Source organism: Paenarthrobacter sp. TA1.8, from assembly GCF_048595705.1.
GTDB classification, from domain to species: domain Bacteria; phylum Actinomycetota; class Actinomycetes; order Actinomycetales; family Micrococcaceae; genus Arthrobacter; species Arthrobacter nitroguajacolicus.
This window is the reverse complement of the sequence record NZ_CP184287.1, coordinates 4619451-4674575: the sequence shown is the minus strand read 5'-3', so window position 1 is coordinate 4674575 and position 55125 is coordinate 4619451. Positions and strand designations below refer to the sequence as shown.

The 55125-nt window shown below is 62.2% G+C and carries 59 protein-coding genes (2 of these 59 running past the window's edge); 31 read left to right on the top strand and 28 right to left on the bottom strand.

Annotated features, from left to right (window positions below; translation table 11 throughout):
• Positions 1-1330 carry the 5' portion of a glutamate decarboxylase gene (locus ACNAOT_RS21790; RefSeq protein WP_420179376.1) on the bottom strand. Its footprint begins 71 nt before the window's first position, so 1330 of the gene's 1401 nt are visible here — the first part of the coding sequence; its start codon is at positions 1328-1330; its stop codon lies beyond the left edge, outside the window.
• Between the two features lie 444 nt (positions 1331-1774).
• Between ACNAOT_RS21790 and ACNAOT_RS21785 the strand changes: the two genes are divergently transcribed.
• Together ACNAOT_RS21785 and ACNAOT_RS21780 are read left to right on the top strand one after the other, a co-directional pair.
• Entirely contained in the window at positions 1775-2608 is an 834-nt protein-coding gene (locus ACNAOT_RS21785; protein WP_420179375.1) for a PRC and DUF2382 domain-containing protein, read from the top strand.
• Positions 2609-2721: 113 nt separating this feature from the next.
• Complete coding sequence (locus tag ACNAOT_RS21780; protein ID WP_420179374.1) at positions 2722-2922, top strand: hypothetical protein; 201 nt, start codon at positions 2722-2724, stop codon at positions 2920-2922.
• Here ACNAOT_RS21780 and ACNAOT_RS21775 read toward each other — a convergent pair.
• Positions 2891-4750, bottom strand: coding sequence for a glycoside hydrolase family 15 protein (locus ACNAOT_RS21775; protein WP_420179373.1), 1860 nt, complete (start codon positions 4748-4750; stop codon positions 2891-2893). The two genes, ACNAOT_RS21780 and ACNAOT_RS21775, sit on opposite strands and share 32 nt — an antisense overlap.
• 98 nt (positions 4751-4848) lie before the next feature.
• Entirely contained in the window at positions 4849-5514 is a 666-nt protein-coding gene (locus ACNAOT_RS21770) for a TetR/AcrR family transcriptional regulator (protein ID WP_420179372.1), read from the bottom strand.
• 93 nt (positions 5515-5607) lie between these two features.
• Between ACNAOT_RS21770 and ACNAOT_RS21765 the strand changes: the two genes are divergently transcribed.
• The 3 genes from ACNAOT_RS21765 (at position 5608) to ACNAOT_RS21755 (ending at position 8005) form a co-directional block, all read left to right on the top strand.
• Positions 5608-6651: an NAD(P)-dependent alcohol dehydrogenase gene (locus tag ACNAOT_RS21765; protein ID WP_420179371.1), complete on the top strand. Its 1044-nt coding sequence runs from the start codon at positions 5608-5610 to the stop codon at positions 6649-6651.
• Between the two features lie 89 nt (positions 6652-6740).
• Positions 6741-7637 (top strand): SDR family oxidoreductase, encoded by an 897-nt coding sequence (locus ACNAOT_RS21760; protein ID WP_420179370.1) that lies wholly within the window; start codon positions 6741-6743, stop codon positions 7635-7637.
• Positions 7638-7744: 107 nt separating this feature from the next.
• A complete protein-coding gene (locus ACNAOT_RS21755; RefSeq protein ID WP_091463835.1) occupies positions 7745-8005 on the top strand; it encodes a DUF6458 family protein in 261 nt (86 codons plus the stop codon).
• Between the two features lie 91 nt (positions 8006-8096).
• On the opposite strand, the gene ACNAOT_RS21750 is transcribed toward ACNAOT_RS21755, so the two are convergent.
• From ACNAOT_RS21750 to ACNAOT_RS21740, 3 genes are all read right to left on the bottom strand, one after another.
• Positions 8097-8894 (bottom strand): ZIP family metal transporter, encoded by a 798-nt coding sequence (locus ACNAOT_RS21750; RefSeq protein WP_178993767.1) that lies wholly within the window; start codon positions 8892-8894, stop codon positions 8097-8099.
• A 102-nt stretch (positions 8895-8996) separates the two neighbouring features.
• Positions 8997-9908 (bottom strand): carbon-nitrogen hydrolase family protein, encoded by a 912-nt coding sequence (locus tag ACNAOT_RS21745; protein ID WP_420179369.1) that lies wholly within the window; start codon positions 9906-9908, stop codon positions 8997-8999.
• Entirely contained in the window at positions 9909-11504 is a 1596-nt protein-coding gene (locus tag ACNAOT_RS21740) for an APC family permease (protein WP_420179368.1), read from the bottom strand.
• A gap of 134 nt (positions 11505-11638) precedes the next feature.
• Between ACNAOT_RS21740 and ACNAOT_RS21735 the strand changes: the two genes are divergently transcribed.
• A complete protein-coding gene (locus tag ACNAOT_RS21735) occupies positions 11639-12283 on the top strand; it encodes a TetR family transcriptional regulator (RefSeq protein WP_420179367.1) in 645 nt (214 codons plus the stop codon).
• On the opposite strand, the gene ACNAOT_RS21730 is transcribed toward ACNAOT_RS21735, so the two are convergent.
• The 4 genes from ACNAOT_RS21730 to ACNAOT_RS21715 form a co-directional block, all read right to left on the bottom strand.
• A complete protein-coding gene (locus ACNAOT_RS21730) occupies positions 12276-12869 on the bottom strand; it encodes a histidine phosphatase family protein (protein ID WP_420179366.1) in 594 nt (197 codons plus the stop codon). The two genes, ACNAOT_RS21735 and ACNAOT_RS21730, sit on opposite strands and share 8 nt — an antisense overlap.
• 110 nt (positions 12870-12979) lie before the next feature.
• Complete coding sequence (locus ACNAOT_RS21725; protein ID WP_420179365.1) at positions 12980-14608, bottom strand: amidohydrolase; 1629 nt, start codon at positions 14606-14608, stop codon at positions 12980-12982.
• Entirely contained in the window at positions 14605-15828 is a 1224-nt protein-coding gene (locus ACNAOT_RS21720) for a serine hydrolase domain-containing protein (protein ID WP_420179364.1), read from the bottom strand. Before ACNAOT_RS21720 ends, ACNAOT_RS21725 begins: the two co-directional genes overlap by 4 nt.
• A complete protein-coding gene (locus ACNAOT_RS21715) occupies positions 15825-17285 on the bottom strand; it encodes a purine-cytosine permease family protein (protein ID WP_420179363.1) in 1461 nt (486 codons plus the stop codon). The genes ACNAOT_RS21720 and ACNAOT_RS21715 overlap by 4 nt, the downstream gene beginning before the upstream one ends.
• 111 nt (positions 17286-17396) lie before the next feature.
• On the opposite strand from ACNAOT_RS21715, the gene ACNAOT_RS21710 reads away from it, so the two are divergent.
• Together ACNAOT_RS21710 and ACNAOT_RS21705 are read left to right on the top strand one after the other, a co-directional pair.
• Positions 17397-18038: a TetR/AcrR family transcriptional regulator gene (locus tag ACNAOT_RS21710; protein ID WP_420179362.1), complete on the top strand. Its 642-nt coding sequence runs from the start codon at positions 17397-17399 to the stop codon at positions 18036-18038.
• A gap of 226 nt (positions 18039-18264) precedes the next feature.
• The gene (locus ACNAOT_RS21705) at positions 18265-19680 is read left to right on the top strand and encodes a serine/threonine-protein kinase (RefSeq protein ID WP_420179361.1); all 1416 of its coding nucleotides are present in this window, start codon (positions 18265-18267) and stop codon (positions 19678-19680) included.
• 61 nt (positions 19681-19741) lie between these two features.
• Here ACNAOT_RS21705 and ACNAOT_RS21700 read toward each other — a convergent pair whose 3' ends face one another.
• Both ACNAOT_RS21700 and ACNAOT_RS21695 read right to left on the bottom strand, forming a co-directional pair.
• Positions 19742-21220 (bottom strand): polysaccharide deacetylase family protein, encoded by a 1479-nt coding sequence (locus ACNAOT_RS21700; protein WP_420179360.1) that lies wholly within the window; start codon positions 21218-21220, stop codon positions 19742-19744.
• A 109-nt stretch (positions 21221-21329) separates the two neighbouring features.
• The gene (locus ACNAOT_RS21695; protein WP_420179359.1) at positions 21330-22559 is read right to left on the bottom strand and encodes an ATP-binding protein; all 1230 of its coding nucleotides are present in this window, start codon (positions 22557-22559) and stop codon (positions 21330-21332) included.
• 78 nt (positions 22560-22637) lie between these two features.
• On the opposite strand from ACNAOT_RS21695, the gene ACNAOT_RS21690 reads away from it, so the two are divergent.
• Positions 22638-24053: an MFS transporter gene (locus ACNAOT_RS21690; RefSeq protein ID WP_420179358.1), complete on the top strand. Its 1416-nt coding sequence runs from the start codon at positions 22638-22640 to the stop codon at positions 24051-24053.
• 22 nt (positions 24054-24075) lie between these two features.
• Here the strand turns inward: ACNAOT_RS21690 and ACNAOT_RS21685 are convergent, their stop codons facing one another.
• On the bottom strand, positions 24076-24714 hold the full coding sequence (locus ACNAOT_RS21685) for an isochorismatase family protein (protein ID WP_420179357.1): 639 nt from the start codon (positions 24712-24714) through the stop codon (positions 24076-24078).
• 133 nt (positions 24715-24847) lie between these two features.
• Between ACNAOT_RS21685 and ACNAOT_RS21680 the strand changes: the two genes are divergently transcribed.
• The 7 genes from ACNAOT_RS21680 (at position 24848) to ACNAOT_RS21650 (ending at position 29858) form a co-directional block, all read left to right on the top strand.
• The gene (locus ACNAOT_RS21680) at positions 24848-25789 is read left to right on the top strand and encodes a GlxA family transcriptional regulator (RefSeq protein ID WP_420179356.1); all 942 of its coding nucleotides are present in this window, start codon (positions 24848-24850) and stop codon (positions 25787-25789) included.
• Between the two features lie 136 nt (positions 25790-25925).
• A complete protein-coding gene (locus tag ACNAOT_RS21675) occupies positions 25926-26333 on the top strand; it encodes an STAS/SEC14 domain-containing protein (RefSeq protein WP_420179355.1) in 408 nt (135 codons plus the stop codon).
• 69 nt (positions 26334-26402) lie between these two features.
• Complete coding sequence (locus ACNAOT_RS21670) at positions 26403-26882, top strand: hypothetical protein (protein WP_420179354.1); 480 nt, start codon at positions 26403-26405, stop codon at positions 26880-26882.
• Between the two features lie 205 nt (positions 26883-27087).
• Positions 27088-27291: a hypothetical protein gene (locus tag ACNAOT_RS21665; protein ID WP_420179353.1), complete on the top strand. Its 204-nt coding sequence runs from the start codon at positions 27088-27090 to the stop codon at positions 27289-27291.
• Positions 27292-27408: 117 nt separating this feature from the next.
• The gene (locus ACNAOT_RS21660; protein ID WP_420179352.1) at positions 27409-28212 is read left to right on the top strand and encodes a DUF1206 domain-containing protein; all 804 of its coding nucleotides are present in this window, start codon (positions 27409-27411) and stop codon (positions 28210-28212) included.
• Positions 28213-28311: 99 nt separating this feature from the next.
• Positions 28312-29247 (top strand): SDR family oxidoreductase, encoded by a 936-nt coding sequence (locus tag ACNAOT_RS21655; protein WP_420179351.1) that lies wholly within the window; start codon positions 28312-28314, stop codon positions 29245-29247.
• Between the two features lie 47 nt (positions 29248-29294).
• Positions 29295-29858, top strand: coding sequence for a cysteine hydrolase family protein (locus ACNAOT_RS21650; RefSeq protein ID WP_420179350.1), 564 nt, complete (start codon positions 29295-29297; stop codon positions 29856-29858).
• Here the strand turns inward: ACNAOT_RS21650 and ACNAOT_RS21645 are convergent.
• The 4 genes from ACNAOT_RS21645 to ACNAOT_RS21630 form a co-directional block, all read right to left on the bottom strand.
• Positions 29850-30716: an AraC family transcriptional regulator gene (locus ACNAOT_RS21645; RefSeq protein ID WP_420179349.1), complete on the bottom strand. Its 867-nt coding sequence runs from the start codon at positions 30714-30716 to the stop codon at positions 29850-29852. The two genes, ACNAOT_RS21650 and ACNAOT_RS21645, sit on opposite strands and share 9 nt — an antisense overlap.
• Positions 30717-30892: 176 nt before the next feature.
• The gene (locus tag ACNAOT_RS21640) at positions 30893-31153 is read right to left on the bottom strand and encodes a hypothetical protein (RefSeq protein ID WP_420179348.1); all 261 of its coding nucleotides are present in this window, start codon (positions 31151-31153) and stop codon (positions 30893-30895) included.
• Positions 31146-31415, bottom strand: coding sequence for a GlsB/YeaQ/YmgE family stress response membrane protein (locus ACNAOT_RS21635; protein WP_178993727.1), 270 nt, complete (start codon positions 31413-31415; stop codon positions 31146-31148). Before ACNAOT_RS21635 ends, ACNAOT_RS21640 begins: the two co-directional genes overlap by 8 nt.
• A 304-nt stretch (positions 31416-31719) precedes the next feature.
• Positions 31720-31917: a CsbD family protein gene (locus ACNAOT_RS21630; RefSeq protein ID WP_420179347.1), complete on the bottom strand. Its 198-nt coding sequence runs from the start codon at positions 31915-31917 to the stop codon at positions 31720-31722.
• Positions 31918-32100: 183 nt separating this feature from the next.
• Here ACNAOT_RS21630 and ACNAOT_RS21625 point away from each other — a divergent pair, with 183 nt between their 5' ends.
• Positions 32101-32535 (top strand): hypothetical protein, encoded by a 435-nt coding sequence (locus ACNAOT_RS21625; RefSeq protein WP_420179346.1) that lies wholly within the window; start codon positions 32101-32103, stop codon positions 32533-32535.
• A 50-nt stretch (positions 32536-32585) separates the two neighbouring features.
• Here the strand turns inward: ACNAOT_RS21625 and ACNAOT_RS21620 are convergent, their stop codons facing one another.
• Positions 32586-33290: an alpha/beta fold hydrolase gene (locus ACNAOT_RS21620; RefSeq protein ID WP_420179345.1), complete on the bottom strand. Its 705-nt coding sequence runs from the start codon at positions 33288-33290 to the stop codon at positions 32586-32588.
• 42 nt (positions 33291-33332) lie between these two features.
• On the bottom strand, positions 33333-33902 hold the full coding sequence (locus ACNAOT_RS21615; protein WP_420179344.1) for a YdeI/OmpD-associated family protein: 570 nt from the start codon (positions 33900-33902) through the stop codon (positions 33333-33335).
• A gap of 239 nt (positions 33903-34141) precedes the next feature.
• On the opposite strand from ACNAOT_RS21615, the gene ACNAOT_RS21610 reads away from it, so the two are divergent.
• The 6 genes from ACNAOT_RS21610 to ACNAOT_RS21585 all read left to right on the top strand — a co-directional run bounded on the left by ACNAOT_RS21610 (position 34142) and on the right by ACNAOT_RS21585 (position 40618).
• Entirely contained in the window at positions 34142-35620 is a 1479-nt protein-coding gene (locus ACNAOT_RS21610) for a fumarylacetoacetate hydrolase family protein (RefSeq protein ID WP_420181210.1), read from the top strand.
• Positions 35613-36296: a GntR family transcriptional regulator gene (locus ACNAOT_RS21605; protein ID WP_420179343.1), complete on the top strand. Its 684-nt coding sequence runs from the start codon at positions 35613-35615 to the stop codon at positions 36294-36296. The genes ACNAOT_RS21610 and ACNAOT_RS21605 overlap by 8 nt, the downstream gene beginning before the upstream one ends.
• A 34-nt stretch (positions 36297-36330) precedes the next feature.
• Positions 36331-37842 (top strand): 5-carboxymethyl-2-hydroxymuconate semialdehyde dehydrogenase, encoded by a 1512-nt coding sequence (gene hpaE, locus ACNAOT_RS21600; protein WP_310207516.1) that lies wholly within the window; start codon positions 36331-36333, stop codon positions 37840-37842.
• Positions 37843-37945: 103 nt separating this feature from the next.
• Positions 37946-39040, top strand: a complete 1095-nt coding sequence (gene hpaD, locus ACNAOT_RS21595) for a 3,4-dihydroxyphenylacetate 2,3-dioxygenase (RefSeq protein ID WP_420179342.1) — start codon at positions 37946-37948, stop codon at positions 39038-39040.
• A gap of 4 nt (positions 39041-39044) precedes the next feature.
• A complete protein-coding gene (gene hpaH / locus ACNAOT_RS21590; RefSeq protein WP_420179341.1) occupies positions 39045-39830 on the top strand; it encodes a 2-oxo-hept-4-ene-1,7-dioate hydratase in 786 nt (261 codons plus the stop codon).
• Positions 39815-40618 carry an HpcH/HpaI aldolase family protein gene (locus ACNAOT_RS21585; RefSeq protein WP_420179340.1) on the top strand — a complete coding sequence of 268 codons (804 nt, stop codon included), beginning with the start codon at positions 39815-39817 and terminating at the stop codon, positions 40616-40618. Before hpaH ends, ACNAOT_RS21585 begins: the two co-directional genes overlap by 16 nt.
• A gap of 14 nt (positions 40619-40632) precedes the next feature.
• On the opposite strand, the gene ACNAOT_RS21580 is transcribed toward ACNAOT_RS21585, so the two are convergent.
• The 5 genes from ACNAOT_RS21580 to purB form a co-directional block, all read right to left on the bottom strand.
• Positions 40633-41004 carry a nuclear transport factor 2 family protein gene (locus ACNAOT_RS21580; RefSeq protein ID WP_179016806.1) on the bottom strand — a complete coding sequence of 124 codons (372 nt, stop codon included), beginning with the start codon at positions 41002-41004 and terminating at the stop codon, positions 40633-40635.
• A gap of 126 nt (positions 41005-41130) precedes the next feature.
• Positions 41131-41565 carry an acyl-CoA thioesterase gene (locus tag ACNAOT_RS21575; RefSeq protein ID WP_017198826.1) on the bottom strand — a complete coding sequence of 145 codons (435 nt, stop codon included), beginning with the start codon at positions 41563-41565 and terminating at the stop codon, positions 41131-41133.
• Between the two features lie 52 nt (positions 41566-41617).
• Positions 41618-42121 (bottom strand): GNAT family N-acetyltransferase, encoded by a 504-nt coding sequence (locus ACNAOT_RS21570; RefSeq protein WP_420179338.1) that lies wholly within the window; start codon positions 42119-42121, stop codon positions 41618-41620.
• Positions 42122-42357: 236 nt separating this feature from the next.
• A complete protein-coding gene (locus ACNAOT_RS21565; RefSeq protein WP_420179336.1) occupies positions 42358-43020 on the bottom strand; it encodes a histidine phosphatase family protein in 663 nt (220 codons plus the stop codon).
• 149 nt (positions 43021-43169) lie between these two features.
• On the bottom strand, positions 43170-44576 hold the full coding sequence (gene purB / locus ACNAOT_RS21560; RefSeq protein ID WP_178993709.1) for an adenylosuccinate lyase: 1407 nt from the start codon (positions 44574-44576) through the stop codon (positions 43170-43172).
• Between the two features lie 183 nt (positions 44577-44759).
• Here purB and ACNAOT_RS21555 point away from each other — a divergent pair, with 183 nt between their 5' ends.
• Together ACNAOT_RS21555 and ACNAOT_RS21550 are read left to right on the top strand one after the other, a co-directional pair.
• Positions 44760-45056, top strand: coding sequence for a hypothetical protein (locus tag ACNAOT_RS21555; RefSeq protein WP_256870589.1), 297 nt, complete (start codon positions 44760-44762; stop codon positions 45054-45056).
• A 95-nt stretch (positions 45057-45151) separates the two neighbouring features.
• On the top strand, positions 45152-46408 hold the full coding sequence (locus tag ACNAOT_RS21550) for a hypothetical protein (protein ID WP_420179333.1): 1257 nt from the start codon (positions 45152-45154) through the stop codon (positions 46406-46408).
• Between the two features lie 27 nt (positions 46409-46435).
• Here the strand turns inward: ACNAOT_RS21550 and ACNAOT_RS21545 are convergent, their stop codons facing one another.
• Positions 46436-46864: a phage holin family protein gene (locus ACNAOT_RS21545; RefSeq protein WP_017198820.1), complete on the bottom strand. Its 429-nt coding sequence runs from the start codon at positions 46862-46864 to the stop codon at positions 46436-46438.
• 72 nt (positions 46865-46936) lie between these two features.
• Here ACNAOT_RS21545 and ACNAOT_RS21540 point away from each other — a divergent pair, with 72 nt between their 5' ends.
• The 5 genes from ACNAOT_RS21540 to ACNAOT_RS21520 all read left to right on the top strand — a co-directional run bounded on the left by ACNAOT_RS21540 (position 46937) and on the right by ACNAOT_RS21520 (position 52695).
• On the top strand, positions 46937-48055 hold the full coding sequence (locus ACNAOT_RS21540) for a histidinol-phosphate transaminase (protein ID WP_420179332.1): 1119 nt from the start codon (positions 46937-46939) through the stop codon (positions 48053-48055).
• A 151-nt stretch (positions 48056-48206) separates the two neighbouring features.
• Complete coding sequence (gene pdhA / locus ACNAOT_RS21535) at positions 48207-49400, top strand: pyruvate dehydrogenase (acetyl-transferring) E1 component subunit alpha (RefSeq protein ID WP_178993703.1); 1194 nt, start codon at positions 48207-48209, stop codon at positions 49398-49400.
• Positions 49400-50380, top strand: coding sequence for an alpha-ketoacid dehydrogenase subunit beta (locus ACNAOT_RS21530; RefSeq protein WP_091463755.1), 981 nt, complete (start codon positions 49400-49402; stop codon positions 50378-50380). Before pdhA ends, ACNAOT_RS21530 begins: the two co-directional genes overlap by 1 nt.
• 67 nt (positions 50381-50447) lie before the next feature.
• A complete protein-coding gene (locus ACNAOT_RS21525; RefSeq protein WP_420179331.1) occupies positions 50448-52019 on the top strand; it encodes a dihydrolipoamide acetyltransferase family protein in 1572 nt (523 codons plus the stop codon).
• Between the two features lie 79 nt (positions 52020-52098).
• A complete protein-coding gene (locus ACNAOT_RS21520; RefSeq protein WP_420181209.1) occupies positions 52099-52695 on the top strand; it encodes a phosphatase PAP2 family protein in 597 nt (198 codons plus the stop codon).
• Positions 52696-52698: 3 nt separating this feature from the next.
• Here ACNAOT_RS21520 and ACNAOT_RS21515 read toward each other — a convergent pair whose 3' ends face one another.
• From ACNAOT_RS21515 to ACNAOT_RS21505, 3 genes are all read right to left on the bottom strand, one after another.
• The gene (locus ACNAOT_RS21515; RefSeq protein WP_420181208.1) at positions 52699-53010 is read right to left on the bottom strand and encodes a hypothetical protein; all 312 of its coding nucleotides are present in this window, start codon (positions 53008-53010) and stop codon (positions 52699-52701) included.
• Positions 53011-53183: 173 nt separating this feature from the next.
• Positions 53184-53612 carry a universal stress protein gene (locus tag ACNAOT_RS21510; RefSeq protein WP_178993701.1) on the bottom strand — a complete coding sequence of 143 codons (429 nt, stop codon included), beginning with the start codon at positions 53610-53612 and terminating at the stop codon, positions 53184-53186.
• The gene (locus ACNAOT_RS21505) at positions 53609-54916 is read right to left on the bottom strand and encodes a PLP-dependent aminotransferase family protein (protein WP_420179330.1); all 1308 of its coding nucleotides are present in this window, start codon (positions 54914-54916) and stop codon (positions 53609-53611) included. The genes ACNAOT_RS21510 and ACNAOT_RS21505 overlap by 4 nt, the downstream gene beginning before the upstream one ends.
• 131 nt (positions 54917-55047) lie before the next feature.
• Here ACNAOT_RS21505 and ACNAOT_RS21500 point away from each other — a divergent pair, with 131 nt between their 5' ends.
• Positions 55048-55125, top strand: the 5' portion of a protein-coding gene (locus tag ACNAOT_RS21500) for an isocitrate lyase/PEP mutase family protein (protein ID WP_420179329.1). Its footprint extends 750 nt past the window's final position; the window shows 78 of its 828 coding nt (coding positions 1-78); it begins with the start codon at positions 55048-55050; the stop codon falls past the right edge of the window.

Here is a 55125-nt window from a genome sequence, read left to right as displayed (position 1 = left end):
CCTTCTTGAGGTCAGCCAGGAAGCTGGAGGCGAGGTCCCGGGTGAAACCGTTGCGGACTACGATCCTTTGGACTGTGACCTCACTCAAACCATCGGGCAACGGGTAGGCCGGAACCAGCCAGCCGTTCATTCTGAGCCGTTCCGAGAGGTGGTGAAGGTCCCAATGCTCCGTGTGGCCATCGCTGAGCTGCCATGCGAATACCGGGATATCCGACCCGTCGCTCCAGAGGGTGAACGCGTCCATCGCCCCGATCTCGCTGGAGAGGTAAAGTGCCACATCCCTGGACGTCGCTTGGACAGACCTGTATCCGGCAAAGCCGAGCCGGAGAAACAGGTAATACTGCAGCAACACCTGGGCGCCGGGCCGGGAGAAGTTCAGCGCAAACGTTGGCATGTCCCCGCCGAGGTAGCTGACGTGGAAGATCAAGTCCTCGGGGAGTGCCGCCGCGTCCCGCCACACCACCCAGCCCAAGCCCGGGTACACCAGTCCGTACTTGTGGCCGGAGGTGTTGATGGAAGCGACGCGGGGGAGCCGGAAATCCCACACGGTTCCGGGTTGCAGGAACGGTGCCACCATGGCTCCGGAAGCACCGTCCACGTGGATGGGGATGTCCAGTCCGCGACGTGCCTGAATCTCGTCCAAGGCCTCGGAGATGAGCTCCACCGGCTCGTACTTGCCGGTGTAGGTGACGCCCAGGATGGCGACGACGCCGATGGTGTTCTCGTCCACATACTTGTCCAGGTCATGGCCGTCCAATGTGGGATGCTCGGCCGAGACCGGGACGAACCGGGGCTCCACGTCCCAGTAATTGCAGAACTTCTCCCAGCACACCTGGACGGCGGAGCTGAGGATGAGGTTGGGCTTCTCCGTGGACTTGCCGGCAGCGCGCCGGTCATGTTGCCAGCGTCGCTTCAAGGCCAAGCCGCCAAGCATGCAGGCCTCGGAGGACCCGATGGTGGAGGTGCCGATGCTCTTCTCGGGATCCGGCGCATTCCACAGGTCCGCGAGCATCCGCCAGCAGCGCGTCTCGATCAGTGCTGTCTGCGGGTATTCGTCCTTGTCGATCATGTTCTTGTCGAACGTCTCGGCATAAAGCCTGGATGCTTCCGTCTCCATCCATGTCCCGACGAATGTGGCCAGGTTCAGCCGCGAATTGCCGTCCAACATCGCTTCGTCGTGGACAACCTGGTAAGCCGTGGCCGGCAACGATTCGCCGTCCGGCAGGGTGAAGCGGGGGAAAATGTTGGATTCTCCGGGCCTGCTGAACAAGGGATTGAGTTCGACGGCGGTGTCCGGTTCATGCTGTGACGCTCGGTGGGATCTGCTCATGGGGCAACTCCTTGGGATCGTCCGCTCGCGGCGGGGCGCAACCTGTCCTCGGCTCACGCTACCCGGGACGGGCCGCCCACCCAAGCTTCTGAAGCGCTGCAAAGAGCGTACGACGGCGGTAGCTCGCCGTCGTACGCTCTTTTCGCCCTGGTGGCGGTCAAGTTAGCGCTTGTGAAGTTAGAGCCAGTGAAGTCCAGCGCAAGCTGAGGCTAGTCCGGAATCTCCCTCCGGAACCCGTACTCATCACAGTGAAATCCTGGGCGTGGCAAGCGCCATTGATTCTTCAATTGGGGCTTGCCAAGCAAACACTAAGCATGCTTATTATTTGGTGTTCCTTAAAGCCGACGGGTTGATTCGAGTCCCTGTCGGCGTCCGGAAACCATGCCTGGTGATGCAGCCCGCTTGGCAATCCACAGTAAGAGAACCGCATTCCAAGGAGACATCATGCTCGCGAGGGAAAACATTGACCGTTTGATGGGCCTCAACGGAAACGTCCGCACCACCGAAGGTGACAAGGTCGGCTCCATTGGCACGTTCTACACCGACGACGACACGGGTGAGCCCACCTGGGTGACCGTCAAAACCGGCCTTTTTGGCAGTTCGGAATCGTTCATTCCCCTGCAGGACGCCACGGTGGAAGGTGACGACGTGGTGGTTCCCTTCAGCAAGGACCACATCAAGGATGCCCCGCGTGTGGCCGAAGACGGGCACCTGGATCCGGGCGAGGAGAGCCGCCTGTACAACCACTATGGACTTGAGGGCGGGGACAGCTTCAGTGGCCATGGGGACTATGCCGGCACCACTACCGGCACGGTCGGGACGGCGGGCACTACCGGCACCAGGGATGCAGTGGACACTGATGCCAACTACACCCGCGATACTGACACCAACCGCGACGACGACGCCATGACCAGGTCGGAAGAACAGTTGAACGTGGGTACCGAACGGCAAGCCACCGGTAGGGCGCGGCTGCGCAAGTACATCACCACGGAAAACGTCACCACCACGGTGCCGGTAGAGCGCGAAGAAGTCCGTTTGGAGCGCGAGCCCATCACTGACGCCAACGCCGGCGACGCCATGTCCGGTCCGGATCTGACCGAGAGCGAACACGAGGTCACCCTGCACGAGGAACGGCCCGTGGTGGAGAAAGAAACCGTTCCTGTTGAGCGCGTTCGCCTCGAAAAGGACACTGTGAGGGACGACGTCAAGGTTGACGAGGAAGTCCGCAAGGAGCGGATCGAAACAGAAGGAACCGGCACGGGCGAGACCCGCCGCTAAACATACGTTGTGAGGCCCGCTCTGCGCCCCAAAGAGCCGGGAGAGCGTGCAGAGCGGGCCTCGCAACGGCAGTTTTAGCTATCGCTGACGAACTGGTGATGGGACCATGGGGTATGGGCGAACAAGAGCAGGTGCAGCCCGCCGCGCCAATCGGCGCAGCGTGGGAAGATCGGGGCGACCCCACCACGCAGCAGATGCGGACCGTAGGTCAGCGTCGGCGCGAAGCCGAACGTAAGCTGGACCTCCACTTGGAGGAAGCGAGCCACAAGGGCGAACCATCAGCTACCGAAGGCGAGGATCATTCCGAAGGGTAGAGCCACTGGCGCTGTCCGGATGCTTGGGCTTGTGAAGCGGGGTGTCGCTGCTGTGGGCCTCGCCCTGATGAAGTTGCAGGGCGCTGTGAATCAACGGGAAATGGCTGAAGGCCTGCGGGGTGTTGCCGAGGTGCCGCTGCGTGCGCGGATCCCATTCCTCACTGAGCAGGCCCACATCGTTACGCAAGCTAAGAAGTCGCTCAAATAGCTCGGTAGCCTCGCCGGAACGGCCGATTCCCAGCAGCGCATCCACCAGCCAAAACGAACATGCCAGGAAAACACCTTCATCACCCGGGAGTCCGTCGTGTCCGGACTGGGTGCGATACCGAAGGACCAGCCCGTCGTCGGTGAGTCGCTTCTGGATGGCGTCCACAGTTCCAATAACCCGCGGATGCCGGTGGGGCAGGAAGCCTACACGTGGAATCAGGAGCAGGCTCGCATCCAGTTCCTTGCTGCCGTAGGACTGGACGAAGCTGTTGAGTTCATCGTCGAAGCCCTTGGCCATGACATCTGCATGGATTTCGCTGCGGAGCGCAGCCCACCTGTCGGCAGGACCTGGGAAGCCCGATGTTCGGACGGCTTTGACCATTCGGTCAGCAGCCACCCACGCCATCACCTTGGAATGGGTGAAGTGCTGCCGTGGTCCGCGCATTTCCCACAGCCCGTTGTCCGGCTGGTCCCATGCCCCTTCGAGGAACTCCATCAGAGCGACTTGAATGTCCCAGGAGCTATCCACACTGCCATCCGGGGATGCCGCCCGGGTCAGCGAAAGCCCGTCCAGGACTTCGCCCCACACATCCAATTGAAGCTGCGGGGCGGCCGCGTTTCCGGTACGGACGGGCAGCGAACCTTCGTAACCCGACAACCAGGGAATGTCCGCCTCCGGAAGTCTCCGGGCGCCGTCGAGCCCGTACACAATCTGAAGTTCCGACGGGTCGCCGGCTATCGCCCGCAGCAGCCAGTCGCGCCAGGCGGCGGCCTCCTCCGTGTAGCCGGCGGCGAGCAGCGATTGCAGGGTCAAGGTGGCGTCGCGCAACCAGCAATACCGATAATCCCAGTTGCGGGGCCCGCCGATTTGCTCGGGCAGGGAGGTTGTTGCGGCGGCCACAATGCCGCCTGTGGGCGCATAGGTGAGTGCCTTGAGGGTGATGAGGGACCGCTCCACCGGTTCTTTGTATTTGCCCGTCATCTCGCTGCGGCCGATCCATTCCAGCCAGAACGACTCCGTCGCCTCCAGTGCATGCATCGGATTGATTCGACGTGGCTCGCGTTCGTGGCTTGGAGCCCAGCGCAGCACGAAGGGAACGCGTTCGCCCGCGCGGACGGTGAATTCGCTGAAGGTGCGCTTGTCCCGGCCCTCCAGGGGAGCGGGGGTGGTGAGGTAGGCGCTGTCGGGGCCGGCCACCGCGCTGATGCCGTGCTCGCCATGACGGACCCACGGCACCACCCGGCCGTAATCAAAGCGCAGGACCAGTTCCATCTGCATGGTGACCTCGCCCGACACTCCTTCGACGATCCGCACCAGATCCACGGCGTCGTCGCGGACGGGCATGAAATCGAGGACCCGCACGGATCCGCCGTCAACTTCCCATTCCGTTTCCAGGATGAGAGTGTCCTCACGGTATCGGCGTCGCGTGCAGTCGCCGCCGTCCGCTGTCCCGGCGGGCGCCAGCAGCCAGCGGCCGGCGTCGGGGGTGTGCAGCAGTGCGGCGAAGCAGGCGGGGGAGTCGAAGCGCGGCAGGCACATCCAGTCGATGGAACCGCTGCGACCCACCAAGGCGGCAGTGTTCAGGTCTCCGATGATCGCATAGTCCTCGATCCTGGCCATGAACTCAGCTCCCTCATTCGGCGTCGTCAGCTATGCCTGACCGTACCCCGTTGGCCTGAGCGCCTTCAATGAGACTCGCGTCTCCAGCCAAAAGGCACTTATTCCCCGCCGGATTTCAGCCGGTTGAGACCTTCAAGGATCAGGTCCAGGCCGAACCCAAACTCGTCGCCAAAGTCGTAGCCGGGTTTGAGGACGTGCTCGACGGCGATCTCCACCATGCGCGGATACTCACCTGTGGCGAAGCGCTCCATGATGGGGTTGGTGATCTCGGCCGCGGTGTCCCTGCCCTCGAACGGGAGTGCTGCTTCCTGAAGGGCGAAGCCGTAGATGTAGCTGTCCATCAGGGCGTAGGCGTGGGCCGTCAGCTGGACGGAGAAGCCTGCCTCCCTCAGTGTTGCCAGCGTTGCTTCATGGTGCCGGAGTGTGGCCGGTCCCGGTGCGGACCGGCTTTCCAGCAGCCCGACTGCCCACGGGTGGCGCCTGAGCGCTGATCGCACTCCGTGAGCCCTCTGCTGCATTTCTGCGCGCCAATCTCCCCCCGGTACCGGCGGTTCGATTTCGCTGAAGACCATATCCACGATCCCATCAAGGATCTCTTCCTTGTTGGCTACGTAGTAGTAGAGCGACATGGGCTTGGTTCCCATGCTCTGGGCAAGCGTGCGGATGGTCAGCGCGGCCAGTCCGGATTCGTCAGCGAGCGCAACTGCGCACTCCAGTACTCGTTCCCTGCTGAGGGGCAGGCGCTGGGATGCTGCGGTGGACACGTGGACTCCTTGCGTTGAGGGTAAGGCTCTAGCGGTTTAGTACAGTGTACGGTAGCGTGTTTGGTACAGCGTACGAAAAGAAAGGTCCGACCCATGACCACTGGTCAGCCGTCCAAGGAAGCGCGCAAGGAAGAGGCGTCGCCCGGAAACCTGAGGGCCATCGTGCAGGAAGCGTATGGCTCCGCGGATGTGCTTCACGAGGCGCAGGTTCCTCGCCCGGCCATCAAGGAAAACGAGGTTCTGGTGAAGGTCCGGGCAGCCGGGCTCGATCGCGGTACGTGGCACGTCACCACAGGTTTGCCGTTTGCGTTGCGCCTGGCTTACGGCTTCCGCGCGCCAAGGAACCCCGTGCCCGGGCTCGACCTCGCGGGAACTGTGGAGGCTGTCGGGGCTAAAGTCACGCGGTTTGCCGTGGGCGACCAGGTTTTCGGGTCAGGGAAGGGATCGTTCGCGGAATACGCCGCTGCCCGCGAGAACCAGCTTGCCCACAAACCGGCGGGCATCAGCTTCGAGCAAGCAGCCGCGGTTCCCGTGTCCGCGTGCACGGCTTTGATCGCGTTGCGTGCGGGAGGTATCGATCCGGGCATAGGCCCCGTAGCGAAGGAACTCAAGGTCCTGATTACTGGCGCCTCGGGCGGTGTGGGCAGTTACGCGGTGCAGATCGCCAAGGCGGCCGGTGCCGAGGTAACCGGGGTGGCGAGTGCCGCCAAGGCGGACTTGGTTCGGGAACTCGGCGCTGACCATGTCATCGACTACGCCTCACGGGACTTCGCTGATGGCAGCGAGCGCTACGACGTCATTATCGATATAGCCGGCAACCCTTCGGTTTCCCGTCTTCGCAGGGCGCTTACTTCTTCGGGAACAGCAGTGATCACCGGTGGGGAGGAAGGCGGGTCCTGGACGGGCAGCTTGGATCGCCAGTTCCGGGCCGTGGCGCTCTCTCCCTTCATCCGCCAGCGGCTCACCATGATTGTGGGCACCCAAACCGCAGCGGATCTGGAATACCTTGCAGGCATCCTCGAAGCGGGAACCATTACCCCTGAAATAGACCGAAGTTATCCGCTGGCCCAGGTCCCTGATGCCATGCGGTATTTGGACGCCGGTAAAGCCCGCGGGAAGGTTGTCATCACCATTTGAGTTTTAGTGTGTAGCTGAAACGCCCCCTAGCCCCAAGCTCCGGCCTCGTGCTACCACTGACCCTAGGAACAAACCCCTGAGGAGAAACAGTGGCCGAAGACCTGCCTGTCCTTGTTGTTGGCGCCACTGGCTTCTTGGGTGCACAAGTGGTGGACGAATTGCTCAAGCGCGGAAAGAAAGTCCGGGCCCTGGTCCGGCCCAAGTCCAATGCCGCCAAGCTTGAGGCCAAGGGTGTTGAGATCGCCCGCGGAGACATGTTGGACGCCGCCTCTTTGATCACCGCAATGACCGGCGTTTCCGCGGCAATATCGACGGCGGCTGGATATACGCGGAATGACAAGAACGCCAAGGCCATCGACACCTTCGGCAACAGCAATCTGGCCGTCGCGGCCAAACACGCCGGAGTGCCGCGTTTTGTGCTGATCAGTATCGTCACCAGCGATCAAACTCCCCAAATTCCCCACTTCTGGAACAAGAAGCTGGCCGAGGACAAATTCGAGGAGCTCGGCGTTCCCTTTGTGGCCCTCCGGCCAGGCGCCTTCTTTGACCAGGCGGTAGGCATGGGTGGTGATCCCTTCGCTAAGGGCCGCTTCGTCTGGCTCGGTTCCAAAGACGCCAGGCTCACGTTCGTCCTGGCCAGCGATGTTGCCGCCTACCTTGCAGAGGCAGTTGACGCGGACATTGTTGAGGGAGAGCGCATTGATATCGGCTGGAGTCGGCCCTTGAGTATCCACGAAGCCGCGGAAATTGCCGGACGCCGGGCCGGCAAGCAGATCAAGGTGATGTCCATACCCGCCGGCGCCATTGCTGGACTCGGCAAGGTGACTGCGAAAATCCTTCCGTTGGTGGGCGATATGGCAAGCATGGTGGCGTGGTTCGAGACCGGAAAGTACGTTGCGGACGTCACCCGCCAGGAGCAGGTCTTCGGCCCCGCGCCGACCCCAGAGGACGCCATTGTCAGGGTGGCGGCACGGTACGGCCACTGACAATGGCGCCGGGTTGATGCTGGTCGGCGAGGTGGAACGTAAGTATCCTGATGATACGGATTCGGCTGCAGGCCCTGACTGCGTCGAAAAAACATGAGGAGCACGTTATGAGAATTGGTTCTTCCATCGCCCTGATTGCCATCGGAGCTATTCTGGCTTTCGCGCTCGCCCCCGGAATCATCCCCTTCCTTGACCAGGTCCTGGTCGGCTACATTCTGATCGGGGTCGGCATCGTCGGTCTCATCATTTCCATCGCCATGTCCAACCGGACCCGTCGCACAGTTGTTGAGCGCCGCGGCGATCCCCACACCGTTGTTGAGCGCCGCGATGAACCGCACACGATTGTCGAGCGGCGCCCCGAGGTCTAGCAACTCAAGCTACGGAAGAAGCGCACGACGGCGGATACTCGCCGTCGTGCGCTTTCTTTCGTCAGTGCCTCTGAGGTTAAAGCCCAGCGGCTCAGGCGAGCGAGAGGGTGAACGACAAAACAAATCCTGCTGCCGTGCTCAGCGCAACGGCCGGGCCACCGTGTTCGTAGGCCTCTGGCATAAGAGTGTCCGCTAGCGATGCGATCACGGCGCCCGCTGCAAATGCCAAGGGCAGGGAGATCGTCTCGGGCTGGGCTGAGGAGAGCGGCCCCGCTCCGAGGACGACGGCGGCAACCAGCAACACAGCGCATACGCTCCAGAGCAGCATGATCCGCCCAGCCTTGCGACCCTGGCTGCGCATGGACGAAGCTCCCACCAAAGCCTCGGGCAGGTTGGAAACGAAGATGGCCGCAAGCAGTGCCAGGCCGCCGGATCCCTCTCCCAGGGAGATGCCCAAGGCGACGTTTTCGGGCACGCCGTCCAAGGTGACCGCAGCCAAGAGGGCCATGCCGGCGGCGCCTCGTGTTGAGGCGGAGGTGGCGGCTTTATCGGACGCGGCGGCGTCGGTGTCCAGCTTGGGGCTGCCCTGTATTTCGTCCGCGGGTTTGGATTTCGAGGTTCTCCCGGGTTGGGCCCAGCGGTCCAGCAGGGCGCTCAACGCCGTAAACACGATGGCCCCGGCAAGGAGCCCCACCGCTGCGCGCACGATTCCGCCTTGTTCGTACGCGTCCTCGAACAGTTCGAAGGCCAAAGCCGTGATGAGTGAGCCGGCCGCGAAGGACAGCAGGATGGCCAGGAGCCGTTTTGGCAGTTCGAAACGCACGCCGATGATTGCGCCTATGACCAGGGCGCTGGAGGCAATCAATCCGAACCATAGTGATGCCATCACAACGCCAGTATAGAAGTAAGCAATCTGATCTTCTCTAGGGTGAGGTGAAAACGTTCGACGGCGGCAGCCCGCCGTCGAACGCTCCTCAGGTTGGGCGTGTGGTCAGGCCTGTCCGCTGCCGCTGCCGCTGCCCTGCCGTGCTGAAGTGGAATCGCCACTCCACTCCGGCGATTGGAAGTGAGCTCCGCCGAACATCGGGAAGCGCAGCAGGCCTTCCTGGTCCCGGAGCTGGGCCCAAGGGCGGTTGATGCCGTGAGTGCCATAGCGGCGGAGCTGGGTGACGCGGTCCAAGTCCAGGACGGCGAACAGGATCTCCTCACCGCCCCGGGCGTGCTGCATGATGGTGCCCTCGGGGTCGACGATGACGCTCTCTCCCACGCCGGAGGGGGATGCTCCGTTGACGTTCACCACGTACACCTGGTTGGCGAAGGCGTTGGCCTGGGACATGACGATTTCCATTGCCCGGTCCCGCGTGGTGGTGAGTGTGGGCTGGATGATGACCTCTGCGCCGAGCCATGCCAATTGGCGGGCGACTTCGGGGAAGCTGCCGTCGAAGCAGATGGCCAGGCCGATGCGTCCACAGCCGGGGATGTCGAAAGTGACGAAGGAATCGCCGGGAGTGGTGGTTTCGAACGGTCGCCACGGGAAGAGCTTCCTGTAGCGCGCCACAATTTCTCCTTGCGGGGAGACAGCAATGGCGGTGTTGTACGTGTTCCCATTGTCCGTTTCCAGCAGTGAGCCGGGCGCAAGCCACACGTTCAGCCTGCGGGCCAGCGCGGAGATGCGGTGGGTGAGTGGGCTCGGGATGGGCGCGGCGGAACGGGTTTCGCCGTCGGGGTCCGGGAGCAGGAACTCGCCCGGCGCGGAAAGCAGCAGTTCCGGAACCACGATGACGTCCACATCCGGGCCCAGCTTCTTGGCTGATTCGGCTTGGGCCTCGAACCGGGCCCACGTGGCCTCGAGATCATTGGGGACGGGGTTGGTCTGAATGGCTGCGATGGACAGGATGCGCATTTATGCCTCGGTTTCGTTGTGATGAGTGTCGTTGCTGAGGATGGACGGAAGTTGGTGGCGGGTGGTGATGTTTCCGCGGGGGATGGATTCGCCTGAGAAGAAACGGCGCAGCCTGGTCCTCAGGATCGCGGTGACCAGCAGGCCCAGGATCAGCGCACCGATGCCTATCCAGAACACAGAGCCGATGCCCAGCCACGACAGCCCGACGTACTCGGGGGACAGCATGTCGACGGCGCTGTATGCGAACGCTCCGATCATGAGGAGTGCTCCGAGGCCGGGAAGGATGCCCTTCAGGATCAGGGTCGATGCAGAGGTGCGCATCAGCGGGGCGAAGTACACCACCGAGGCCAAGGCTGTCGCGGCGTAATAGGCCGCTATCATCAGGCCCACCGAAAGGATACCCAGCCCGATGAAGTCCGGGCTGATTGCCGTCAACCCCAACGTTATGGCCATGGTGATGATTGCCCACCAGGCGATGGAGGTGGTAGGCGTTCCCCTCTTGGGATGCATCTTCGTGGTCGACTTGGGCAGCGCGCCGTACGTGCCCATGCTGAGCCAGGTCCGCGGCGTGCTGACAGCAACAGTCATCAGTGCTGCCAACGCCGAAAGTCCCACTGCCAGGATGATGACCTGGCCAAACACTTCTCCGGTCGCCTGCGGCCCGAGGACTGAAAGGACATCCGAGACGGTTTCCGGGTTGGTGATGCTTGCAGTTCCGGCGTATCCGACGGCGGCCGTAGCGGTCACTACATAGAAGAACAGGAGGATGACCGTGGTGATGACTACCGCCTTACCGGGCGTTCCCTTGCGGTCCGTGGTTTCCTCGTTCACGGCGATCAGTGCATCCCAGCCCCAGTAGATGAACAGGCACAGGATGACGCCGGACACGAGTCCGGACATGTCGCCTGATGAAAAGGGGTTGAACCATTCCAGACCCGGCTTTTCGGCGCCGTCTGTGGCGTTGCCCGTGGCCATGGCAGTGAAGGCGGCGACACAGAATCCCCCCAGTGCCACGAGCTGGAGGCCAATCAGCGCGTACTGTACCCAGGCGGAGAGTTCGATTCCCCTCGCCGCGATCCATGCACTCAAGGCGATCAGCCCGCATGCGATGGCAGCTACAGCGATCGGTTCCGCGGCGATCCAGGCCAGACCAAAAAAGTTGAGCAGATAAGTGGTGGCCACTTGGGCGAGTGCGGCGCTCGCAATGAACGTGGCCACTTGTGGCACCCATCCGCCAAGGAACCAGCCAGCGGTGGGCCCGAAAACGCGGGTGATCCAGACGAACACGCCACCGCAGTCGGGCATTTCCTTGTTGAGGTCCCTGAACGCGAGGGCGGTGAACAGAATGGGGACGAAGCCCAGCAGGAATGCGGCAGGGGTGCTCGCTCCCACGGCAAGGACCACGAAGCCGAGCGTCACGGCCAGGCTATAGGCCGGAGCGACGGCGGCCAGCCCGAGGGCCACGGTCGGTCCGATGCCGATGGAGCCTGCTTTCAGGCCCTTGGACGTTGGCTCGCTTGGTGCCGGGCTCTTTGATGGTGCGTCTTTTGGGGTTGGGCCGCTAGCGAGTGGGGTGGGGGACGGGGGATGTGACACGGAGACTCCTCGTTGAATCAGTAAGTCGTATCTGGAATCAGTAATTTGAATCACATTCAAATTTGAATGCCATTCAATACCGGTCTAGAGTCAATGTCAACAGGAATCTTCAGGCGTCCACGGGGGGAGCGGTAGTGGCCAAGGTAGACAAGAAGGACATTCGGCGGCAGGAAATCGTTGCGGCAGCACAGGCCGTGGCAGCCCGCGACGGCGCTGAGGGCGCCACGCTCCGCGCCATTGCCGCCGAGGCAGGCATGGCCGCCAACGCAGTGCTCTACTACTTCGGCAGCCATGCCGACATCATCGCTGCCGCCGTGCAGGCTTCCTCCGGCAGATTTCTGGAGAAGCTCGCCGAAGCCGTTGACCTGAACATGACTCCCACCGCCAGGCTCGCCGCCGTCATCAGCGCCGGCACTACTGCAGGACTGGACGACGACGTCTCCCGGATTCTGTACGAGTACTGGCCCCACATGCTCCGAGACGCCGAGCAACGCCGGATCCAGGAAGAGCTCACCAGCGCACAGGAACGCGTCTACCGGGAAATCATCGACGCCGGAACCAGCTCAGGTGAGTTCTCTCCGCTGCTGGATCCAGCCAAAATTGCCCGGACCCTTGTTGCCCAGGAAGACGGCCTTGTCATGGATGTGCTCGCCGGGAGCGCCACCAGCGAGTATGTGCTTGATTTGGTGGGAAACCTTGCAGCCGCCCTTCTTGGGCTCAAGGCAGAGGCCCTGCTTGAGCTCATCGCTGTCCGGGGCGGGTCAGTTCCTGCTAGCTAACGGCGTCGGCCGTGACGCGCTCGCCGTTGAAGTACTCCAGTTGCCAGCCGTTAGTGACGTGGTGATGGGCCAGATTGAGCACTGCATTCTGCACGCTGTCCAAAGTGCGCCCGATAGCCCGGCTCAACGTCAGCCGGATCAAAGTGCCGTGCGCCACCACCAGGACGCGCTTGCCGGCAAACTCTCCGGCCAGCTCTTCCAAGGCAGCCATGCCACGGTCAGCCGCCGCCTCGTCGGATTCGCCTCCGCGGAAACCTCCCGGAACGCGGAGCGCCTCCAGTTCTGGGCCGGCCTGCAGCCCTTCGGCGGGTCCGAAGCTGCGTTCCGTCAGCTCGGGAACCAGCCGCGCAACCTTGAGGCCTAGTCCTTCGGCGATGATCTCCGCAGTTTCGGCGGCACGGCCCAGCGGCGAGGACACCACTGCGTCCCACGGCTGGTCCGACAGGAAGGCGACGGCGTCACGCGCCTGGCCGCGGCCGACGTCGTTCAGCGGGATGTCAGTGGACCCCTGCAACCGGCGCTCCGCGTTCCAATCGGTCTGGCCATGGCGGACGAGGGCGAAAGTTGTGAGGGTCATGCTTTCCATTGTGCCTTGCGGGTGCGCCGGCCCGCAGTTTCCTGCGTCACGTACGACCGTTACGTCACGTAATGAAGCGCCCGACGGCGGGAGGTCGCCGTCGGGCGCTTTGCTTGTGGCTAGTGCTTCTTGGCCTGGTCCATTTCGTACACAGTCCGCCCGCCCACCACCGTCTGCAAGACCTTCGCTTCCAGCAACGAGGCCGGGCTCCTGGACGCAAGCACATCGGTGTCCAGGACCACGAAGTCCGCGTACAGGCCAGCAGCCAGCCGACCAATTTGGTGCTCCGCCCCGCACGTCCACGCGGAATCGCGCGTTGCATGTTCGATCGACTCGGCGAGGGGCAGGGCGAAGCCGGGGACATTGGTTCCAGCGGAAGCGTCCAAGGCCGAAGCCCGGGTGGTGGCTACGTACATGTTGGGCAACGGCGCGTGCGGGGACGTGGGGGAGTCCGTGCCAAAGGCCAGCCGTGCTCCCGCCTCAGTAATCCATGGCCACGGGAAGCCGCGCTCCACGCGGTCATCACCCAATTTGGCCGCCCAGTTTTCGCTGATGGCAGGATCGGCGTGGACCGGTTGCATGCTGGCGGTGATGCCCAGTGCGGCGAGGCGATCGACATCGGCCCTGTCCACCAACTCGAGATGCTCGATGCGGTGGCGGCGTTCGCGGGGCCCGTTCTCTGCCACGGCGTGTTCCACAGCTCCGATGGCGATCCGTACCGATTCGTCGCCGATGGCATGCATGGCAACCTTCAAACCGGCGGCATCGGCAGCGGCAACCACTGGCGCGAGTTCCTCCAGGCTCCAGATCGGTTCCGCGTTCGAACCATCGGCGTACGGCATTCCGAGGGTGGCCGTGCACCCGTCGATGGTGCCATCAATGATGACCTTGATTCCCACCACGCGAAGGAACGGCGATTCATGCTCGACGGCGAGCGCCGCCGCCCGCTGGACCTGGGCGATGTTTTCCTCTGTCGATCCAGCGTTGTTGACGCGCCAGTAGGCGATGAGCCGGCTGGTTAATGTGCCGTCTTTGTCGGCACGCTTAAAACCCTCGAGGTCGGTCTCGTTGAACCCCATATCGCACGCGGCGGTCACGCCGGTCTCGCGGTAAGCCTGCTGGACGGCGGCGATGCTGGCCTCGTGCTCCTCCTTGCCTACTTGGGCATCGAGGTAGGGGAGCACCATGTCGTAGAACGCGTTCTCGTCGATGTAGCCGGTGGCGTGGCCGTCTGCGTCGCGCTTGATGGTGCCGCCGTGCGGGTCCTTCGTGTGGTCGTCGATCCCCAGTTCAGCCAGCGCCGCCGAATTCACCCACACGGAGTGGAAGTCGTAGGCGAAGGCGTAGACCGGCTTGTCCTGGACCACGGCATCGAGCATCGCCGCGTCGGGGACACCGCCCGGAATTGCGCCATGCAGCCAGCCGGTGGCAAGGATTCGCTCAGCATCCGTGCGTTCGGTTGCCCTTGCCCTGATTCGTTGTTGGATCTCCTCCACTGACTTGGCACCCCACAGGCTGACCTGTCCCAAGGCTTCGCCAGTACCGACTACGTGGGCATGGCCGTCGACGAAACCGGGGACAACCAAGCGACCCTCGAGATCAGTCCGCTCGGCGTCCGGTCGAAGGCGTTCCGCGGTGTCGGTGTCCCCGACGTAGAGGATACGCTCACCCTGAACGAGCAGTGCTTCAGCCCAGCGACGGGTATCGGAGGTGAAGATGCGGGCATTGGTATAGAGCTGGGTGGTCACGCTGCGTTTTCCTTGCTTTCCGGGGCTGTTGCTTCTGCTGGGACTTCTCTTATTGCTAGTGGCTCATCCAGGGAACGGCTGACATCGAGGAGCAGTTGGTTCTGAAGCCCATGCAGGTGCTCGCTGTCTGGTTCCGGCCAGGTGGACATCTTCACGATCACGGTATCGGTGGCGGGGTCGAGCCAGAGGTATTGGCCGTAGATCCCGATCCCGGTGACATTGCCGCGCTCATTACCGGTGCACCACCACTGCCGGGTGTACGAGCCGTGGGGGTGAAGGGCGGTGAAGGAGGAGTCGGCCATGGCTTCGGGGTCTCCGCCCGCGAGGATGCTGCCGGTCCACCCCTCGGAGACCACCCGGCCTGACGGACCTACGCCGCCGTCGAGCATTAACCGGCCCACCCTCGCGAGGTCGCGGGCGGTGCAGGAGACCCCGCCGTTCGCGAAGCCGAACCCGGCGGAATCGACGGTGATGGTGGCGTCCCGATCTGCATCGAGCTTGGACCACAGGTACTTGGAGAGTGCGTCCGAATACCGGAGCCCGGTCACGCGCTCGATGATCCATGCCAGCACGTCCGTGTTCGCGGAGCAGTACTGGAACGTGCCCGCAGTGCCGTTGCCCGTGAGGGCGGTGAGGAAGGTGTACGTGTCCTCCGGGTCGCCGGCTTGCCGGGTGCGCCAGCCTGCGGAGCGGTCGTGAGTCTGGACTTCTGAGGCCGGATCCAGGTAATCCTCGCTGTAGTTGAGGTGGAGAGCCATATCGAGGACGTGCTGCACGGTGGGGCCGTCGTAGGCTGATCCTGCGAGTTCGGGAATGTAGTCACACACGCGGGCGGACGTCACGATGTCCCCTGAGTCCACCAAAGCCCCCACCACTAAGCCGCACATGGATTTGGAAACGCTCATGACCAGGTGAAGATCGTCCGGGGCAAAGCCTGGGCGGTAGTACTCTGCGATCACCTCGTTGCGGTGCAGGACCAGGAAGGCGTCGGTGTATGTCTCCTCCAGCCGTTGCATTAAGTGGGGAACGGCCAAGGAGCTCAAGCGCTCAGTAGCCCCAGCCGGGGCGGTCGGGAAACGGCGGGTGACTGACGCCGTCGGCAGCAATTCGCCCAAGTGCGCGAAGGTCCAGCGGTTGTGCGGTCCCTCCTGCCAGGTGTCGAGGGTTGGCTGCTCGGCGGCGCCGGTGTAGCGGGCGGGGTGCGGTCCGGTGGTGGTCATGCGTGGGCTCCTTCGACGGAGGGGATTGCGATAGGGCGGCGTTTCGCGGCCAGGCGCGTCAGGACGATGTACACCCCGGCAGTAACCACCATGGACACCGGAACCGAGAGATCCAGGTAGCCCATGGCCGCTGCAATGGGGCCTGTCCACACGGCGCTGGTGAGGAAGAGGGATGCCACGGCCGCGCCGACGACGATGGCGAGCAACCCGGGGACGTGCCAGCCGCCGGTGTACCAGAAGGGGCTGCCGGGCTTTTCGTCGAAGAGCTCTTGTCCGCTGTAGCGGTTGCGGCGGGCAATGACGTCCGTGGCAAAGACCGTCATGGTGGGTCCGGATATAAGGACCAGCACCTGCAGCATCAGGTTGACGGCGTCCAGGAGGCTGGTGGACATCACCAAATAGATAGTCAGCGCAGTGCCGATCGCTCCAACTACCACTGCCGAGGGAATACGCCGGATGGGAACGCCGATGGACTGGAACGCCATGCTGGCCGTGTATGTGGTCATGCCGTTGAGCGAGACGGTGTTGATGATGACGCCCGCCACGAATATAGGTCCGAGCCAGGCCGGGAGCAGGGCGAGGAGCGCCGATTCGATGCCCAGATCCATCGCTGCGGCATCAATTCCCGTGGCGAGCAGCGCACCTACTGCTGTGAAGAACATGGAGGGCAGGGCGCCACCAAACGCTGTGGCAGCGATGATGTGCGAACGCTTGGTGGTCTTCGGGAGGTAGCGGGCCAGGTCCGGGCTATTCGAGTAGGACAGGGGAGTGGAGGCGAGGATGGTGAAACCGATGGTCATCGCAGACCACAGTGGCGCACCTTCCAAGGGCGCGGGTGCAGAGTAGCCCCACTGCACGTGAGGGAGGATGAACGCCGTAACCAGCAGGAAGATTGCCAGCAACACGGAGGCCACCACGGGGTAGCTGCGCAGGATCAGGCTGTGGCCGAACACCGCCACCAGAACGGTGATCGCGGCAACCAGGACGGTGACGAATACCGGAACCAGGACAGGATCCGTGAAACCAAGCTGTGCCAGGAGTTCAGCGCCCATGAACGAGGATGCGAGCCAGTTCAGGGCCAGGAAGACTGCGGAGATAAACCATCCAAAGAAGGCGACCACAACTCTGTTGCCGCGGATTCCGTAGATGGCCCGAGTGATGACGGAGCCTGACGTCCCCGCTGCCGGACCACTGGTGGCGACGATGCCGGTGAGGATCCAAGGGAGGCTTCCGGCGATGATGACAACGAAGGCCTGCCAGAGTTCCATGCCGAGCAGGATGAGTGAGGCGCCAACCGTGAAGTTCAGGATGCTGACGTTTGGGGCCGCCCAGACCGGGAAGAGGTCCCGCGCGCGGCCGTGTCGTTCGGAGGCTTCGATGAGTTCGATGCCGCGGGTTTCTGGGTGGGCAAGCGGTTCGGGGTAGCTGACCGGATCGGTCACATGGGGCTGGGACAACGCTGTTCCTCTCGGGCAAGGATCGGTTCGCAACGCTGGGAACCGGCCCATCGACACTATTGGTCGCACGACCAATGAGCTATTGGTCACTAATCCAATAGACTGAGCGGCATGGTGTCAAGCCCCGCATCCCAACGCGTCCGAAAGTTACCCGATGAGCGCCGCGCCGAAATTCTGGTCGAAGCTGCTTCGATTGCCCTGAATGAGGGGCTGGAGCGGATCACGCTCCGCGCCGTAGCTGACCGGCTGGGGGTGCGTCCCGGACTGATCAGCCACTACTACCCGGCCGCCGAGGATCTGGTGATCGCCGCCTTTGTGCGCGCCGTTTCGGAGGAGCGGGAAGAACTGTTTCCCGACGACGGGACTCCCCTTGAGCGAATGGCCCACCTCGTCTCGCGCATCGAGGGAAATGGCGCATTTGAGCTCACTAGGTTGTGGCTCAATGCCCGGCATCTATCCCGCTTCAGTCCGGCTTTGTCCGAGGCGTTGCTGGCCCAGGAATACTTGGATAGGACGAGGCTGACCCTCCTTATTGAGGATGGTGTTAGCTCCGGTGACTTCGCGGTGGCTGATCCGTTCGCAGCCTGCATCCGGATCTGGGTGGCCATCGACGGCGTGGGCTCCTACGTCAACAACGCCGGATCCTTTGATTACGAGGCGTTCACGCGGTTCGTCACCGACGTCGCTGAATGGTCGCTGGGCGTTCAGGCGGGCGAACTTCGCGCGGCTGTGGACCGACTGCAAGCCGGCTGACTCTCGCAGTCGCTGAGCCTTCACATTGCCCTTCCCGCGATTTAATCAGTATCCTGATAACTGATCTGGTGAAACCGGATGATGCTGTTTGGGCTCATTGCCTGGGCCGCTCGTGGCTGAAGCAGTCGGTCGCGCGGCCATCGTGAAAGTTTGATTGACGGCATTGCTTGGTGACGCAGGGACAGTGGTTCCACGGCTCCAGGTATGCCTGAAGGACGTGACATTCGTGGGCAACAATGACGAGGCCGTGGACCCCCAACTCCCCGCCTCCAGCGAAACCGCAGGAACAGGCGATGAAGGAATAGACGCCGCTGAAACACTTGATGGCCGCTACCAGCTGGGCTCTTTGCTGGGCAGGGGTGCCATGTCTGCCGTCTACCAAGCGACGGACATGCTCCTTGGCCGCGAGGTAGCCATCAAGATTTTCCTGCCCGGTTCAGGCGATGAGTCGTTCCGTGCCCGCCAGGAAAATGAAATGCGGCTCCTGGCCGCCTTTGATCACCCAGGGTTGGTGGCCGCCTTTGACGCCGGCGTCGATACGCGCAACGACGAAGAGCGCGCGTATCTGGTCATGGAACTGGCAGATGGCCGGGATTTGCGCGCCATACTGGCTGACGGACCACTCACTGTTCCCGAGACCGCGCGCATCGGGATCCGGCTCGCCGGGGCCCTGTCCCAGGTTCATGAGCACGGAGTTATCCACCGCGACATCAAGCCGGCCAACATCCTGGTATCCGACGACGACGGCGTGGGACAGTCTGTGAAGTTGGCGGACTTTGGCGTCGCTCTGGTCATGAACGACAACCGCCTCACCGCAACAGGCTTTACCGTGGGGACCGCCCAATACCTCAGCCCGGAACAGGCGCAGGGCCTGGCGCTGACTCCCGCGAGCGACATCTACTCGCTGGGCCTGGTACTCCTCGAATGCCTCACCGGAAAGTCTGAATACCCGGGCACGCCTATTGAAACGGCATCAGCCCGCCTCCACCGCGCGCCGCAGGTCCCCTTGGAATTGCCTGGTCCGCTGCGGGAGCTCCTTGAAGCCATGACGGACATGGATCCCGAAAAGCGCCCAACGGCACAACACGTCGAGCAGGCGCTCGGGGATGAAGGGATCCAGTCCGGGCGCAGGACTGCCCTGCTGCCGGCCGTGCCGTCGAGGCCACCACTCCGCACGCCAACCAAGCGGCAGGCTGCCGTCACCAGCCTTAGGGACTTCAATAAGCGGCGACCCAGGACCGTTAGGGGCGTGGCCGCAGCAGCGGTAACCATTCCGCTCGCTTTGCTGATCCTCTCCCAGGGGCTCACGCCCACGGGCAACACAACGGACCCCTCCCACCCCGCGGACACCGGGGTTTCCCAGGCTGAGCCGCAGCCGACGACGCCGGTGGTGCCCGCCCTTCCTGTTGCGCCGGCGACTGCCGAAGCCGTGCCTGCCGAAGCTGTCCCCGCGGATGACCAGCCCGCTGAGGTGATCAATCTTCAGGAGCCGGCACCCGCGCCGGTACAGGCACCGGCGCCAGCACCCGCAGCGGAGCCGGGCACGGATATCGCCAAGGAAAAGAGCGACGGCAAGAGCGAGAAAAAGCCTGAGAAAGCCAAAGGAAACGGGGGGGCAAGTAGCCCTGCCGACGTGAATTAGCGCTCGACGGCGACCTGCCGCCGTCGTGCGTTGAGTTCCGCCAGGTCAGCGTTCTGGGCCGTCAGCGTCCGGCAACGCATCCCGGTGCGGTTCCGCGGCACTTGTATGACGCACCGGGCATCAGGTCGATGCCCGCGAAAAGCTGCGGGAGCGTGACCAGATAGAAGCCCCTGCCTTTGAGTTGGGCAATGAGCTCCACCTGGCCATCCACGGTGGAAGCGTGGACGTCGTGTTGGAGGATGATGGATCCTGGCTTGACCAGGCTCATGATCCGGGGGAGGAACACGGATTTGTTCTTGGATTGCCAATCCATGGAGTCGACGTCCCAGAGGATTTGGGGCAACCCTACAGAAGCGGCCACTGACTTATTGGTTGCTCCGTAAGGTGGCCTCACGTATGCGGGCACCACTGCCGTTGCTCTCTCGATGGCATTTTGGGCTCCCTTGACCTCGCTCTCGATGCTCGACGGCGACAATTTCGTCAGGTACGGGTGGCTCATGGTGTGGTTTGCGATGGTGTGACCCGCAGCTGCCACGGCCTTCGCCACCGCCGGATTGGCCTTGACGTATCCGCCCTGTTGGAAGAACGTGGCGAAGACTCTGTGCTTGTCGAGTATCGCCAGAAGGCGCGTGGTTTGGGCGTTGGGCCCGTCATCGTAGGTGAGGGCAGCGCAGGCCACCAGGTCGCAGTTGACAGGAGCCAGGCCGCCGGGTGCGGGCTGGGGGGCCTTGAACGGTGCCCCGGAAATGACCGCGGTGCGCAAGGCCTGCCCTGCAGGGGAAATGACCTCGGCTGTTGCTGCGGCATTCAAAGTCACGGTGACGGAGGTGGGCAACGCGGCGCCTGTTCCGGGGTCTCGATGGATGGTGACGCTGAGGTCCCCGGCGGAGGTAAAGGCGACGGCGGTGAGCAACTCGGCGTCGGAAACGGGGTCTGTTGGCGAAGCCCGGTCCGGACCCGGAGCCTGCGTCGGGGACGCCGTACCGATGGCATCTCCGAGTATTGTCCGTAAGGTGCTGGTCATGGCCGGTTTGATCAAGCTGGCACTGCCGGTAACAACGCCAGTGCTGAGGTCCTCGTAAGTGATCTCCTCGCTGCGGGCGGTGCGGACGCCGCTGGCCATGGATGTTTGCACGAACCTGGATCCAACAACGCTTCCGGTAGCCAGGACAATTTCATGGGTGATCGAAACGCCGTCGGCCAGCAGTGCAGCGGGGGTAGCCGGCAGTGCCGCCGGTTCGTGGCGACCTCCGGCCCGGGCATCGAAGATGCTGAGCAGTCGGGCATCGAGCTGACTGTTGAAGGTCTGGGCACCGCTGATGTATTGCCACGTGGCAACGGTGGGCGCTGTGCCGGCTGTGCGCGTGGTCATGTCCACGATTGACGGTTGGAGGGCGATCCTGGACGGAGGCGTCCCGATGACCGCGGTTGGTGCGTGCGGTGCCGGTTGCGTGGTCATGGGGACGCAGGCCGCCATGAAGAGCACGATGACTACGAGCGGGATCGTGAACGGTGAGCGGACGGGGGCGGGCCGCTGCATGGTTTCCTCTACCGGAAGTACGAGGTGGTCATGCCTCGAATGATGGCAGGCACAACGCCATAGACCCCGGAGACACCCCGGAGCGGCTAGAGACCGGCTGGAAAACTAACTACAGGCCGGCTGGAAAACTAACCGTAACGGTGGTTCCGCCGTCGGGAGTTTCAGCCAGGGTGAGGTCGCCACCGTGGGCTTTCGCGATGCTGCTGCACGTGGCCAGGCCGAGCCCGGAGCCGGGACCGTCGCCTTGCCGACGCAGGCGCACCAACGGTTCCAAGGCCTTGGCACGGTCCTCGGGTTTGATGCCCTTACCGTTGTCCGCCACGAAGATCGTGGCTCCGTGATAGTTGGAAACCCCGCTGATCTTGACAAGCAGATCACGGTCGGGACTGCGGTAGTTCATGGCGTTGGAGAGCAGGTTTTGCAACAGCGTGCGGAGCTGTCCGCGGTCGGCGTGAAGCGTGAGGTCCTGGACTTCAACCACGCCGTCATTCTCGACTCCCAGGTCACGGGCAACTTCTTCGGTGACCTCGCGCATGGACACCTGGGCCGGCTGGATCGCGCCGCCCACCCGGGAGTAGCTCAGCACATCCTCGAGCATTCCCAGCATCCGCCGTCCACTGGAGCCAATTCGGTCCAGATAGCGCGCGGCGGTGCTGTTCGGTTCTACGTCGGGATCGTCTTCCACCAGTTCCACATAGCCCAGGATGGTGGTGAGGGGAATGCGGAGATCGTGGCTGACGCGGCCGGCGAATGCGGCGAGTTTTGCGTTGCTGTGCCTCAACTCGGCATAGGTGCGGTCAAGCTGTACCGTGCGGTGCTGAAGCTCCAGAAGCTCAACAACCTGCTTGGCCAGGACTTCGAGCATGCTCTGCTGTTCCGGACTCAGCTCGTTGGCTTTATCCGAGAAGACGCACAGCGTTCCCGGGACGAACCCCGATTCTGTCTGCAGCGGGACCGATGCATAAAAACGGACGTTCCCGATTTCACCGGTGACAAAGGGATTGTCTGCGAATCGGGGATCCTGTGACGCATCGGCAACCACGGTCCTTTCACGGGAAAGGAACACCTTGGCGCACATGGAATCCTCGCGGGAACAGACTCCGGGGTCCACGCCCCAAGCCCCGATTTGGTGCTGGTATTCCGCGCTGATGATATTGACCACGCCAAACGGAGCGCCACAAAGCTCCGTTGCCAGCCGCACGAGGTTCTGCAGTGCGCTCATGACGGCGGCATTGGGAAGGAGAGTGGAATCCACTGCCGGGTCCAGGCCATATTCCTGTAATTCCAGATCCCGGCTGATGTCATCGGTGAAGGACAGATGCCCTTGAACTTCCGTCATGTTATTACTCCCCCAAGCGTCTTTAGGATTCCTTGCCGATACTACCGGGACCGTGGCGGCGGTGGTTTACTGGGACGCATGACCGAGCAGGAACCGGCCTCCGCCGCGTCTACTGACAGTATCGATCTCTCCCTACGCACTCCCGCGCAAAGATCCCGGACTTTTACGGGGATCCTGGTGAACACTGCCCTCGCGAACATCACCACAAGCTATCTTTGGTACGCCCTGACGTTCTGGGTGTACTTGGAGACGCGCAATGTCATCGCCACTGGGGTGATCGGCGGTGCGTACATGCTCCTGATCGCCCTCTCCAGCATCAGTTTCGGAACCTTCGTGGACCGTTACCGCAAACTGACGGTGATGCGCTTCGCCGGGGCCTTCACCCTGGTGATGTTCGTCTTGTCCGGAGTCATGTTCCTGCTGACGCCGGAGCAGGCACTGCTCGACCTGACACAGCCTTGGTTCTGGATCTTCACTATGATCATCCTGATCGGCGCGGTGGTGGAGAACATGCGCAACATAGCTCTTTCAACCACAGTCACCATCCTGATCGAACCCGACCGGCGGGCCAACGCCAACGGGCTTGTGGGCATGGTGCAAGGGCTCATGTTCGTGGTCACTTCGGTCCTTTCCGGACTGTCGGTAGGACTGCTGGGCATGGGGTGGACGGTAGTTGTCGCCTTGGTGCTGACCTCGTTGGCTTTCGGGCACTTGCTGATGCTGCGCCTGCCCGAGGAAGTGCGGGCAGCTGCTTCCGACGCGCAAGGCGGATTCGACTTGCGGGGGTCGTGGGCTGCCGTCATGGCAGTATCCGGCCTCTTTGCGCTGATTCTTTTCTCCACCTTCAACAACTTCATTGGCGGTGTCTACATGGCGTTGATGGACCCGTACGGCCTGGAGATGTTCTCCGTGGAGATGTGGGGAGTTGTCTTCGCCATTGGCGCCACGGGGTTCATTGTTGGAGGTGCGCTGATCGGCAAGTTCGGCCTCGGGTCCAATCCCTTGCGGACCATGCTCATTGCCGTGCTGTTGATGGGGTTCATCGGTGCGGTGTTTACGGTCCGCGAGTGGGCTTGGCTTTACATCGTGGGAATATGGCTCTACATGGCGCTGGTCCCTGTGGTTGAAGCCGCTGAACAGACCGTCATCCAAAAGGTGGTGCCACTACCGCGGCAGGGCAGGGTGTTTGGTTTCGCCATGGCGTTCGAGTCCGCGGCGGCGCCCATCACCGCCTTCCTCATCGCACCGATCGCCCAATTCTGGATCATCCCCTTCGCCCGATCCGAGGAAGGGGCGGCCAGCCTTGCTCCCCTGCTGGGCGAAGGAATTTCCCGTGGCATCGCCTTGGTGTTCCTGGCCGCCGGCATCATCATGATCGTCGTCGCCTTGATCGCTTTCCTGACTCCCGTCTACCGCCGCGTATCTGCCTCGTATGCGCAGACAGCGGCGGAAGAACGGGAAAGCCAGGAGGCGGAGTCGCCGTCGTCGCATTGATCCAATCCGGTCAGGAAGCTTTTCAGGACGCTGCGTGCAACGCGGCCCCTGCCATGGCAGAACTGCCCAGATCGCTCTTTTCCAGCGACTGCCTGGACTCGACGGCCTTGGCCCATGCTTCGGTGGGAGCAACGGCGGCCCAGTTGGAATTCAACAACGCCATCAACGTGGTGTGAACGGTCTTGGCGTCCACGGTTCCGGCGTTGTTGCTGAGGTTGATGGCTCCCGTGGCATCTGAGATTACTTCAGTGGCGAAGCCGAGGAATTCTGCTTCAACGGCTGAGGCCAGGATGCAGTTGTTTGTCATGTAACCCACCAAGGTGACGGTGTCGACGTCGTGCTCCCGCAGCCATGCGGCGACATCCGTGCCGGCGTAGACCGAACCGTACTGCTTGACCACCTTTTTCCATGAACCGGTTCGGCGGGCTTCCACCTCGGGGTGCAGCTCGTATTCCGCTGTGCCCGGGGCGAAGACGGGTGCGCCTTCACCTTCGCTGTGCTGGATTGCCGCAATGGGGATGCCGGCTGCAGTTGCGGCCTCGATGGCCTTCACGATCATCGGAAGAGACTCTTGGTGCTGCGGGTACTGAATTTCCAGCGGGCCGCTGAAGTACTGCTGCTGGACATCGACGAGGACGAGGGCGCGGCGGGGTGTGCTCATGGTGTTCTCCCGTAGTGGTTGCTGGGGCGACATTCGGTTGTCCCTTTCATCATTCGTCCCTTGCCCGCCGGGCACCAGTGGCACGAATGCCCATATACGATTGATTCGGGCCAAAGCGTAAGGGAAGATCAGTATGAAGATCGCGGTGTACGCATTCAACGGCGTCACAATGTTCCATCTGGCCGTGCCGCAAATGGTGTTCGACGAGGTCTCACGCCAGGGCTTGGCCGAGTGGAATACCGTCCTGTTCTCTGACCGCTCGGGCCACATCCAAACGACCGAGGGCTACATGTTGGGGGAGGTCCAAGGCCCCTCGACGGCGGTACACGCCGACGTCGTAGTGGTGCCGTCCTGGTTCGACGACGAACGCGAGCCCGGCGAAGTCCTCAGCAACGTCCTCCGGGAAGCCCATGGCAGGGGCGCAACCATAGTGGGTTTGTGTTTGGGAGCGATCCCCGTTGCCGACGCCGGTCTCCTGAACGGACGATCTGCCGTGACCCACTGGCAAGCCTTTGATTCCCTCGCTGTCCGGCACCCCGATGTCTCCCTCGACCAAACAGTGCTCTACATCGATCACGGCGACGTCCTGACGTCTGCTGGCACAGCGTCCGGACTCGATGCGTGCTTGCACGTTGTGAGAGGCCGTTTGGGAGCGGAAGCAGCCAACCAAGTGGCGCGAAGCCTGGTCATCGCCCCGCACCGTGAAGGTGGGCAGGCCCAGTACATCGAGCATCCCCTTCCGCCGCGAGCTGAGGGGGACCCGATGGCCCGTTTGCTTGAGTGGACGTTGGGTCGGCTGAGAGAGCCGCTCAGCATTGACCGGCTCGCGGCCCAGGCCCACATGAGCCGGCGAACTTTCCTGCGCGCCTTCCGCGCCTCAACCGGGACCACGCCGTCGGCCTGGATACGCACTCGCCGCCTGGATGCGGCCCGCCGCCTGTTGGAAACCACCGATTTGTCTGTTGACCAGGTTGCGGCCGACTGCGGGTTCGGCAGCTCCGTGACCCTCAGGCAGAACTTTGCCAGCGCCTTTGCCACCTCACCCACGGACTACCGGCGCCGGTTTACCGCCTGATCTCTTACACGCCCCGGACCCCCAGCCAAAAATCACTCGTTTCGGGTGAGACGGGGTGAATACTGGGTGGTGCAGGGTGGAGTCAGCCCGTGGTGTGCGGGCAGTCCTGCAATCCTGCAGAGATGGAGACGGTTCCATGGCCGAAGCGGACGACGTCGACTACACCCTTCAGCTCGAGGCGGACAATGTCCTGTTACTGGCTTGGGACCCGGGTGTCAGAATTGAAGCCGGCAACGCCCGGGCTGCCGTGGACGCTGTCAACGAGTTCGCTGCCGGTAATCGCTATCCCTTGCTGGTCAGGATGGCCAACGCGAGCCACTTGAGTCGCGCCGCACGTGACGTTTTCATCGAGCCCTGTGCGGCCTCCAGAATCGCGTTGCTGGGTGAAAATCCTGTTGACCGCATACTTGTCGACTACCAACTGGCCGCCCAGCCCGCGCCCTGCCCCACGAGGTTCTTTACCTCCGAAGCCGAGGCAATGACTTGGCTCTTGGAACCGGAGCAGCAGGCTATCGATCCGCACCAGGGCCGTGCAGTTGAGTGAGAACACAGTGACGCTCTATACCTCTAACAGCAGGTGTGGAATCATCGGCGAATGGACCAATATCTGTGGGTGTTGAAACAAGATCAACTTGATTTGATTCGCGAATTGGAGCCAGCAAGACTTGAGCTCCTCGACGAGGAAGGCCTGCTCCAACTCCATAAACGGGTGCGGAAGGCCCGGAACAAATACACCACCAACTATCGACGCAAAGCGGCAGACGAAGTGCTGGAAGCCGGTGGTCGCGGAGCCGCCGCCAACAAGTCGGACAAAGCGCGTGCCCGGGCCCTGGTGTTCGAGGAAGCACTCTCCATAGTGAGCACAGAACTCGCCAGGGTGGCTCACGAGGCGGCAGAAGAACTCAAGGATGAGAGACTGGAACGCGCCGGCGCCGACAAGTCCACCGGGCCGGAGAGCTCCGGAACCGGCACCAAATCCACTACCACTTCGGACCGGACCCGGTCTCACCAGAAGACCACCGGCGGAGTAAAGCGGGACGCTTCCAGCCGTTCGCAAGGTGCCCAGCGCCAAGCCAAAAAGGACGCCCGCTAGATCCTTTGTCCCGCCGAGATGGCATTTAATGACAATCGCGACGCGGAACATTGTCATTAAATGCCACCTCGGCGGGCGGACTCGACGCGCCGGGAGGAATCTTGAGGGAATCTTGAGATGACCCGGCGTCCTTCTTGAGGACCCCGTCCGATGGTTGAAACATCAGCCAATCAGCTGACGGGAACTTCCAGGAAGGACCACCGAAATGACTGACCAGATCTCCGCCAAGTCCGTGACTGCCGGCGCCGCCCACACCAAGTCCGAAGCCCTCACAGGTGCCCCGGACGCCGCGGGCCACGCTGGGGAAACCGTTGGCCAGACCCGTGCAGTGGTGACCGTCCGTGAGCAGTTCAACCCCCTTGGCGCGGGGCTCAGGAGCATCTGGCCGCAGTCGGTCGTCGGCTTCTAGGGCGCCAAGCTTTCACTAGGGCAGGCACCTCGTTATTCGGGCGAGTACCTGCCCGACGCCGTTTAAGGGACGATGGAGTCCAGCGCGAAAATAAGGAGGCTTGCCATCAAGGAAGAGATGAGAAAGGCCGCTGATGTGGCCGAGGAAGCCGCGAATTCGCAGGCTTTCGCAGCTGTTGCCCGGGCCGGTTATGCCGTGAGCGGGCTCCTGCACCTGCTCATTGGCGTCATAGCGATCCAACTCGCGGTGGGCCGCGGCGGCGAGGCTGATGTCAGCGGCGCTGTGACCGAGTTGGCCAACAAACCAGCCGGGCCCCTCCTGCTCTGGGCCTGCTTTGGAGCCTGTGCGGCGTTGGCTTTATGGCAACTGGGAAATGCCATCCTCGGCTACCGAATCGCCTCTGACAACAAACTGACCAAGCGGTTATCGGCTTTAGGCCAGGCCTTGGTGTTCGCTGCGTTGGCGGCCACCATCATTTCTTTCGTAGTGGGGCAGGGCCAGAACAGTCGGGAGTCCAGCAGCGACTTCACCGTCACTCTTATGAAGGCGCCGTTCGGGGTCTTCTTGCTGATCGCCATCGGCGCCGGCGTCGCGATTACCGGCGTCGTCTTCGCTGTGAGGGGTTTTCGTCGCAAGTTCACCAAGGACCTATCCCTTTCACCCAACCCGGGCGTGCACAAGTTCCAACTCTGGGTTGGCATGGTGGGTTACATCGCCAAGGGGATCGCCCTCTTCCTGGTGGGGCTGTTGGTGGTCATCGCCGCGGTTCGCGCGCAGCCCGAGCAATCAACGGGCCTTGATGGAAGTTTGAAAGCCTTGAAGGAGCAGCCCTATGGCCTGTACTTGTTGGCCGCCGTCGCACTGGGGCTCATCGCCTACGGGTTGTTCCTTATGGTCAAAGCGAGGACCCTCCGGACCTAGTCCTGACTGCGTTTAGGAGCTCGGGTGTACGGGTACAGGGCAAAAGTACCGTGGAGTGAATAAAGCACCGTGCCGTGCAATCTGAAAAGGGGCAGAACCATGACTCAAGGTGATCCGAACCAGACTGACAAGCCGCAAACCGACGGGAACCGTCTCACCTCCCCACCGTCAGACCCCCGCCGCGGGTACCACTCGGGCGAATTCCCCCAGCAGGAGCAGGAACAGCCGGGCCTCACCAAACCACTGGATCCGCAACCGGACCATGGCGAGAAGAGTTATGTGGGGCACGGACGCCTGCAGGGTAAGACCGCGTTGATCACCGGCGGTGACTCCGGCATCGGCGCTGCGGTAGCCATTGCCTACGCGCGCGAGGGCGCCAACGTGGCCATTAGTTATCTTCCGGAGGAAGAGGAAGATGCGCAGTCGACGGCGGATTGGATCCGTGAGTGCGGAGCGCAAGCCCTGCTGTTGCCCGGTGATGCGCGGGATGAAGGCTTCGCGGCGGAGATTGTGCAACGTACAGTGCAGGAGCTTGGTGGGCTCAACGTGGTGGTTTTGAACGCGGCTTACCAGAAGAACCGCGAAGGCCTGGAAACCATACCCACGGAGGAGTTCGACCGTGTCTTCAAAACCAATCTGTACTCGCTGATCTGGACGGCGCAGGCAGCCATTCCGCATCTCCGGCCGGGCGCCTCGATCATTGTCACGGCATCCATCCAGGCGTTTAATCCGTCCGCCCAGTTGATCGACTATGCCATGACCAAAGCGGCCCAGGTGGCCTTCACCAAGGCCATGGCCGAGGAACTCGGGCCCAAGGGGATCCGCGTCAATGCAGTGGCGCCTGGCCCTATCTGGACTCCACTGATCCCAGCCACCGAATGGCCGGACAAGCTCCCCACCTTTGGGCAGGACACACCCCTGGGTCGTGCCGGCCAGCCTGCCGAGCTGGCGCCAGCCTACGTGTTGCTGGCGTCCGATGAAGGTTCCTATATTTCGGGAGCAGTCCTTCCCGTCACGGGCGGGAAGGGACTCTGATCTCTGCCCGGGCGGATTGTTGAGGTTTAGGTTTAGGGAGTACAACGATGATCGCTGTGGTGGTGATCGACATGCAGAACGCCTACTTCGAGGACCCTGCTCTCAAGAGGCGCCAGGAAGAAATTGTTGCTGCCTGCAATTCGTTGACCAGCGCAGCGCTCCAAGCCGGGTCCAAAGTGCTCCTGGTAGGAACAGTGCATGAACGGGACAAATCCACATGGAGCCTGAACATGCTCGACGATGATCAGGGATTTATCTTCAGGGGCAGTGAGCAGGCCGAGTTCGTTCCCGGACTGCTCACTGCCGATCATCCCCGGCTGGTCAAGACCCGGGACAGCGCCTTTTTCGGTACAGATCTTGCCATGCGCCTGAGGAACTGGGGCGTCGACACCGTCATTCTTGCCGGCATTTCAGCCCATAACTGCATCGCCCAAACGGCCGCTGACGCCTTTGCCCACAACATCAAGGTGATTTATGCGGCCGAGGCCATTGGGACAGAGAACGCGGAAGCCGCAGAGTCCGTACTGCGGGTCCTCACCCGTGAATACCGGCAGAACGTGTTGCCCTTGGATGAAATTCGGCAGCTTCTGGGATCAGCTCCCTCAGCGTAGTTCTTCCCTTTCAATGGGGATCCACAGTTGCCCGCGGCCATGCGTGCCGCCGGGTTCCACCTGGACGCTGAGCATTTCCGGACCCTGTGCCCACCTGTAGGGGTTGGCAGGAAACCATTCCGTGGCGGCATCAGCCCACATACCCTGCAGGACTTCCGGGAACTTTCCCTCGGCTTCAAAGACCACCCACAGGCCGGCCGGGACCTCCATGGACTCGAAACCTTCCGGGACCGGTTTCGTAGAGGCTACTGCGTGCCAGTAGTCCAGTTCGCTTCCCTCGATGCGCTGCTCTTCGATGTTGTCAGTGACTGAGAGCGGGCCTGCGGGATCCATGTCCGCAATCTTCAACAATTGCTTGGTGACAGCGGGGTCCAGTCCTCGCTGGAAGTCGATGATGGCTTGATTGGGTCCCTCGTGGACCAAAGGGACACGGGCTTTCAGGCCTATGAGGCGGAAAGCAGGTTGATCTTCTATGCGGTGCTTCATGTCGGCGTTTCCTTCAACTCGGAGGTGGAACCTCAATTGAGGTTGGGAATGGAGAACCGCGCCCGGCAGTCGTGCCTCAGAGGGGCTCAACCCGTGCAGGGCTTTGAACGCACGGGTGAATGCCTCTGCCGATCCGTACCCATAGCGGACGGCAACGTTCAGCACAGTCCCGCCCTCGAGGATTTCCGCAGTGGCTGCCGTCAGGCGCCGCCTGCGGATGTACTCAGATATGGGCAGGCCAGCCAGGGAGGAGAACATCCGGCGGAAGTGGTACTCGGAGGTCAGGGCAGCACGAGCCAAAACACCTACCTCGATATCCGAGGTGAGGTCTTGCTCGATGAGCTCTATGGCCCGATTCCAACCCTGCATCATGCCTCCGTCTTGCACCCGGTGCTCCATCCTTTTCATCGACGCTACGCGGACTTCCGAGTCGATGCCCCAACAATCCATGCCCGAAAATATCAGGCCACACAATGTATGAACCCGCACAACGCAAGAACCCGGAGACTGCATCTGCAGTTCTCCGGGTTCTTGGCTGTATTCAGTTGTTACGGTCGACTGGAGCCTGAAGCTTCTTCGTCCGGTTCGGAGGAGAAGGGTCGGTCCCCAGGGATGTCTTCCGTGTTCTTTTCATCCAGTTCGGCGTCAGCCGAAGGTACCGTCTTCTCGGCGTAGTCACCTTCGGTGTAGTCGCCTCCGGCATCTTCCTTCAGTGTCTCCGGGGACACACCTGTGTCTCCGTAGTCGCCTTCGGAATACTGGCCTTCGAGTTCGTCGCCGTTGGCGTCGCGGTTCTGGTTGTTAGCCATGGTGGGTCCTGCGGTTGGTGACCAGGCCGTAGATCAGCAGCACAATGATGGAGCCGCCGATAGCCAGGAGCCATGTGGTGAGGGAGAAGAATTCCTGCAGGCCCGTGTTAAAGATGAGCCCGCCGATCCAGCCACCCAGGAGTGCGCCGACGACGCCCAACAGGAGGGTGACCAGCCAGCCGCCACCCTGGCGGCCGGGAAGAATAAGCTTTGCGATAGCGCCGGCCAAAAGACCGAGCAGAAGAAAACCAAAGAAACCCATTTTTGCTCCTACTTTCTTGTTGATGGAAATTCCATGAACGTGATGAAGCGAGTATGTTCATCGGGTGCCTGTTCCAAGGTGTAGGCACCGTAATGGGGCCCCTGGAGGCCCTATGGAATGTGGGGATTGGAACTATTTATGCAACCCCGATGAATTTATGAAATGCAGCCAATAAAGCACTCCTGCCGATTGGGTCGGACTCGGTACTACACCAGCAACGCTAGCGGCTCCCGGGGCAAGTAGCAAGTAACCTGACTATTAGTCAGCCCTTGCTTGCGGGCCCCGAATGCTGCGGATTCGCGGTCTAGTGGCCCTTGAGGGAGTCTTTGACTCCTTGAGCTGCGTCCTTGACTTTCTCGCCGGACTGCTTGAGGTTTGCCTCAGATTGTTCGCCGACGCCCTCGGCCTGCAGGTTCCTGTCGCCGGTGGTTTCGCCGGTCTTTTCCTTGATCTTGCCGCCTGCTTCTTCGGCGGCATTATTAATCTTGTCACCCAGTCCCATGGTTTCACTCCTCGGGTTTCATGCGGCTACTTCCTGCGGTTATCCGCTGGTTGGCATAACAGTTTAGTCGAATGTTTTATTTCGGCAAATCACTATTAACCGGCCTGCAATCAATGGGCAGGTGACACGGCATGCCCGGCAGGGATAGTGTCAAGGAATAACACCTCGGAAGGAGTGATTGCTGTGAAAGGCAAAGCATTGTTCGCCGTCGGCGTGGCTGTCGGCTACGTATGGGGATCGAAGTCCTGGCCGGAGGTGTACCGGCGGGTCCGCGGAGGCACCGAGAAGCTTTGGAAGAACCCTGAGGTTCAAGAGAACGTGCACCAGGCCACGGAAGCAGTCCAGGAATCCGTGCCGGACGTTCTGGACAATCTGTATGAGGCCGGCAAGAAGTTGCTGGAAAAGGCAGAAGCGATGTTCCCTGGCATCACTTCCCCCAAGGCGGGTCAGCATACTGACTCCTCTTCCAGCAGCAAGCCCACCGTCACCACCGTCCCTACTATCAAGTCGGACGTGGTGTCCGACCCTGCCTTGGATGACGCCACGGGAAGTGACTGGACAGGCGAGGGCGGCGCTGCGCCGGAAGGTCCGGCGACCAACACGCCGCCCAAGGCCTGAACTCTCCTCACTGAGGGCAGCCGCGTCGGGTAAGTGCCGCCGTCGGAGGTCTATTTGGCGCGTTCGACCGCCGTCAGGATCGCCTCACCCAGCTCTTTGGGTTTGGTGAACTGAGGCCAATGTCCGGTGGGGAGGTCGAGGTACTCGACGTCCCGGATCCTGGCCAGTTCTGCCGTGAACGGGTGCCCGGCATCCATCCACTCCTTGAGAAGCGACGACGGGAACTGGCAGGCGATGATCGTGGCCGGTACGTCGTAGCGCCGGATGTCGCTCAGGTGTTGCTGGTCGAAGGCAACGCCCTTGGGCTCCGGGATGGCCCGTACCCGGAACGCGTCCTTGAGGTCGTCAGTCAGGTCTACGAGGTCTTCTTCCTCGAACAACTCCCATGGCGGCAGCGGGACGTCGTCGCCGTCGTCGGGCAGTTCGTCATTGATGACCCCGCCCTCACCGAGCGGTCCGCTGTCAACGTAAATGGCGCGGGCCACTCGGTCCGGGCGGGCATCTGCTACGCCATGGATGATGGCGCCGCCACCTGAATGGCCCACCAGGATGACCTTGCCGTCGAGGGAGTCTACTTTCGCCACCACGGCGTCGATGTGGGTGCGAAGGCCGATGCCCGCGCGTGATGCGTCCACCGACTCCAGCCCCGGCAGCGTCAGCGGATGAACCGTGTGGCCGGCTGCTTCCAGCGGTGGCGTCACCTCCTCCCACGACGACGTGTCCAACCAGAAACCGGGTACAAGGATGATGTCCATGCCGGTACCCTACGGGAGCCCACCGACAGTTTGTAAGGGCAGCTAGCTCCTCACCGCCAGCGTCTCCACTGCCTTCGCCAGGATCTTGGCGCGCGACTCCGTGGAGCGAGCTTTTAACACCTGCAAAATGATGAGGTAGCGCTCTGTCTTGCCCAGATTTTCAAAGGTTTCCTTGGCGGCCCGGTTTCCGGCGAGTGCGGCCTGCAGGTCCTCCGGAACCTCTGCGTTGGCTTGCGAAACGTAGGCGGCTTCCCAGCGGCCATCAGCTTTGGCTGCATCTATTTCGGCGTACCCGGCAGGTTGCATGCGTCGTGCCCGTATCAGTGCTTCCACTTTGCCCACGTTCACTTGGGACCACGAGCTTCGGGCCCGACGTCGGGAGTACCTTTGCAGGAATGTCTTGTCGTCGTGGCCCTTGCGTTGGCCGTCGATCCAGCCGAAACAGAGGGCGCCGTCCAAGGCTTCCTGTATCTCAATGAGTCCGGCGCCCGAGTTCTTTTTCCCGATGACAAGCCAGGCTTCGGCCTTGGTGTTGTGGTTCGCGGAGAGCCAGTCTTCCCACTCCGCGCCGCTGGCAAATCTCAGCAGCTCCGGCTCACTCTTCTGCTCCATGCTGCTACCTCCCCACTGCTCCTGGTTCAAGTACCAGCATCCCCCAAGTAGGTAGCAGCAGAGGCCGTGTTGGACGCTCAAAACGCCTCAGCTGCTACTTAGTTGGGTTTTGGGGAGGGGGTTGACGCAGATCACGTTTCCGGTCCATAGTTATCGTATACGATTTCGTACTTGATGCAGCCTGAGGAAGAGGAGGCGCCGTGACACTGGAGTTCCGGACCCAGGAAGTCAGCCAGGAGATGCTGGCCCGGACGCGCAAAGTCATTGCGGTCCACATCAACTACCCCAGCCGCGCGGCCCAGCGCGGGCGTACTCCCGAGCAGCCGTCCTACTTCCTGAAGCCTTCCTCGTCGCTGGCAATCGGCTCCACGGATGCTCCCGGAACGGTTGAGCGCCCGGCCGGCTGCGAACTCCTCGGCTACGAGGGCGAGATCGCGTTGGTGATCGGCAAGACCGCCCGCCGTGTCGGGTTGGAGGATGCCTGGAGCCACGTCGAGTGGGTTACCGCGTCCAACGACCTCGGTGTCTACGATCTCCGTTACGCAGACAAGGGATCCAATGTCCGGTCCAAGGGCGGCGACGGCTTCACTCCCGTTGGCCCGGCACTCATTCCTGCCGACGCCGTCGACCCCACCGATTTGCGGATCCGCACCTGGCATAACGGTGACCTGGTCCAGGACGATACCACCGGGGACCTGCTCTTCCCGTTCGCACAACTCGTCGCGGACCTCTCCCAGCTACTCACGCTCGAAGAGGGCGACATCATCCTCACCGGCACCCCGGCCGGCGCCTCGGTAGCCAAGCCGGGCGACGTCGTCGAGATTGAGGTCACCGGAGGTGATTTCAGCAGCGGCCGCCTGGCCACCAAAGTAACGGAAGGCACGACGCCGTTCGCGGACTTTGGTGCCCGTCCCAAGACCGATGACACCCAGCGGGAAGAAGCGTATGGATCGCGGGAGGCGGCTGGTCTGGAGGCTGCAGGACCGGAGGCTGCTTCCGTCCTGACGCCGGAGCTGAAGGCGAAGCTGGAGTCTGTCGCCACCGCCACATTGTCGTCCCAGCTCCGTAAGCGCGGGCTGAACAATGTGAGCATTGACGGCTTGCAGGCCACCCGCCCGGACCGCAAGGTGGTGGGCCTGGCCCGGACCCTGCGCTATGTGCCCAACCGTGAGGACCTCTTCAAGACCCACGGCGGCGGCTTCAATGCCCAAAAACGGGCCATCGACTCCGTGAATGAGGGCGAAATCCTGGTCATGGAAGCCCGCGGCGAGAAGGGCACCGGCACCGTCGGTGACATCCTGGCGCTGCGGGCCCAGGTCCGCGGGGCCGCTGCGATCATCACCGACGGCGGCGTCCGGGACTACTCCGCTGTGGCCGATCTGGAGATGCCCACCTACTTCGCCAACCCGCACCCGGCAGTCCTGGGACGCCGGCACATTCCGTGGGACACCGACATCACCATCGCATGCGGCGGCGCGACCGTTCAGCCGGGCGACATCATCGTGGCCGACTCGGACGGCATCCTGGTGATCCCGCCGGCCATCGCCGAGGAACTGGTGGACGACTGCATCCAGCAGGAAGAGGAAGAGACGTTCATCTTCCAGATGGTCCAGGAAGGCAACAGCGTTGATGGGCTGTACCCGATGAACAAGGAATGGCAGGCACGCTACACGGAATGGTCGGCCAGCCAAAGCCCGGAAGGAGCCTCAGGTGACTGAAACCGCCGTCGGAAGTCCTGCCCTGAAAGCTAATCCCGAAAGCAAGTCCCAACAGGCGTATGCCGCCGTGAAGGCGCGCATCGTGGAAGGCGCGTACACCCCGGGGTACCGGCTGGTGCTCGCGAAGATCGCCGAGGACCTGGGCTTCAGTGTGGTGCCGGTCCGGGAGGCGATCCGCCGGCTTGAGGCCGAAGGGCTGGTCAAGTTCGAGCGGAACGTGGGCGCTACGGTGGCCGGAATCGATCCCACCGAATACCTGTACACGATGCAGACGTTGAGCATCGTGGAGGGCGCTGCCACGGCGTTGTCGGCACCGCTGATCGATTCGGTAGCCGTCGCCCGTGCTCGTGCGGTGAACGAGGAAATGCGGGAGTGCCTGGAGCACTTCGATCCCGTCCGCTTCACCGCGCTGAACCAGGACTTCCACAGCGTCCTTTTTGAGCACTGCCCCAATCCGCACATTCTTGACCTGGTGCATCGGGGATGGAACCGGCTGGCCTCGCTTCGTTCGTCGACTTTCCGGTTCGTTCCCGGCCGCGCGCAGGAGTCGGTGCGCGAACACGAGGCCTTGCTGCAGCTTATTGAGGGCGCTGCAGACGCCGACACCATCGAAAAAGCAGCCCGCCAGCACCGCGCAGCCACCCTGGACGCCTACCTGGCCCAAGCCAAACAGTAACCACCGCCACTGATCACTAGTTAGGACTTCAACGATGACGACCTCCGTAGAGACCGCCAAGCACTATATTCCCGAGAACCTTCCGTCCCATATCCAGCACTTCATCAACGGCGAGTTCGTTGATTCGGTATCCGGCAAGACCTTCGACGTCCTGGACCCGGTATCGAACGGCAACTACGCCACCGCTGCTGCCGGCCAGAAAGAAGATATCGACCTCGCCGTCGCCGCGGCCCGCGAAGCATTTGTCAATGGTCCGTGGCCGAAGATGAAGCCGCGTGAGCGTGCCCGGGTGCTGAACAAGATCGCCGACGCCGTGGAAGCCCAGGAGGCCCGCCTCGCCGAACTCGAAACCTTCGATACCGGCCTGCCGATCACCCAGGCCAAGGGCCAGGCGCTGCGCGCTGCCGAGAACTTCCGCTTCTTCGCGGACCTGATCGTGGCCCAGTTCGACGACGCCATGAAGGTCCCGGGCTCGCAGATCAACTACGTGAACCGCAAGCCCATCGGCGTCGCTGGCCTGATCACGCCGTGGAACACCCCGTTCATGCTGGAGTCTTGGAAGCTCGCCCCGGCTTTGGCCACCGGTAACACCGTGGTCCTCAAGCCGGCCGAGTTCACGCCACTTTCAGCCTCGCTCTGGGCTCAGATCTTCAAGGACGCCGGCCTCCCTGACGGTGTGTTCAACCTGGTCAACGGCCTGGGTGAAGAAGCCGGCGATGCCCTGGTGAAGCACCCGGACGTGCCGCTGATCTCCTTCACCGGTGAGACCACCACGGGCCAAACGATCTTCCGCAACGCAGCCGCCAACCTCAAGGGCCTGTCCATGGAGCTCGGCGGCAAGTCACCGTGCGTCGTGTTCGCTGACGCCGACCTGGACGCCGCCATCGACTCGGCACTGTTCGGTGTGTTCTCCCTCAACGGCGAACGCTGCACCGCCGGCTCCCGCATCCTGGTTGAGCGCGCCATTTACGACGAATTCTGCGAAAAGTACGCCGCCCGGGCCAAGAACATCGTGGTGGGCGATCCCCACGATCCCAAGACCCAGGTAGGTGCCCTGGTTCATCCCGAGCACTACCGGAAGGTGGCCTCTTACGTGGAGATCGGCAAGTCGGAGGGTCGGCTCCTGGCCGGCGGAGGCCGACCCGACCACCTGCCTGAAGGCAACTACATCGCACCCACGGTGTTTGCCGACGTCGCGCCTGACGCGCGGATCTTCCAAGAGGAGATCTTCGGTCCCGTCGTGGCTATCACGCCTTTCGAGAACGACGACGAAGCCCTCGCCTTGGCCAACAACACCAAGTACGGCCTGGCGGCCTACATCTGGACCCAGAACCTGACCCGGGCCCACAACTTCTCCCAGAACGTGGAGGCCGGCATGGTGTGGCTCAACAGCCACAACGTCCGCGATCTGCGTACTCCGTTCGGGGGCGTCAAGGCCTCCGGTCTTGGTCATGAGGGCGGCTACCGTTCCATCGACTTCTACACCGATCAGCAAGCCGTGCACATCACGCTCGGCTCCGTCCACACGCCCAAGTTCGGCGCCTAGTACCCGACTAGGTCGCAATAGTGCGCGTTTTGAGTCTCCAAAACGGCATCTACTGCTACTCAGTTGGGTTCCCACACCACCCTTTCAACGAAGAGAGAATCCCATGAGCAACTTCACCGGCCCCATCCCCACTCCCGCAGTCCCGGCTCCGGACATCGTCCGCTGCGCCTACCTGGAACTCGTGGTCACGGACCTGGCCAAATCCCGCGCGTTCTACGTTGACCTTCTGGGCCTGCACGTCACCGAGGAGGACGAGAACACCATCTACCTTCGCTCCTTCGAGGAGTTCATCCACCACAACCTGGTCCTCCGCAAGGGACCCGTTGCCGCAGCCGCAGCATTTGCCTACCGGGTGAAGTCCCCGGCCGAGGTGGACGCCGCCGAGGCGTACTACCGCGAGTTGGGGTGCCGGGTTGAGCGCCGCAAGGAAGGCTTCACCAAGGGCGTGGGCGATTCCGTCCGCGTGGAAGACCCGTTGGGCTTCCCGTACGAGTTCTTCTACGACGTTGAGCACGTCGAACGCCTCACCCAGCGCTACGACCTCTACTCCGCCGGCGAACTCGTCCGGCTGGACCACTTCAACCAGGTGACCCCTGACGTCCCGCGCGGCCGCAAATACCTGGAGGACCTCGGCTTCCGCGTCTCGGAAGACATCAAAGATTCCGACGGCGTCACATACGCCGCGTGGATGCACCGCAAGCAGACTGTGCACGACACCGCCCTGACCGGTGGCAACGGACCTCGCTTGCACCACATCGCGTTCTCCACGCACGAGAAGCACAACATCATCCAGATCTGCGACAAGATGGGCGCCCTGCGCATCTCCGACTGCATCGAACGCGGCCCCGGACGCCACGGTGTGTCCAACGCGTTCTACCTCTACATCCTTGACCCGGACGGCCACCGTGTGGAGATCTACACCCAGGACTACTACACCGGTGACCCGGACAACCCCACCGTCACCTGGGACGTCCACGACAACCAGCGACGCGACTGGTGGGGCAACCCCGTAGTCCCGTCCTGGTACACCGAGGCCTCCCTGGTCCTGGACCTCGACGGCAATCCCCAACCCGTGATCGAGCGTACCGACGCCTCGGAAATGGCGGTCACCGTGGGCGCCGACGGATTCTCCTACACTCGTCCGGACGGGGCCTCCGGCGAGGCTGCCGAGGGTTTCAAACTGGGAGCGCAGGTCTAAAGCCATGCTGGACGCGAAAACGATCGAAGCCATTGCCGACGAATTGCTCGAGGCCGGACGCAACCGCAAGCCGGTACCGCGCCTCACCGCCCGCTACCCAGGCATGACGGTGGAGGATTCCTACGCCGTGCAGCAGTTGTGGATGCGGCGGAATGAGGAAGCAGGGCGCACGTTGGTGGGGCGTAAGATCGGCCTCACGTCCAAGGCCATGCAGGCCGCCACGGGCATCACGGAGCCGGACTACGGCGCCATTTTTGATGACATGGTCTTGGAGACCGGATGCTCCGTGGAATGGGACAAGTACACCCATCCCCGGGTTGAGGTGGAGCTGGCCTTCGTGCTCAAGTCCGGTCTCAAAGGACCGGGCTGCACCATTTTCGATGTCCTCAACGCAACCGACTACGTGGTTCCGGCCCTCGAAATCCTGGACTCCAGGATCGAGATGGAGGGCCGGACCATCGTGGACACCATCTCGGACAACGCCGCGATGGGCGCCATGGTGGTGGGCGGCCGCCCGGTGCGGCCGGATGCCGTCGACCTCCGCTGGGTCTCCGCCATCCTGTACAAAAACCAGACCGTGGAGGAGACCGGAGTGGCTGCCGGAGTGCTCGATCATCCGGCCAACGGAGTGCATTGGCTGGCCAACAAGATCGCTGCACACGGGGACTCAATGAAAGCTGGAGATATCATCCTCGCGGGCTCGTTTACACGCCCCTTATGGGTGTACAAAGGTGATACCGTACACGCGGACTACGGACCGTTGGGAGTTGTGACATGTCACTTCAGCTGAGCCCCACCTTCTATTCGGCCCTTGGTGACGCGGGGCGTCCGCTGGCCGGCATGTGGGTGTGTTCCGGAAGTCCGCTGGTTGCAGAGATCTGTGCCGGCTCGGGTTTGGACTGGCTGCTGATTGACGCAGAGCATAGCCCGAACGGCCTCGAATCCATCGTGGCACAGCTTCATGCCGTGAGCGGCTACCCTCTGCAGGTCATGGTCCGGCCGCCCGTGAATGACACAGTGCTAATCAAGCAGTATTTGGACCTCGGCGTGCAGAACCTGCTGATCCCCATGGTGAACTCAGCATTTGAGGCAGCCACCGCCGTTGCCGCTGTTCGTTATCCGCCGCTTGGCGTCCGTGGTGTTGGCTCGGCACTTGCCCGAGCCTCGCGTTGGAACCGCGTCCCGGACTACTTGGCCAACGCCTCCGACTCGATCAGCCTCACCGTTCAGATCGAGTCCGAGGCCGCGGCATCCGCCGTTGAGGAGATCCTTGCCGTCGATGGCGTTGACGGCATCTTCCTTGGTCCCTCGGACCTCGCCGCTTCAATGGGCCTGCTGGGACAGCAGGAGAATCCCCTGGTGAGGGCCGTCGTCGAGCATTGCCTTGCAGCCGCGAAAGCAGCCGGAAAACCGGCTGGCGTAAACGCCTTCAACGAGGCAACTGCCCGCGCATACCTCGACGCCGGTGCCTCCTTTGTACTGGTCGGCGCCGATGTCGCTGTTCTTGCCCGCGCTTCCGAGGGCTTCGCATCAACGTTCATTCCGGTGCCTGAAGTGGCTGAGCGCGAAAGCTACTGAGCCAGTTGCGCGGGCTAGCTGGCCGATGACTTCTTGCGGGCCATATACCACTCCGTGAATTCGCGGGCGCGACCGTCCTCGGCGAAACGGATAACCCAGAGGTTGTCATAGGTGGGCTCGCCATTCAGGTACGTGGTGAGGCCCTGGACGAACACGGTGTCACCATCCTGTCCGAGCAGCGTCCATTCGAAGGTCCAGTCCTCGGGCTTGTCGCCGGCGTCTGCCCAGGCTTTGACGATCTCGTCGTGGCCGTTCCATTGTTTTTCGGTGTTCGGCCGATCGGAATAGACGGCATCTTCAGTAAACAGGGCACGGATATCGTCGGGGTCATTCGAGGTCCACGCGCGTACGTACTGATCCATCCAAGAGTTCACGTCGTTGGTCATTTATCCGTTCTACCCTCCGATGGCCTGGGGTTCAACGGTGGCTTGCGCTGTTTGCCCAACGTTCCTGCTTGGTTGGAGGGCTGGTTACACGCCGCCAAGCTGCGGGAACGCACGACGCCGGGTGGTTTAGTCCTCGTCCAGGGTTTCCGTGAGGTGGTGCGTGGGAATGCGGTCGCGATCGTACGTAATCTCCGTGTAGCCGTGCGGCTGGGGGCGGCCATCGGCGCCGAGATTCACGAAGACGATTTCCTCGATGGTGAGGATCGCCTCCCGGGTGATCATATTGCGGACCTCGGCCCGCATGGTCAGGGACGTGCGTCCGAAGCGTTTCGCCGTCAGGCCCATCTCCACCAAGTCGCCCTGGACCGCGGAGCTCACAAAGTTGATCTCGGAAATGTACTTGGTGACGGCGCGGCCGTTGCCCAGTTGGAGGATGGCGTAGATCGCAGCCTCTTCATCGATCCACTTAAGCAGGCTGCCACCAAAGAGTGTGCCGTTGGCGTTAAGGTCCTCGGGCCGCACCCATTTGCGGGTGCGAAAGGTGATGTCTGCTTTTTCCATAATCCGAGATTATCGAACCGGCGCAACCTTCGCTTGATATTGCGCCCGTGACCTAGGCCATTGCAGTGTGCGACGCGCTGTGTGAGTCGATCCGCTTGGAATAGCAATACGACTCGCTAACGCCAACGTAGGGACCAAAATTTGGCACGGCGGCAAACCCCGCACTTTCATAGAAACTCCGCCCATCCGACTGGGCCGATCCTGCCTCAGCCGCGATCACACTGAACCCATGGGAATGAGCCTGCGCTTCGAGCGCTGCGAGGATCGAACTCGCCACTCCCGAGCCTCGGGCATAGGGGACAACGTAGAGCCGCTTGATCTCGACGGTCTTCTCATCCAGCATTCTCAGGCCGCCGCAGCCGAGAGGTTGGCCGGAGCACTTCTCGTAGGCCACAACGAATACTGCGGTGTCGGCCTCCGACGGCGGGGGACCGGGCTCGTGATCAGTGGTTCCGAACCTGGCATCGAGTTCTGCCTGCTGTGCGGCGCGGAGGTCTGCGCCCACGGGGTTCGCCCAAGTTACCTGCCGGATGTTGAGCCGTGGGTTGGTCTGCATCTTGCCTCATTTCGCCGGGTTTCGGGGAGGTGTCTATGCGTCTTAAGCCTAGGGAACTGTGGTTACCGCGGTGTTTCATACGCGTAAGCGTCGGGAGAAATGCAGGCAGTTCTCCCGTTGTGAGGCCCGCTTTGCGCCCTCCGGAGTGGGTTTTGCGTGCAAAGCAGGCCCCGCAACGTACCGGAGCCCTGCAACATCCCTGAATCACACAACGTCGCTGAATGGGCCAAGCCGGATCAGGGCTGAAGTGCCTCGCCCGTGGGATCCTCGGCCGTTTGGTCTGCCAGCGCCATGCCTCCAACCGGGATCTGGTCCCAATGCAGTACGCGCCATCCGCCTTCGGGATCGCCCTCCAGGGCCACAATCCCGGTGTTGGGGAGTTGATGGGTTTCTGCGAACACCGTATCTATGTCCGTTGCCCTGCGTCCTGCCCAGCAGCGGATTGCGGCACCGTGGCTGACGATGGCCGCTGTGGAGTGTCCAGCTTGGGCAACTTTCCGTACTGAAGCATCAAACCTGGCGAAGAAGTCCTGGCCGCTGAATGCTCCGGGCATGCGCACATCCAAGTCGCCGTCTGTCCAAGCGAAGACTGTGCTCATGTAGCGGAGGTGGGATTCGTGGTCGGTTTTCTTCTCCAGAGCCCCTGCCTCAATTTCATGGACGCCGTCCAGAATTGTCGGCTCCAATCCGGTGGCCTTCGCCAAAGGCGCGACGGTCCGACGGGTGCGCAGCAACGTCGAGGTGTACAGGGCTTCGATGGCTTCGTCAGCCAAGGCCTCAGGCAGTGCGGCCGCTTGTCGTTCGCCGAGCTCTGTGAGCCCTGGCCCCGGGAATGCTGTGTCCAACTGGCCTGCGACGTTGCCGGGCGTCTGTCCGTGCCTGATCAACAGGAGCTTCATGCGTGCTCCGCTCCTTACGTTGGTAACTGTTCCGCGATTTGTGGTGAGGAAACACAATTTCGTTCACCAGCTTAAACGCCGACGGCGGACCGAGGCACTCAGCCCCGGCCCGCCGTCGTCGAGCATTCTGTCCTACCTGCAGGTAATCCTTACTGAAGGTGGTCCACCAGTTTGTCCGCGATGCCCGTGTACTTGCCCGGGGTCAGGGCGAGCAGACGCGCCTCGGCGTCGGGGGAGAGGCCAAGACCCTGAACGAATTCCTGCATGCGGGCGCCGTCCACGCGCTGGCCGCGGGTCAGGTCCTTGAGTCGTTCGTACGGGTTTTCCATACCTTCGACGCCGGCGATGGCTTCGGCGCGCATGACCATCTGGATTGCTTCGCCCAGTACTTCCCAGTTGGTGTTGAGGTCACCGGCGAGGACTTCCTCTGCGACGTCCAGGGCCTTCAGGCCCTTGGCTACGTTGGAGATCGCGAGCAGCGAGTGGCCGAAGGCAACGCCGATGTTCCGCTGCGAGGAGGAGTCCGTGAGGTCGCGCTGCCAACGCGAGGTGACCAGTGTGGCGCCCAAGGTGTCCAGGAGCCCGTTGGAAATTTCCAGGTTGGCTTCGGCGTTCTCGAAGCGGATCGGGTTGACCTTGTGCGGCATCGTGGAGGAACCCGTGGCCCCGGCGACCGGGATCTGGCGGAAGTAACCGATGGAGATGTAGCTCCAGATGTCCGTGCAGACGTTGTGCAGGATGCGGTTGAAGCGTGCGATGTCGGCGTAAAGCTCTGCCTGCCAGTCGTGGCTTTCGATCTGCGTGGTGAGCGGGTTCCAAGTGAGGCCCAGGCCTTCCACGAATGTCTTGGCGACAGCTTCCCAGTCAGCACTAGGAACGGAAGCGACGTGCGCGGCGTAGGTGCCGGTGGCGCCGTTGATCTTACCGAGGTATTCCGTCTTTGCAATGCGCGCCAGTTGGCGGTTCAAGCGGTGCGCTATGACAGCAAGTTCCTTGCCAAGCGTGGTGGGCGTTGCAGGCTGGCCGTGGGTGCGGGACAGCATGGGCACCGAGCGGTTTGCTTCGGCCATGGCTTCGATCTGCTTCACGAGGGCGGTGGCGTTGGGCAGCCATACGTTCTCCACGGCACCCTTGATACCCACAGCGTAGGAGAGGTTGTTGATGTCCTCGGAGGTGCACCCGAAATGCACCATGGCGGTGAGGTTCTCGATGCCAATGGCCGGCAGTCGGCGGCCGATGTAGTACTCAACAGCCTTGACGTCGTGGACGGTGACGGCTTCGATCTCGGCGAGTTCGTTGACAGAGGCGGCATCGAATTCATTAACGATGGCACGCAGCTGGGCCACTTGCTCGTCGGACAGCGGCCCCGCGCCGGGCAGTACGGACTGGCTGGTCAGGTGGATGAGCCATTCAACTTCGACGTGAACGCGATCGCGGTTAAGCGCAGCCTCGGACAAGTAGTCAACGAGGGGCGCGACGGCGGCGCGGTAGCGGCCATCAAGGGCGCCAAGGGCGAGAGGTTCGGAAGCGAGGGACACTCGGGTGGATTCAGCCATGTCGACTATTCTTTCATGCTCCGTGCATGGGTCGGGAGTCGATGACAAGCCTATGTGGACGGCTGATCGGGTTATCCACATAGCCGACGGCGGCACTTCCGTTGGGTTCGGCCGCTGCGTAGCGTCGACCCTACCGATCAGCAGAACAATCAACGGAGTACACAGACAATGAGCGTCGGCTTGATGCCTGCACCCAACCCGCCTACTTTTGATCCCTTGGAATGTGCTTCCCGAAGCCACGAAGTCCAAAGGCTCGCTTGGCGGATGCAAGCGTGCGTAGACCAAGTGGACCAGGTTCTCACGTCCCTGCGGAGAGCGCAGGTGGATGACTGGCTCTCTCCCGCGGGACGGGCCTACCGGACCACCCTTGCCCTGCATGCTTCAGCGCTGATGCGTGCGCGTGAGTCGGTGGAAGCTTCCGTTGCCATGGTGCTCCGACACTCTCAAAACGTCTCCGTCTCAGGCGAACGGGGTCCGTAATGGCAGATGCAGCTCCCGTCGGGGCTGGCACAGCACCACAGCCCTCTCGCCCAGCCAGTGACGGAATCCTCGCTATCAGGGGAGGCGTGGGCGGAATGTCCTTTCAGCTCGAGGAGCTCCTGAGGGGTGCGGGCAAGCTTGACGAACTGGTCCAGCAGCTCCTGGACATCGAAGAAGAAGCGCGTCAGGTTCAAGACTGCCTGGAACCCTTTCTCTACGATTCCTATGACACTGGCTGTAACGCCCTCAACGCTGTGGCCGAGAGCCGGAAGGAAGTGGGAAAGGTTCGCCAGGAATTGGTGGAGATCAGTGGAAGTGTGCGGGCCAGCCACAGGGACTATGTGGAAGCGGAGGCCAAGAACGCCAGGCCGCGACTCCCGGCCTTTGACGAGATGAAATTGGCCTGGCCGCCGACGCGGGACACGAGTAATTACCTGGCAGGTGCAGTTTTTCCTTATTGGACGAGTTCAGGGGGCGTCGCTCGCGGCGTCCTTGAATCGCCTCTCCGTCCGGACCTGCGGCCAAGACCCGTGAGTGTTGAAAGAGTGGACGAATCGGTGGCGGACGTGGATCCGTCCATGGCGGAAAGCCTCCGTCGTCTCGAGAGGCTCCACGCCCGCAACAGCGGAGAAATTGAAGTGATCCGCTTTGACAACAACGGCTCTGCTTCATGGATGGTGCTGATCCCTGGAACCCAGCCTGATTCACCCCCTACCAATCCTTTCGACATTCAAGGAATAGGTGAAGCACTGGGCTACGACTCCGAAGAAGTTGTCCCGGCTGTTGGCGCGGCACTGCGTGAAGCCGGGGCTGAAGCGGGCGATCAAGTGGTGGCAGTGGGACACAGTCAGGGAGGTGTTCACGCCATGAACCTCAGCCGGGACAAGGCGTTTCTCAGCGAATTCGATCTCAAGTATGTGCTGACGGCCGGGGCACCTGTCGGCGGCATCACCGCTGAGCCCGGCATCAGTTCACTCCATTTGGAGCAGGTCCAAGACTGGGTTCCAGGAGCAGACGGCCGGGTCAACGCCGATACTAAGGACAGGGTGACGGTCACGCTGACCAATGAAGTCAAGACACCCGAAGGGGAAAATCCCGGCATCGGTCCTGGGCACGATCAGGAAAACTACGCTGCCGGAGCGGAACTCGTTGAGGCAAGCCGTGACGAGTCACTAGCGGCATCTACTGCCGCGTTTGCTGGTGTTATCGGGGCTGGCGGGGCTGGCGGGGCTGGCGGGGTGGCCAAGGTGACGCGGTTCAAGCTGGAAAGAGCTCCGATCCCGGTTCTCCGTCCCGCAACGCCAGCCACTTCCGGATACGAGGGCTGGAGCCGGAACAAGGTAAAGCCCTAAGAAGGAGGCGACGAGTACCAGGAGATGCTAGCGCTTCCTGGCCCCTGGAATTAGGCCCGCCACCATGGAGATGATGCTGATGATGATCGAGGCCAGGATTGCCGTCCAGAAGAAGGAATCGATAGTGAGGTGCACGGGCGTGAAGGTGCTCAGCCATGCCGTCAGGTACAGCATCGCTGCGTTGATCACGATGGTGAACAAGCCAAGCGTCAGGATGGTCACAGGGAGGGACAATAGCCTGACCAGCGGACGGACAAAGGCGTTCACCACTCCAAAGATCAGGCCGATGAACAGATACGCCAGAATGATGCCGGCGGTGTCTGCCCCCTGCGTAAGCCCGGCGTTGGCTGCGGCCGACTCTGTGGCACTTGTGGAGATGTCCATGCCTTGCAGGAGCCAGGTTGCAACCCACAGGGCAAGCCCGTTGATCAGGACACGAATGATGAAGGAACCCATGGGCCCATGCTTTCACACACGCCTGTTAAAGAGCTCGGCGTCCGCCGTGGATGGGCAAGTAGGCTTGAAGCCATGACTACTACTGACAACGTACCGGAGGGCGTACTCCCTCGTCCGGTCGTAGACAGGCTCCCCAAGTATGCGGCTGGAAAACCCCCTGCTGCGATTGAGGGCCTCACCAGCTACAAATTGTCGTCCAACGAAAACCCTCTGCCTCCGATTCCTGCAGTGTTGCAGGCAATTGCGGACCAGACCGACATCAATCGATACCCGGACCCCCTGGCCACGAAGCTACGGAACGCTTTGGCCGGCTTCCTGGATGTTCCCGCTGACGATGTCGTCACCGGCGCCGGGAGCCTTGGGGCGCTGAACCAGATTTTGGCCACGTTTGCCGGCCAGAATGAGGACGGCAAGCAGGACGAAGTGATCTACGCCTGGCGGTCCTTTGAGGCCTACCCCATCTGCGTGGGCCTCGCAGGGGCAGCCAGTGTGCAAATCCCCCTGTTGTCGGACGGGCGCCACGACCTCGAGACCATGGCTGCCGCAGTCACCGTACGCACCAAAGTGATTCTCCTGTGCACGCCCAATAATCCCACCGGACCGATCCTCACGGCTGAGGAAACGGAGCAGTTCATCCAAGCCGTGCCGCCCAATGTTGTGGTGGTCATCGATGAGGCCTACCAGGAATTTGTACGGGACGCGGAGGCCGTGGACGGCATTAAGCTCTACCGCAAATACCCCAATGTGGTTGTGTTGAGGACCTTCTCCAAGGCGCACGGCCTGGCTGGCCTGCGTGTTGGCTACAGTGTCTCCGGCCCTTTGCTTACACAGCACCTCCGGGTCACGGCCACTCCTTTTGCCGTTTCCCAAATTGCAGAACGTGCCGCCGTTACTTCACTCGAGAATTTCGATCAGGTTGTGGAAAGGGTACAAAGCCTGGTGGACGAACGGGATCGCGTGACGGCTGGCCTGAGGGAACTGGGCTGGTTCGTTCCCGAGGCTCAAGGCAACTTCGTCTGGTTGAATCTCGGGGAGCATAGCGGGGAGTTTGCTGCCATGGCGGCAGGACAGGCCTTGTCTGTTCGTGCCTTTGGAAATGAAGGTGTTCGGGTCAGCATCGGCGAGGTGGAAGCCAACACCCGGTTCTTGGATCTCTGTGCAGGTTATACAAAGGCTCCGCAAGGTTCCTAGCGGTTAACAAATGCGCCATCGCTACTTACTGCCGATAAAGTAAGGGACGAAAGCCAAAATATATGCCTGTTCCGGAATGCATTCCGGAACAGGCATATATCCCAGCGACAGACATTGCCCGGCGCCTCGCCACGGCAAGCAAGGAGACGGAATGGGCTCGACACAACTGCCCCACGGGACGGAAGAAAGTCTCGCGGCAACCACCGCGGCAGCAGCCGCACCAGGCGAACCAGTGGAAATGGTGCAGTTGCTCGGGCCCGACGGCAAACTGGGCTCCGATCCCGTCTTCTCGGACTACGCCAAGCGGATCGATCCGGAGAAGCTCCGTGTTTTCTACACGGATATGGCGAGGATCCGTCGCTTTGACCAGGAGGCCACCGCGCTGCAGCGCCAAGGCGAGCTTGCCTTGTGGGTGCCGCTGACTGGCCAGGAGGCCGCGCAGATTGGTTCGGGCCACGCAAGCCAGGCCCAGGACTACATCTTCCCCACCTACCGTGAACACGGCGTCGCGCTGGTCCGCAATGTAGACCTCGCCGAGCTGCTCAAGCAATTCCGCGGTGTGTCCAACGGTGGCTGGGATCCGCGGGAGAACAACTTCCACCTCTATACATTGGTGCTCGCAGCCCAGACGCTTCACGCTGTTGGCTACGCCATGGGCATCCAAAGGGACCAGAAGCTCGCCTCGGCCTCAGACTCCACAGACCCCAAGGCTGCAGTCATCGCTTACTTCGGTGACGGCGCCAGCTCCGAAGGCGACGTCCACGAGTCGATGGTCTTTGCGGCGTCGTACAACGCCCCGGTTGTTTTCTTCTGCCAGAACAACCACTGGGCCATTTCCGTGCCTACTGAAGTCCAGACGAAGGTTCCGCTGGCGAACCGCGCCAAGGGCTATGGCTTTCCGGGCATCCGGGTGGACGGCAACGACGTCATCGCCGTCCATGCCGTTACTGAGTGGGCACTCGAACATGCCCGGGAGGGCCGCGGCCCTGTGCTCATCGAGGCGTACACGTACCGGGTGGGCGCACACACCACTGCGGACGACCCCACCAAGTACCGGGAATCCGCCGAAGAAGCTGCCTGGCGGGAGAAAGATCCACTGGACCGCCTGGAGAAGTACCTGCGCGCGGAGGGTTTGGCGGATGAAGCGTTCTTCGACCAGGTCAAGGCCGACGGCGATGAGCTCGCCAAGTACGTCCGCAGCACAACACATGGCCTTGAGGTCCCGGATATCCGTGAAGCCTTCGCCAGTGTCTACGCCGAACAACACCCGCTGATCGCGGAGGAACTGGCCTGGTTCGAGGAATACTCTGCCGGCTTCGAGAGCGACCAGGAGGCAGCTAACTGATGGCAACAATGACCATTGCGAAGGCCATCAACGAGGGTCTGCGGGCATCGCTGACAAACAACCCCAAGTCCTTGCTGATGGGTGAGGACATCGGACATCTGGGCGGTGTTTACCGCGTCACGGATGGCCTCATCAAGGAATTCGGCGACGAACGCGTCGTGGACACCCCCTTGGCTGAATCCGGCATCATCGGAACCGCCATAGGCCTGGCGCTTCGCGGATACTCACCAGTGTGCGAAATCCAGTTCGACGGCTTTGTTTACCCTGCCTTCAACCAGATCACCACCCAGCTGGCCAAGATCCACTCCCGCAGCCTCGGCAAGCTGACCGTTCCGGTGGTCATCCGCATCCCGTACGGCGGCGGCATTGGCTCCATCGAGCATCACTCAGAGTCGCCCGAAGCGCTGTTCGCCCATACCGCGGGCTTGCGCATCATTTCCCCTTCCAACGCCCATGACGCCTATTGGATGATCCAAAAGGCCATCGAATGCCAGGACCCCGTCATCTTCTTCGAACCCAAGCGCCGTTACTGGCTCAAGGGTGAGGTCGACGTCGAGAATGCAGGTCTTTCCGAGGACCCCTTCAAAGCACACGTTGTCCGTGAAGGAACGGACGCGACCATCGTGGCCTATGGCCCGCTGGTGCCGGTTGCGCTGGCGGCCGCCAACGCCGCCACTGAGGACGGACGGAGCATTGAAGTCATTGACCTCCGTTCCATCTCGCCTTTGGACTTTGACACCGTGGAAGCATCGGTCAAGAAGACGGGCCGCCTGATCGTAGCCCACGAAGCCCCTACTTTTGGTGGTATCGGCGGCGAGATCGCCGCGCGCATCAGCGAGCGGGCATTCCTGCACTTGGAGGCGCCCGTCATTCGAGTTGGCGGGTTCCATATGCCCTACCCGGTGGCCAAGGTGGAAGAGGACTACTTGCCGGACATCGACAAGATCCTTGAGGCGCTCGACCGCTCCTTGTCCTACTAAACCGTCCTACCAACCGCCCTGATCCAGCCCGGCTTCGCTGCCGGGTGACCGGAAATCGAGGACCACTGTGACTGTAAAGAAATTCAACCTGCCGGACGTTGGCGAAGGCCTGACCGAGGCCGAGGTAGTGGCTTGGAAGGTTAAGCCAGGTGACGTCGTCGCCATTAACGACGTCTTATGCGAGATCGAGACCGCCAAGTCCCTCGTCGAACTCCCTTCTCCTTTTGCGGGTACTGTCACGGAGCTGCTGGTTGAGGAAGGCATCACGGTTGAAGTCGGCACGGCGATCATCGCTGTTTCGGAAGGCCAGGAGGGTGAAGCTGCGCTGGTGACGCCTGCTGCGCCCAAGGCACGCGCCGTCGAGATGCCCCTGTATGGCAAGCTACCCGCCGACGATGACACCGACGACAACCGTCCGGCTGGCGGTCCGCTGGTCGGTTCAGGACCCAAGGCCGACGCCGTGAAGCGTCGGGCGCGCAAACGTCCGGCCGGGGCAGTGGTTGAGGCAGCCACGGTCGCCGAGAGTGCCGAAGGTACTGTCCAGGACCACCAAGCAGCGGTGGAAGCCAAAGCAGCCGAATCGCCGGTTTCACACCGCACGACGGCGGGCCCCGCCGTCGTCGCACCCCTCACCTTTGCGACTGCCACCCCAGCGCAGTCCGTCGCGCCTCAACCCCAGGCGCCGCAAGCGGCGGCCTCCCGCGGTGCGGCGATCAGCGGAACCATCAGTGGCTTGGTCAACAAGGTCCTGGCAAAGCCTCCGGTCCGCAAGTTTGCCCGGGACCTCGGCATCGATCTCGCTGACGTCGTGGGTACCGGTGAGCGCGGTGAAGTGACTCGCGAGGACCTGGTGAGCTACCAAGCCCAGCGCGACGCCGAGCATGACCAAGCAGATAGTTTCTGGGGTGCCTCGAAGAAACCGCAGGATCAGCGCGTGGAACGGATGCCCGTCAAGGGCGTTCGCAAGGCGACCGCCAAGGCCATGGTTGATTCAGCTTTCTCGGCTCCCCACGTCAGCATTTTCGTGGACGTGGATGCCAGCCGCACCATGGAGTTCGTAAAGCGGCTGAAGGTCTCCCGCGACTTTGAAGGCATCAAGGTGTCCCCGCTGCTCATCCTTGCCAAGGCAGTGATCTGGGCTGCTGCCCGGAACCCCAGCGTCAACGCAACGTGGGTGGAGAACGCTGACGGTAAGGGTGGCGCGGAGATCCTGGTGAAGCACTACATGAACCTTGGCATCGCCGCCGCAACCCCGCGCGGACTCATGGTGCCCAACATCAAGGACGCCCAGGACCTTTCCCTCAAGGAACTGGCCCTTGCGCTTAATGAGTTGGCAACCAAAGCCCGGGCAGGGAAGACGCAGCCGGCTGAGATGCAGGGTGGAAGCCTGACCATCACCAACATCGGCGCGCTTGGCATTGATACCGGAACCCCTATCATCAACCCGGGTGAAGTAGCCATCATTGCCTTCGGAACCATCAAGCAGAAGCCGTGGGTGCTGGACGGCGAAGTCATCCCGCGCTGGATTACGACACTCGGTGGTTCTTTCGACCACCGCGTGGTTGACGGGGATTTGTCCGCACGCTTCATGGCGGACGTCGCATCAATTCTCGAAGAACCGGCGCTGCTGCTTGACTGACGAGCAAGCCGACCCACCACGCGCTGGCCGTAACACGGAGACCATAACTGAGGAGCCGGGCCATGTGCCCCCTCAGTTGTTGACGGGGCCATGGCGCACGGTTGCCCGGGTGCTGACGGAAGTATTCCAACCACCGGTTGTTGTTCTTGCCCTCCTGCTGATCAGCCCTGCCATTGAACCAGGGTTCCCGGGAACCATGTGGTTTGGGCTGCTCGCGGCGATGTTCGTCTGCGTCCTGCCGCTGGCCTACGTGCTGGTGATGGTGAAGCTGGGCAGGATCACGGATCACCATGTCAGCGATCGGCGCCAGCGGCCCGTTTTGCTTCTGATGACGTTGGCGTCAGTGCTGGTTGGCCTGCTCGTCCTGCATCTGCTCAGTGGTCCGGTGAGTGTCACGGTGATGGTCATTGCGCTCATCGGAGGCATTGGAGTTCTGGCCGTAGTCAGTGCCTTCTGGAAAATGAGCGGGCATGCATCGGCTCTTGCCGCGGCCGTCGTTATCTCCGTGATGATGTTCGGGCCGGAGTGGCTTCCCCTGCTGCTCCTCGTGCCGGCGGTTGGCTGGTCACGATTGGTATTGCGCGCCCACACCCTTCCTCAGGTTATTGCAGGCTCATTATTTGGAGGCATTGTCATAGCCGGCCTGTGGTGGCTGCTGCGGGAGTGGATGCTCTAGCAGCTAGAACGCCGGGTAACTGACCAGCAGCGCCTGCAGTTCCGTCGTCGACATGTGGTTTGCCATCTCCACACTGATGCCCATCGCGACGGCGGCCACGGTGACCATGGCAACACATGCCACGGAAAGGAAGCGCCAATCCTTGCGGAAGACGCTGCCCAACGTCTCGGGCATCTCCAGGCTGGGGGTGATCATGTTGGGGGCGCTGTCCCAGGAGCCGTCGTCGAGCATGGCGATGACGCGGTCGTTGGTTCGGTCGTAGCGCATGGTGCTGATGTGGTTGCCGTGGCGGGCAAGAAGAATATCGTGTCCCACGCGCTGGCGCGGCTGCAAAGTAAGCACGTAAATGATCCCCTGAAGTCAGTAAGTGGAGGTGGCGCGCGCCATTGCGGGCATCTCAATTTTATAACGATGACTTCAGGCAGCCGGCCCAAAAGACGCCAAACGCCGGGTGAGGCTCCCCACCCGGCGGCGTGATCCAGCTCGCGTTAGGGCTGGTCGGTCTTGGCGATGTAGACGTCGCAGGGCGCGGTGTGCGCTACGGTGTTGGCCACGCTTCCAAGAACGCGACCCAAGCCCTGCATGCGACGGTTGCCCACCACGATCAAGCGGGCATCCTGCACCTCAGCCTCCTTGACCAAGGCTTCACCCGGTTTGCCGCGCGCAGCGGAGTAGGTAACCTCGAGCCGGTCATCCATCAGGCGCTCCGCCACAGCGCGAGCCACAGCTTCAGCTTCCGCGGCGTCGGAGACGATCCACTTGTCGGTGCCTATCTCAACCACCTCTGTCCGGTTGCTGTCGAAGGCACTGACCACGCGAAGGCTGGCTCCGAGGCCGATCGCCAACTGCTGGGCGGCCTGGGCTGCCCTCATAGCAGTCTCGCTGCCGTCTACTCCGACGATCACAACTCCGGTCATTGTGGTGCTCCTTCATTGGTAGCTTCAATGGCATCCGCCAGGACAGGGGCCAAGCGGCGGACACCTTCGGCTATCGTATCCGGCGGTACGGCGCTGAAAGCGAGACGGAGCTTGTTGGAAGGTCCGTCAGCCGGGGAGAAGGCCGCACCCGGGATGAAGACGACCCCCGCGTCGATCGCCTTCCCGAGCAGGGGATAGGTATCCACGCCTTCGGGCAGCGTGACCCACACGAAGAAGCCGCCGTCCGGGCGTGTCCAGGTGAGGCCGGCCGGCATGTACTCATCGAGTGCGGACAACAGGGCCCGGCAGCGTTCCGCGTAGAGCGCCCGGTAGGTTTCGATCTGCCCTTCCCAATCGTACTCACGGAGGTATGCCGAGACGAGCATTTGATTCAGGGGAGGCGGGCAGAGTGTCACTGCCTCGGAGGCCAGGTAGAAACGACGCTGCAAGTGCGCGGGAACCAGGGCCCAGCCGATGCGCAGTCCGGGGGCAAAGATTTTCGAGAACGAGCCCAGATAAATGACGTCATCCGGGTTGGCGGCTCGCATCGGGGCGATCGGGTGGCCATCGAACCGCAGGAGTCCGTAGGGATTGTCCTCGAGGACAATAATATTCGCGCTACGGCATATATCGACGATATGCTGCCTGCGTTCCGCGGCCAGCGTGATGCCTGAGGGGTTGTTGAAGTTGGGGATCGTGTAGAGGAACTTGATGTTCTTGCCCTCTGCCTTAAGTGCCGCGATCCTGGCCTCAAGAAGCTCGGGTACCAACCCGTCGTCGTCCATTTCGATGGGTTCCACCTGGACTTGGTACGCCTCAAATGTGTTCAGGGCGCCCACGTAGGTGGGGTTCTCCACCAGGACAACGTCGCCCGGGTTGCAGAAGACCTTGGTGGCAACATCCTGCGCGGACTGCGATCCCGCAGTGATCACGATGTTCTCCGGGGCGGCGTCCTCGATTCCCTCGGCGGCCATGATGGTGCAGATCTGCGCGCGGAGTTCTTCCGTGCCTTGGCCGCCGCCGTACTGCAGGGCGGTCATACCCTCTTCGGCGATGATGCGGGCCGCGGTTTGGCCCAGCTTCTCCAGGGGTAGCGACTGCAGGTACGGGTTGCCGCCGGCAAGGGAGACAAGGCCTGGCTGCATCGAGATGTCGAAGACGTCCCGGACGGCGGACTGTTTGATATTGGCGGCCCGCGCGGAGAACAATTCCTCGTGCGGGTGAGCGGCCGTGGCGGCCCGCTCAATGGCGTCGATGGCTTCAGCGGGCAACGTTGCGCCGGCATCCAATGTTTCGTGGGTCACAGTGACAGGATACTCCTCGATGTTGCTAAAGAGGCAACAGTTGTTTTCGGATCACTTCATTTTCGCAGCCTATCCTTTACGCCGCGATCGTGAAGGGCTGGAATGTAGCTATGACAGCGCACAGGGGATCCGTGACCAAAGCAGAACACTTCCATAAACTTCACGACGCCGGGCCAACGCCGCTTGTGCTCGTGAACGTGTGGGATGCA

Bases quoted from the DNA above. Each gene is read 5' to 3' on its own strand.
- ACNAOT_RS21785 (WP_420179375.1), top strand. From the start codon at position 1,775: ATGCTCGCGAGGGAAAACATTGACCGTTTGATGGGCCTCAACGGAAAC.
- ACNAOT_RS21780 (WP_420179374.1), top strand. From the start codon at position 2,722: ATGGGCGAACAAGAGCAGGTGCAGCCCGCCGCGCCAATCGGCGCAGCG.
- ACNAOT_RS21775 (WP_420179373.1), bottom strand. From the start codon at position 4,750: ATGGCCAGGATCGAGGACTATGCGATCATCGGAGACCTGAACACTGCC.
- ACNAOT_RS21765 (WP_420179371.1), top strand. From the start codon at position 5,608: ATGACCACTGGTCAGCCGTCCAAGGAAGCGCGCAAGGAAGAGGCGTCG.
- ACNAOT_RS21755 (WP_091463835.1), top strand. From the start codon at position 7,745: ATGAGAATTGGTTCTTCCATCGCCCTGATTGCCATCGGAGCTATTCTG.
- ACNAOT_RS21745 (WP_420179369.1), bottom strand. From the start codon at position 9,908: ATGCGCATCCTGTCCATCGCAGCCATTCAGACCAACCCCGTCCCCAAT.
- ACNAOT_RS21730 (WP_420179366.1), bottom strand. From the start codon at position 12,869: ATGGAAAGCATGACCCTCACAACTTTCGCCCTCGTCCGCCATGGCCAG.
- ACNAOT_RS21720 (WP_420179364.1), bottom strand. From the start codon at position 15,828: ATGACCACCACCGGACCGCACCCCGCCCGCTACACCGGCGCCGCCGAG.
- ACNAOT_RS21710 (WP_420179362.1), top strand. From the start codon at position 17,397: ATGGTGTCAAGCCCCGCATCCCAACGCGTCCGAAAGTTACCCGATGAG.
- ACNAOT_RS21700 (WP_420179360.1), bottom strand. From the start codon at position 21,220: ATGCAGCGGCCCGCCCCCGTCCGCTCACCGTTCACGATCCCGCTCGTA.
- ACNAOT_RS21695 (WP_420179359.1), bottom strand. From the start codon at position 22,559: ATGACGGAAGTTCAAGGGCATCTGTCCTTCACCGATGACATCAGCCGG.
- ACNAOT_RS21690 (WP_420179358.1), top strand. From the start codon at position 22,638: ATGACCGAGCAGGAACCGGCCTCCGCCGCGTCTACTGACAGTATCGAT.
- ACNAOT_RS21685 (WP_420179357.1), bottom strand. From the start codon at position 24,714: ATGAGCACACCCCGCCGCGCCCTCGTCCTCGTCGATGTCCAGCAGCAG.
- ACNAOT_RS21680 (WP_420179356.1), top strand. From the start codon at position 24,848: ATGAAGATCGCGGTGTACGCATTCAACGGCGTCACAATGTTCCATCTG.
- ACNAOT_RS21675 (WP_420179355.1), top strand. From the start codon at position 25,926: ATGGCCGAAGCGGACGACGTCGACTACACCCTTCAGCTCGAGGCGGAC.
- ACNAOT_RS21665 (WP_420179353.1), top strand. From the start codon at position 27,088: ATGACTGACCAGATCTCCGCCAAGTCCGTGACTGCCGGCGCCGCCCAC.
- ACNAOT_RS21660 (WP_420179352.1), top strand. From the start codon at position 27,409: ATGAGAAAGGCCGCTGATGTGGCCGAGGAAGCCGCGAATTCGCAGGCT.
- ACNAOT_RS21655 (WP_420179351.1), top strand. From the start codon at position 28,312: ATGACTCAAGGTGATCCGAACCAGACTGACAAGCCGCAAACCGACGGG.
- ACNAOT_RS21650 (WP_420179350.1), top strand. From the start codon at position 29,295: ATGATCGCTGTGGTGGTGATCGACATGCAGAACGCCTACTTCGAGGAC.
- ACNAOT_RS21645 (WP_420179349.1), bottom strand. From the start codon at position 30,716: ATGATGCAGGGTTGGAATCGGGCCATAGAGCTCATCGAGCAAGACCTC.
- ACNAOT_RS21640 (WP_420179348.1), bottom strand. From the start codon at position 31,153: ATGGCTAACAACCAGAACCGCGACGCCAACGGCGACGAACTCGAAGGC.
- ACNAOT_RS21635 (WP_178993727.1), bottom strand. From the start codon at position 31,415: ATGGGTTTCTTTGGTTTTCTTCTGCTCGGTCTTTTGGCCGGCGCTATC.
- ACNAOT_RS21630 (WP_420179347.1), bottom strand. From the start codon at position 31,917: ATGGGACTGGGTGACAAGATTAATAATGCCGCCGAAGAAGCAGGCGGC.
- ACNAOT_RS21620 (WP_420179345.1), bottom strand. From the start codon at position 33,290: ATGGACATCATCCTTGTACCCGGTTTCTGGTTGGACACGTCGTCGTGG.
- ACNAOT_RS21615 (WP_420179344.1), bottom strand. From the start codon at position 33,902: ATGGAGCAGAAGAGTGAGCCGGAGCTGCTGAGATTTGCCAGCGGCGCG.
- ACNAOT_RS21610 (WP_420181210.1), top strand. From the start codon at position 34,142: ATGCTGGCCCGGACGCGCAAAGTCATTGCGGTCCACATCAACTACCCC.
- hpaE (WP_310207516.1), top strand. From the start codon at position 36,331: ATGACGACCTCCGTAGAGACCGCCAAGCACTATATTCCCGAGAACCTT.
- hpaD (WP_420179342.1), top strand. From the start codon at position 37,946: ATGAGCAACTTCACCGGCCCCATCCCCACTCCCGCAGTCCCGGCTCCG.
- hpaH (WP_420179341.1), top strand. From the start codon at position 39,045: ATGCTGGACGCGAAAACGATCGAAGCCATTGCCGACGAATTGCTCGAG.
- ACNAOT_RS21585 (WP_420179340.1), top strand. From the start codon at position 39,815: ATGTCACTTCAGCTGAGCCCCACCTTCTATTCGGCCCTTGGTGACGCG.
- ACNAOT_RS21580 (WP_179016806.1), bottom strand. From the start codon at position 41,004: ATGACCAACGACGTGAACTCTTGGATGGATCAGTACGTACGCGCGTGG.
- ACNAOT_RS21575 (WP_017198826.1), bottom strand. From the start codon at position 41,565: ATGGAAAAAGCAGACATCACCTTTCGCACCCGCAAATGGGTGCGGCCC.
- ACNAOT_RS21570 (WP_420179338.1), bottom strand. From the start codon at position 42,121: ATGCAGACCAACCCACGGCTCAACATCCGGCAGGTAACTTGGGCGAAC.
- ACNAOT_RS21565 (WP_420179336.1), bottom strand. From the start codon at position 43,020: ATGAAGCTCCTGTTGATCAGGCACGGACAGACGCCCGGCAACGTCGCA.
- purB (WP_178993709.1), bottom strand. From the start codon at position 44,576: ATGGCTGAATCCACCCGAGTGTCCCTCGCTTCCGAACCTCTCGCCCTT.
- ACNAOT_RS21555 (WP_256870589.1), top strand. From the start codon at position 44,760: ATGCCTGCACCCAACCCGCCTACTTTTGATCCCTTGGAATGTGCTTCC.
- ACNAOT_RS21550 (WP_420179333.1), top strand. From the start codon at position 45,152: ATGTCCTTTCAGCTCGAGGAGCTCCTGAGGGGTGCGGGCAAGCTTGAC.
- ACNAOT_RS21545 (WP_017198820.1), bottom strand. From the start codon at position 46,864: ATGGGTTCCTTCATCATTCGTGTCCTGATCAACGGGCTTGCCCTGTGG.
- ACNAOT_RS21540 (WP_420179332.1), top strand. From the start codon at position 46,937: ATGACTACTACTGACAACGTACCGGAGGGCGTACTCCCTCGTCCGGTC.
- pdhA (WP_178993703.1), top strand. From the start codon at position 48,207: ATGGGCTCGACACAACTGCCCCACGGGACGGAAGAAAGTCTCGCGGCA.
- ACNAOT_RS21530 (WP_091463755.1), top strand. From the start codon at position 49,400: ATGGCAACAATGACCATTGCGAAGGCCATCAACGAGGGTCTGCGGGCA.
- ACNAOT_RS21510 (WP_178993701.1), bottom strand. From the start codon at position 53,612: ATGACCGGAGTTGTGATCGTCGGAGTAGACGGCAGCGAGACTGCTATG.